Annotated in this window: 50 protein-coding genes (2 of these 50 cut by a window edge); 23 read left to right on the forward strand and 27 right to left on the reverse strand. The window is 53.3% G+C overall.

The window, feature by feature from the left end:
* Positions 1–814, reverse strand: partial view of a hypothetical protein gene (locus SAMA_RS10300; RefSeq protein WP_011760085.1) — the 5' portion only. The gene continues 89 nt to the left of window position 1, outside the view; only the first 814 of its 903 coding nucleotides appear in the window; the start codon lies at positions 812–814; its stop codon lies beyond the left edge, outside the window.
* 202 nt (positions 815–1,016) lie between these two features.
* Between SAMA_RS10300 and sbcB the strand changes: the two genes are divergently transcribed.
* Positions 1,017–2,429 carry an exodeoxyribonuclease I gene (gene sbcB, locus SAMA_RS10305; RefSeq protein ID WP_011760086.1) on the forward strand — a complete coding sequence of 471 codons (1,413 nt, stop codon included), beginning with the start codon at positions 1,017–1,019 and terminating at the stop codon, positions 2,427–2,429.
* 97 nt (positions 2,430–2,526) lie between these two features.
* The gene (gene cdd / locus SAMA_RS10310; RefSeq protein WP_011760087.1) at positions 2,527–3,417 is read left to right on the forward strand and encodes a cytidine deaminase; all 891 of its coding nucleotides are present in this window, start codon (positions 2,527–2,529) and stop codon (positions 3,415–3,417) included.
* Between the two features lie 101 nt (positions 3,418–3,518).
* Here the strand turns inward: cdd and SAMA_RS10315 are convergent, their stop codons facing one another.
* From SAMA_RS10315 to yceD, 11 genes are all read right to left on the reverse strand, one after another.
* Positions 3,519–4,394 (reverse strand): NAD(P)-dependent oxidoreductase, encoded by an 876-nt coding sequence (locus SAMA_RS10315; protein ID WP_011760088.1) that lies wholly within the window; start codon positions 4,392–4,394, stop codon positions 3,519–3,521.
* A gap of 24 nt (positions 4,395–4,418) precedes the next feature.
* Entirely contained in the window at positions 4,419–5,957 is a 1,539-nt protein-coding gene (locus SAMA_RS10320; RefSeq protein WP_011760089.1) for an FGGY-family carbohydrate kinase, read from the reverse strand.
* An 89-nt stretch (positions 5,958–6,046) separates the two neighbouring features.
* Positions 6,047–6,526, reverse strand: coding sequence for an acyl-CoA thioesterase (locus SAMA_RS10325; RefSeq protein WP_011760090.1), 480 nt, complete (start codon positions 6,524–6,526; stop codon positions 6,047–6,049).
* Between the two features lie 130 nt (positions 6,527–6,656).
* The gene (gene fabF / locus SAMA_RS10330; RefSeq protein ID WP_011760091.1) at positions 6,657–7,895 is read right to left on the reverse strand and encodes a beta-ketoacyl-ACP synthase II; all 1,239 of its coding nucleotides are present in this window, start codon (positions 7,893–7,895) and stop codon (positions 6,657–6,659) included.
* A 161-nt stretch (positions 7,896–8,056) separates the two neighbouring features.
* Entirely contained in the window at positions 8,057–8,290 is a 234-nt protein-coding gene (gene acpP / locus SAMA_RS10335; protein ID WP_011760092.1) for an acyl carrier protein, read from the reverse strand.
* Positions 8,291–8,448: 158 nt separating this feature from the next.
* Complete coding sequence (gene fabG / locus SAMA_RS10340) at positions 8,449–9,195, reverse strand: 3-oxoacyl-ACP reductase FabG (protein ID WP_011760093.1); 747 nt, start codon at positions 9,193–9,195, stop codon at positions 8,449–8,451.
* Between the two features lie 11 nt (positions 9,196–9,206).
* Positions 9,207–10,133: an ACP S-malonyltransferase gene (gene fabD, locus SAMA_RS10345; RefSeq protein ID WP_011760094.1), complete on the reverse strand. Its 927-nt coding sequence runs from the start codon at positions 10,131–10,133 to the stop codon at positions 9,207–9,209.
* Positions 10,134–10,190: 57 nt separating this feature from the next.
* The gene (locus tag SAMA_RS10350; RefSeq protein ID WP_011760095.1) at positions 10,191–11,150 is read right to left on the reverse strand and encodes a beta-ketoacyl-ACP synthase III; all 960 of its coding nucleotides are present in this window, start codon (positions 11,148–11,150) and stop codon (positions 10,191–10,193) included.
* 14 nt (positions 11,151–11,164) lie between these two features.
* Positions 11,165–12,193 carry a phosphate acyltransferase PlsX gene (gene plsX, locus SAMA_RS10355; RefSeq protein ID WP_011760096.1) on the reverse strand — a complete coding sequence of 343 codons (1,029 nt, stop codon included), beginning with the start codon at positions 12,191–12,193 and terminating at the stop codon, positions 11,165–11,167.
* Between the two features lie 14 nt (positions 12,194–12,207).
* Entirely contained in the window at positions 12,208–12,378 is a 171-nt protein-coding gene (gene rpmF, locus SAMA_RS10360; protein WP_011760097.1) for a 50S ribosomal protein L32, read from the reverse strand.
* A 16-nt stretch (positions 12,379–12,394) separates the two neighbouring features.
* Complete coding sequence (yceD, locus tag SAMA_RS10365) at positions 12,395–12,919, reverse strand: 23S rRNA accumulation protein YceD (RefSeq protein ID WP_011760098.1); 525 nt, start codon at positions 12,917–12,919, stop codon at positions 12,395–12,397.
* A 423-nt stretch (positions 12,920–13,342) separates the two neighbouring features.
* On the opposite strand from yceD, the gene SAMA_RS10370 reads away from it, so the two are divergent.
* On the forward strand, positions 13,343–13,942 hold the full coding sequence (locus SAMA_RS10370; protein ID WP_011760099.1) for a Maf family protein: 600 nt from the start codon (positions 13,343–13,345) through the stop codon (positions 13,940–13,942).
* Positions 13,943–14,170: 228 nt separating this feature from the next.
* Here the strand turns inward: SAMA_RS10370 and SAMA_RS10375 are convergent, their stop codons facing one another.
* Positions 14,171–14,818 carry an HAD-IA family hydrolase gene (locus SAMA_RS10375; protein ID WP_011760100.1) on the reverse strand — a complete coding sequence of 216 codons (648 nt, stop codon included), beginning with the start codon at positions 14,816–14,818 and terminating at the stop codon, positions 14,171–14,173.
* The gene (gene rluC / locus SAMA_RS10380) at positions 14,818–15,780 is read right to left on the reverse strand and encodes a 23S rRNA pseudouridine(955/2504/2580) synthase RluC (RefSeq protein ID WP_041410343.1); all 963 of its coding nucleotides are present in this window, start codon (positions 15,778–15,780) and stop codon (positions 14,818–14,820) included. Before rluC ends, SAMA_RS10375 begins: the two co-directional genes overlap by 1 nt.
* A gap of 594 nt (positions 15,781–16,374) precedes the next feature.
* Between rluC and rne the strand changes: the two genes are divergently transcribed.
* On the forward strand, positions 16,375–19,719 hold the full coding sequence (gene rne / locus SAMA_RS10385; RefSeq protein WP_049757887.1) for a ribonuclease E: 3,345 nt from the start codon (positions 16,375–16,377) through the stop codon (positions 19,717–19,719).
* A gap of 191 nt (positions 19,720–19,910) precedes the next feature.
* The gene (locus SAMA_RS10390; RefSeq protein WP_011760103.1) at positions 19,911–21,467 is read left to right on the forward strand and encodes a SulP family inorganic anion transporter; all 1,557 of its coding nucleotides are present in this window, start codon (positions 19,911–19,913) and stop codon (positions 21,465–21,467) included.
* A 72-nt stretch (positions 21,468–21,539) separates the two neighbouring features.
* On the opposite strand, the gene SAMA_RS10395 is transcribed toward SAMA_RS10390, so the two are convergent.
* Complete coding sequence (locus SAMA_RS10395; RefSeq protein WP_011760104.1) at positions 21,540–22,469, reverse strand: bifunctional methionine sulfoxide reductase B/A protein; 930 nt, start codon at positions 22,467–22,469, stop codon at positions 21,540–21,542.
* A gap of 179 nt (positions 22,470–22,648) precedes the next feature.
* Here SAMA_RS10395 and SAMA_RS10400 point away from each other — a divergent pair, with 179 nt between their 5' ends.
* Positions 22,649–23,488: an isopenicillin N synthase family dioxygenase gene (locus SAMA_RS10400; protein ID WP_011760105.1), complete on the forward strand. Its 840-nt coding sequence runs from the start codon at positions 22,649–22,651 to the stop codon at positions 23,486–23,488.
* Positions 23,489–23,586: 98 nt separating this feature from the next.
* Positions 23,587–24,531, forward strand: a complete 945-nt coding sequence (ylqF, locus tag SAMA_RS10405; protein WP_011760106.1) for a ribosome biogenesis GTPase YlqF — start codon at positions 23,587–23,589, stop codon at positions 24,529–24,531.
* Positions 24,532–24,679: 148 nt separating this feature from the next.
* On the opposite strand, the gene SAMA_RS10410 is transcribed toward ylqF, so the two are convergent.
* A complete protein-coding gene (locus tag SAMA_RS10410) occupies positions 24,680–25,156 on the reverse strand; it encodes a low molecular weight protein-tyrosine-phosphatase (protein WP_011760107.1) in 477 nt (158 codons plus the stop codon).
* Positions 25,157–25,185: 29 nt separating this feature from the next.
* The gene (locus tag SAMA_RS10415) at positions 25,186–26,199 is read right to left on the reverse strand and encodes a DNA ligase (protein WP_083766411.1); all 1,014 of its coding nucleotides are present in this window, start codon (positions 26,197–26,199) and stop codon (positions 25,186–25,188) included.
* A gap of 283 nt (positions 26,200–26,482) precedes the next feature.
* On the opposite strand from SAMA_RS10415, the gene SAMA_RS10420 reads away from it, so the two are divergent.
* Positions 26,483–26,854 (forward strand): diacylglycerol kinase, encoded by a 372-nt coding sequence (locus SAMA_RS10420; RefSeq protein WP_011760109.1) that lies wholly within the window; start codon positions 26,483–26,485, stop codon positions 26,852–26,854.
* A 17-nt stretch (positions 26,855–26,871) separates the two neighbouring features.
* Here SAMA_RS10420 and hdfR read toward each other — a convergent pair whose 3' ends face one another.
* A complete protein-coding gene (gene hdfR / locus SAMA_RS10425) occupies positions 26,872–27,744 on the reverse strand; it encodes an HTH-type transcriptional regulator HdfR (RefSeq protein WP_011760110.1) in 873 nt (290 codons plus the stop codon).
* 135 nt (positions 27,745–27,879) lie between these two features.
* Here hdfR and SAMA_RS10430 point away from each other — a divergent pair, with 135 nt between their 5' ends.
* From SAMA_RS10430 to SAMA_RS10445, 4 genes are all read left to right on the forward strand, one after another.
* A complete protein-coding gene (locus SAMA_RS10430; RefSeq protein ID WP_011760111.1) occupies positions 27,880–28,317 on the forward strand; it encodes a DUF413 domain-containing protein in 438 nt (145 codons plus the stop codon).
* 20 nt (positions 28,318–28,337) lie between these two features.
* On the forward strand, positions 28,338–29,267 hold the full coding sequence (locus SAMA_RS10435; protein ID WP_011760112.1) for an ATP-grasp domain-containing protein: 930 nt from the start codon (positions 28,338–28,340) through the stop codon (positions 29,265–29,267).
* A 185-nt stretch (positions 29,268–29,452) separates the two neighbouring features.
* A complete protein-coding gene (locus tag SAMA_RS10440) occupies positions 29,453–30,313 on the forward strand; it encodes a porin family protein (RefSeq protein ID WP_011760113.1) in 861 nt (286 codons plus the stop codon).
* A gap of 288 nt (positions 30,314–30,601) precedes the next feature.
* Positions 30,602–31,645: a GGDEF domain-containing protein gene (locus tag SAMA_RS10445; RefSeq protein ID WP_011760114.1), complete on the forward strand. Its 1,044-nt coding sequence runs from the start codon at positions 30,602–30,604 to the stop codon at positions 31,643–31,645.
* Here the strand turns inward: SAMA_RS10445 and SAMA_RS10450 are convergent.
* The 3 genes from SAMA_RS10450 to pdsO form a co-directional block, all read right to left on the reverse strand.
* Positions 31,632–32,276 (reverse strand): class GN sortase, encoded by a 645-nt coding sequence (locus SAMA_RS10450; RefSeq protein WP_011760115.1) that lies wholly within the window; start codon positions 32,274–32,276, stop codon positions 31,632–31,634. The two genes, SAMA_RS10445 and SAMA_RS10450, sit on opposite strands and share 14 nt — an antisense overlap.
* Positions 32,263–34,506: a marine proteobacterial sortase target protein gene (locus tag SAMA_RS10455; RefSeq protein ID WP_198134276.1), complete on the reverse strand. Its 2,244-nt coding sequence runs from the start codon at positions 34,504–34,506 to the stop codon at positions 32,263–32,265. The genes SAMA_RS10450 and SAMA_RS10455 overlap by 14 nt, the downstream gene beginning before the upstream one ends.
* A 63-nt stretch (positions 34,507–34,569) precedes the next feature.
* Positions 34,570–35,292 carry a sortase-associated OmpA-like protein PdsO gene (pdsO, locus tag SAMA_RS10460; RefSeq protein WP_011760117.1) on the reverse strand — a complete coding sequence of 241 codons (723 nt, stop codon included), beginning with the start codon at positions 35,290–35,292 and terminating at the stop codon, positions 34,570–34,572.
* A gap of 238 nt (positions 35,293–35,530) precedes the next feature.
* Here pdsO and pdsR point away from each other — a divergent pair, with 238 nt between their 5' ends.
* The 4 genes from pdsR to SAMA_RS10480 all read left to right on the forward strand — a co-directional run bounded on the left by pdsR (position 35,531) and on the right by SAMA_RS10480 (position 40,834).
* The gene (gene pdsR, locus SAMA_RS10465) at positions 35,531–36,226 is read left to right on the forward strand and encodes a proteobacterial dedicated sortase system response regulator (protein ID WP_011760118.1); all 696 of its coding nucleotides are present in this window, start codon (positions 35,531–35,533) and stop codon (positions 36,224–36,226) included.
* Positions 36,223–38,382 carry a proteobacterial dedicated sortase system histidine kinase gene (gene pdsS, locus SAMA_RS10470; RefSeq protein ID WP_011760119.1) on the forward strand — a complete coding sequence of 720 codons (2,160 nt, stop codon included), beginning with the start codon at positions 36,223–36,225 and terminating at the stop codon, positions 38,380–38,382. Before pdsR ends, pdsS begins: the two co-directional genes overlap by 4 nt.
* 388 nt (positions 38,383–38,770) lie before the next feature.
* Positions 38,771–39,541 carry a DUF2785 domain-containing protein gene (locus SAMA_RS10475; protein ID WP_198134277.1) on the forward strand — a complete coding sequence of 257 codons (771 nt, stop codon included), beginning with the start codon at positions 38,771–38,773 and terminating at the stop codon, positions 39,539–39,541.
* Positions 39,542–39,628: 87 nt separating this feature from the next.
* Positions 39,629–40,834 carry a cystathionine beta-lyase gene (locus SAMA_RS10480; protein WP_011760121.1) on the forward strand — a complete coding sequence of 402 codons (1,206 nt, stop codon included), beginning with the start codon at positions 39,629–39,631 and terminating at the stop codon, positions 40,832–40,834.
* 166 nt (positions 40,835–41,000) lie between these two features.
* Here SAMA_RS10480 and SAMA_RS10485 read toward each other — a convergent pair whose 3' ends face one another.
* Positions 41,001–41,495 (reverse strand): CreA family protein, encoded by a 495-nt coding sequence (locus tag SAMA_RS10485; RefSeq protein ID WP_011760122.1) that lies wholly within the window; start codon positions 41,493–41,495, stop codon positions 41,001–41,003.
* Positions 41,496–41,515: 20 nt separating this feature from the next.
* On the reverse strand, positions 41,516–42,868 hold the full coding sequence (gene yegD / locus SAMA_RS10490; protein ID WP_011760123.1) for a molecular chaperone: 1,353 nt from the start codon (positions 42,866–42,868) through the stop codon (positions 41,516–41,518).
* Positions 42,869–43,244: 376 nt separating this feature from the next.
* On the opposite strand from yegD, the gene ppk1 reads away from it, so the two are divergent.
* The 3 genes from ppk1 to SAMA_RS10505 all read left to right on the forward strand — a co-directional run bounded on the left by ppk1 (position 43,245) and on the right by SAMA_RS10505 (position 47,536).
* Positions 43,245–45,404: a polyphosphate kinase 1 gene (gene ppk1 / locus SAMA_RS10495; RefSeq protein ID WP_041409814.1), complete on the forward strand. Its 2,160-nt coding sequence runs from the start codon at positions 43,245–43,247 to the stop codon at positions 45,402–45,404.
* A gap of 58 nt (positions 45,405–45,462) precedes the next feature.
* Positions 45,463–46,932 carry a Ppx/GppA phosphatase family protein gene (locus SAMA_RS10500; RefSeq protein WP_157608394.1) on the forward strand — a complete coding sequence of 490 codons (1,470 nt, stop codon included), beginning with the start codon at positions 45,463–45,465 and terminating at the stop codon, positions 46,930–46,932.
* Positions 46,933–47,338: 406 nt separating this feature from the next.
* Positions 47,339–47,536 carry a hypothetical protein gene (locus tag SAMA_RS10505; protein WP_011760126.1) on the forward strand — a complete coding sequence of 66 codons (198 nt, stop codon included), beginning with the start codon at positions 47,339–47,341 and terminating at the stop codon, positions 47,534–47,536.
* Positions 47,537–47,577: 41 nt separating this feature from the next.
* Here the strand turns inward: SAMA_RS10505 and SAMA_RS10510 are convergent, their stop codons facing one another.
* The gene (locus tag SAMA_RS10510) at positions 47,578–49,356 is read right to left on the reverse strand and encodes a SulP family inorganic anion transporter (protein WP_011760127.1); all 1,779 of its coding nucleotides are present in this window, start codon (positions 49,354–49,356) and stop codon (positions 47,578–47,580) included.
* Between the two features lie 64 nt (positions 49,357–49,420).
* Positions 49,421–50,029, reverse strand: coding sequence for a LysE family translocator (locus SAMA_RS10515; protein ID WP_011760128.1), 609 nt, complete (start codon positions 50,027–50,029; stop codon positions 49,421–49,423).
* Between the two features lie 99 nt (positions 50,030–50,128).
* Here SAMA_RS10515 and SAMA_RS10520 point away from each other — a divergent pair, with 99 nt between their 5' ends.
* From SAMA_RS10520 to ilvN, 4 genes are all read left to right on the forward strand, one after another.
* Positions 50,129–51,472 carry an aminotransferase-like domain-containing protein gene (locus tag SAMA_RS10520; protein WP_011760129.1) on the forward strand — a complete coding sequence of 448 codons (1,344 nt, stop codon included), beginning with the start codon at positions 50,129–50,131 and terminating at the stop codon, positions 51,470–51,472.
* Between the two features lie 185 nt (positions 51,473–51,657).
* Positions 51,658–52,863: a multidrug effflux MFS transporter gene (locus tag SAMA_RS10525; protein ID WP_011760130.1), complete on the forward strand. Its 1,206-nt coding sequence runs from the start codon at positions 51,658–51,660 to the stop codon at positions 52,861–52,863.
* Positions 52,864–53,246: 383 nt separating this feature from the next.
* On the forward strand, positions 53,247–54,968 hold the full coding sequence (locus tag SAMA_RS10530) for an acetolactate synthase 3 large subunit (protein WP_011760131.1): 1,722 nt from the start codon (positions 53,247–53,249) through the stop codon (positions 54,966–54,968).
* Positions 54,968–55,462 (forward strand): acetolactate synthase small subunit, encoded by a 495-nt coding sequence (gene ilvN, locus SAMA_RS10535; RefSeq protein ID WP_011760132.1) that lies wholly within the window; start codon positions 54,968–54,970, stop codon positions 55,460–55,462. The genes SAMA_RS10530 and ilvN overlap by 1 nt, the downstream gene beginning before the upstream one ends.
* Before the next feature lie 107 nt (positions 55,463–55,569).
* Here the strand turns inward: ilvN and SAMA_RS10540 are convergent, their stop codons facing one another.
* Positions 55,570–56,013 carry an Hsp20 family protein gene (locus tag SAMA_RS10540; RefSeq protein ID WP_011760133.1) on the reverse strand — a complete coding sequence of 148 codons (444 nt, stop codon included), beginning with the start codon at positions 56,011–56,013 and terminating at the stop codon, positions 55,570–55,572.
* Positions 56,014–56,213: 200 nt separating this feature from the next.
* Positions 56,214–57,671, reverse strand: the 3' portion of a protein-coding gene (gene ushA, locus SAMA_RS10545) for a bifunctional UDP-sugar hydrolase/5'-nucleotidase UshA (RefSeq protein WP_011760134.1). 258 nt of this gene lie beyond the right edge of the window; only the last 1,458 of its 1,716 coding nucleotides appear in the window; the start codon falls outside the window, past its right edge; it ends in the stop codon at positions 56,214–56,216.

Below are 57,671 nucleotides of genomic sequence, written 5' to 3' on the forward strand. Positions count from 1 at the left end.
CTATGTTCTGTCCGTAATCGTTGGCACTGGTACCTATTTTGGGGCGTTCCTGAGACTGCGCGTACTGCCTGAGCAACCATTGGCGACGCTGACTCAGCATGGGTTCAATGCGCATCGCTTCGGCTGCAACGCCAGGATGGCACTCGACACCAGACAGATAAGCGACCAGTTCGTGCCTTGCTTGTTCAAGCTCAGTAATGAGCAGCGCTAAAGCGGCGCTGCTTTCGCCATATTCGGGTTCCCGGGCGAGGACATATTTGGCGTTTTTCAAAACCGAGGGCCCCTCACACAGGTGTAAATCGGTTTCAAGCGCGACGAGATTAAACTCCCCTTCACCGTCCAGTCGAACCCCCAATAACCCTGAATCGCGTTGTTCAACCGCCAGGGTGATTAGCAAACCACGGCGCAGTCTCGCCAATAAGCGCGCCGGCGTACGGGAACTGTTGGCGTATACTCTGAGTCCTTGCCCTTGTCCGCGAAGCAGATGTTCAGATGCATCTGCCCTGTTCATGTGATCCGCAATAGCCGTTTGCCCCTTGTCATCGACTATGACTGATTGACACTGCTCTTCATTGTTAGGTACTTGATCGTTAGGCTCTTGGTAAGGAAGCAAGCTAAAGCCCGCTTGTAACCTCAGTAAAAACTCAGCGTCGGTTCCTGTTTGGGTGACCACCAATTCGATAAGAGGCGCTCGCATCACCTGCATCAGTACAAAATCACTGACGTCGTCGGTGAGGTTCAGTAAAAAACGAGAAGACGGCCGCTCCGCGTCGATACTGATGAGTTCTGGCAACCGAAAATATTGATTAAACATGAGTAAATCCTTCCACTGGTGGATTATTTTACCTCTGTATCACATTTATGGTCATCCGCAATTTACGTAAAGGCCCCAACAAATCGCTCAGTCTGGCGTATATTTACCCAACAAGACGGCAAGGAAACCGGTAAGAGATGAATATGGCGCATCAAGTGATAAGATAAGCGCTTAACTTGTCACGGACAGAGCTAATTTCCCGATGGAAAACTATATTCAGCCCACTATTTTTTGGCACGACTATGAAACGTTCGGGGCCAGTCCTGCGAAGGACAGGCCTGCACAATTTGCCGGTGTCAGAACCGATCTGGACCTGAATATCATCGACGAGCCTGTCACATTTTACTGCCGTTTAAGCCCCGATTATTTACCCGCACCGGAGGCGATTCTCATCACAGGTATTACGCCGCAACTGGCGAATCGTCAGGGCTTGCCTGAAACCGAATTCATGGGCCGTATCCAGGCCATTTTCAGCAGACCCAATACCTGTGTTGCGGGCTACAACTCGCTGCGCTTTGATGATGAAGTAAGTCGCTACGGTTTTTACCGCAACTTTATTGACCCTTATGCCCGTGAGTGGCAACAGGGCAATTCCCGCTGGGATATTATCGATCTTGTGCGTGCCTGCTATGCCCTACGCCCGGAAGGCATTAACTGGCCAGAAAAAGAGGACGGCAGTCCCAGCTTTAAACTTGAGCATCTGACAGCAGCCAATGGCCTTGGACACGACAAGGCCCACGATGCCATGTCAGATGTGTATGCCACAATCGCACTGGCCCGGCTAATCAAGGAAAAGCAGCCCAAGCTGTTCGACTATTACTTCCGCTTAAGGCGTAAACAAGCCGTGGCCGAACAAATCGATGTACTGGCGATGCAGCCGCTGGTGCACATCAGCTCCAAAATACCGGCAACCCAGGGCTGTGCAACCTTGATAGCTCCGGTAGCGCACCATATGCGCAATAAAAATGCCGTCATTTGCGTCAATCTGGCCATGGACATTCAGCCACTGATTGACCTCGATGTGGATGCACTGAGAACCCGGCTTTATACCAAGCGTGAAGACCTCGCCAATGATGAGCTGCCCGTGCCTGTGAAGCAAATTCATCTGAATAAATGCCCCTTTGTCGCCAACGCCAAAACTCTGGATGACGCCAATGCTGAGCGATTGGGCATAGATAAAGCCTTTGCCCGTGAACAATATCGCTTACTCAAACAGCATCCTGAGATCCGCGAAAAACTTACGGCACTGTTTGAGGAAGAACCCCAGGGTATGTCCAACGATCCCGACTACTCCCTCTACAGTGGTGGTTTTTTCTCTCCTGCCGATCGTGCAAAAATGGACATCATACGGAATACGTCGCCGGAGCACTTAGCCGCGCTGGAACTGCAGTTTGATGATACCCGTCTGCCAGAGATGCTCTTTCGCTACCGGGCTCGCAACTACCCGCTCACCTTGTCCTATGATGAAAGCCTGCGCTGGCGAGAGTTTTGTCAGGCCCGCTTGAACGACCCTGACTATGTCATCCGCCTTGAAAACTTGCTGGAAGAAACCACCAAGGATGAAAAAAAGCAAAAGCTCCTCGGCGCTTTATGTCAGTACCTGCAGTCGCTTTAGCAGAAAACCCACATAAAATGGGATTAGACTCCCATTATCTGTGTAACAGAATAACTAAACTGCAAGTCAGTAAAATTAACAGCGAAGGAAAACGGCTATGCAAGACAGATTTGTCCGCCGGATAAACGAGCTGCCAAAAGCATTGGCAGATGAACTGCTTCCCATGCTGGGTGAGCAATTTTGTGGTCATTTGGATGCGCAGCAGGTAAAGCAGCTCTGCGCAGTGTCAGCAATGGATAGCCACGAGCTGGGATTGGCACTGCTGCCCATCGCAGCTGCACTGGCTAAGCCTCCAGTAAGTAACTTTTATGTGGGTGCCATTGCCGTGGGAAGCGGCGGCGACTTTTACATGGGAGCCAATCTGGAGCTGCAGGGTGAAGCCTTGTTTCACTCGGTCCATGCCGAGCAAAGTGCCATCAGCCACGCCTGGCTAAGTGGTGAAACACAAATCAGCGATATCATAGTCAACGCCAGCCCCTGCGGTCATTGCCGCCAGTTTATGAACGAGCTGGTGCAGGGTCAGGCTATTCGTATTCACCTGCCGGGGCAAGACACTGCGCCACTGAGCCACTATCTGCCCTATGCCTTCGGTCCTGCCGATTTAAATGTTACAGCGCCTCTGCTATCAAAACAGCAAACGGAACTGGTACTGGAAAGTGATGATCCCTTGCTGATTGAAGCACTCGATCACGCCGGTTTGTCCTACGCCCCATACAGCCAGTGTCACGCCGCGGTGGTGCTGGAAACTGAAGACGGCGCTAGTTTCTGCGGCCGCTATGCCGAAAACGCCGCCTTTAATCCATCGATGTTGCCCATGCAGATGGCATTGTCGGCTCTTGTCAGACACAACCGCAGCTTCAGTGACATCAAACGTGCAGTGTTGCTTGAGTCATCACAGGGTAAAATTTCCCTGGTTGGTGCCACCATGGACGCCCTCCATGCCGTTGCCGTGGTTGAGCTCGAGCATCTGGTCGTTGACCCTGTGTAAACCCAAAGCTAATGCAGTAAAAAGCCCGCTTCATGCGGGCTTTTTGTTTTATCGGGAACGGCTCTACCACCGAACTAGCTGACGATTGATTTAACCAGGAGTTATTTTCGGCTTTTTTCGAGGCGGGCCATCAGGCTTGAGGTATCCCAGCGATTGCCCCCCATGCCCTGTACTTCTGAGTAAAACTGATCCACAAGGGCTGTCAGCGGCAGATGCGAGCCATTACGGCGGGCTTCTTCCAGGGCGATACCCAAGTCTTTACGCATCCAGTCTATGGCAAACCCGAAGTTGTACTCACCGGCCCACATGGACTTATAGCGGTTTTCCATCTGCCAGCTTTGGGCGGCGCCTTTGCTGATGACTTCCACCACTTTTTCGCCATCAAGGCCTGCGCTACGGGCAAAATGCAGTGCTTCGGCCAGCCCTTGGACCACACCGGCGATACAAATTTGGTTCACCATCTTGGTGAGCTGGCCTGCACCTGTTTCACCCAGACGCTCGGCGCAGCGGGCGTAGCTCATGATGACGTCTTTTACCTGGTTAAACACGGCTTCATCACCGCCTGCCATCACGGTCAGTACGCCATTTTCGGCGCCGGCCTGACCGCCTGAGACTGGTGCGTCAACAAAGCCAAAGCCTTGAGCGTTCAGCGCGGCGCCAATCTCGCGGGCAATGTCGGCAGACGCTGTGGTGTGGTCAACCAGCACGGCACCTGCATTGAGACCATGGATAACGCCATCTTCTCCAAGTACCACCTGGTGCAAATCTTTATCGTTGCCCACGCAGGTAAAAACGATGTCCTGGTCTTCAGCCGCAAGCTTTGGACTCAGCGCCATGGCGCCACCAAACTGCTTCACCCAGGCTTCAGCCTTGGCGGTGGTCCGGTTATACACAGTCACCTGGTGACCAGCCTTGACCAAATGTCCGGCCATGGGATATCCCATCACCCCCAGTCCGAGAAATGCCACTTTTGCCATTGTTCTTCCTTTCGTGTCTCGCGATCAGCGTGTTTTAAATAATGATTTTACTGCCGGGTACAGGCGTTGGTGCCGCTGTGATAGCTGCCGGTAACGCGCCACACTGGCGGGCTCTGGTTCAAAGCGACTGCCCGATTTTGCCATATTTTGCCTGGCACTGGCGAGGTCTGGATAATCGCCCATCGCCACAGCGGCGCACATGGCTGCGCCTAAACCAGAGCTTTCGCGCACCGTTAACCGCTCTGTGGGGCAGTCAAAGATATCCGCTGCCAGTTGCATCACAAGGTCGGATTGACTACCGCCGCCGCTGACGCGAATAAGCCTTACTGCTTCACCTGACTTACGCACCAATTCTTTGGCACCTCGCTCGAGTGTCATCAGCACCCCTTCAATCAGCGCCCGGTAGAGGTGAGCGCGGGTATGCTCAGGGCGAAAACCTGCGACTATCCCGCTCGCTTCCGGGCCGGGGTAAATAACACCCTGTGCCCAATAGGGGCACAGCATGAGGCCGTCGGCGCCTGGCGGAATGTCGGCGATGGCTTTCATCACATAGGCTTCGGGACTGAGTCCCAGGGAGTTTGCTTCAGCCCTGTCGCTGGCACCGAACTCATCCAACGCCCACGACAGCAACCAAAAGCCACGCTCGAGTTGCACCTCGGGCATAAAACTGCCCGGCTCAAGCCCCGGGAAGGCCGGTGCATAGCGAAACACCTCAAAATAGCGATGAGATCCCAAGGTAACAGTTGCCGCGCTGCCAAGGCTCAATGACAACACACCTGGCCCACCTGCGCCATTGGCATAGGCTTCACAGGCCTTGTCGGCACCGGCACTGACCAGCACTGTGCCCGGCTTAAGGCCGGTAAGCTCGGCAAAGCCATCGGTAATAGTGCCAATCTGCCTTGCGGCATCAATGAGTGGCAGCATCTGCGACGGTTTGCAGCCAAGGGCCTGCCAGCGCCAACTGCCCTTTGAAGCAAAGGTTTGATTTCGGTAGTCAAAGGGCAAATAGGCTACTTGGGATGCCCTTGAATCCAACAGCTTGCCCCCAAGGCGGCTCAGCAGATAACCACTCAAGAGGCCAATCTTTTCGCTGCCATCGACCTTGCCGGGAAAAAGCTCGCGCATCAGGTTGATTTTGGCGGCCCGGCGCAAATAGTCGATGCGCCCTGTCATACCGCTTACCCAAAAGCCGAGCCGATAAAACCAGCTTATCGGCGAAAGCATCCCTTCCACCATGCGTCTGTCGGACCACATAAACACATCGGATTTGGCCTTGCCGCTGTTATCCATCAGCAAGGTGCAGGCTCTTTGGGTGGTTAGAGTGACTGCAACGATTTGCTCAGGGCTCAAGCCGTGTTCGGCAAAGAGCTTACGACAAGTCGCCACCAGTTGGCCGTAGCAGTAATCGCCATCCTGCACTGCGGCTTTGGCCACTTGTCCGGCTTTACAGTTTTGGTTGCCAACGGCCGCAATGGCAATGGGATTGCCGCGGCGGTCAAACACCAGCGCGCGGGTGCTCTGTGTGCCGTAATCGAGAGCAAGGTAATAACCGGTTTCAGACATAGACGCAGTGCCCTTTTGCGGGCTTATGGATATTTTTGTAATTAAACCTGAGCGCGAACTCCCGCACTCAGGCTAAAGACAGACAAAGTTCAGGGTGTGACGTGGGCGGCCATTTCGCTGCCGATTTTTTTGCGCATTTCCATCAGCCGGATAGCAGAGTCGCGCAGCGCCTTGTCTTCCTCGGTTTGCGGCACCCACTCAGGCACAGGCGTGGGGTTGCCGGCATCGTCCACCGCCACCATGATCACAATACAGTGAGTCGTCAGCTGACGCTCAGACACCTTGGGGTCCCCTGCCCGAACATCAATGCCGATATGCATCGAACTGTTGCCGGTATAAATCACCTTGGCGCTGACTTCGACGATATTGCCCACGTGGATGGGTTTGACGAAGCGAATGCCACCGGCATAGGCGGTAATACAATACTTGCCGCTCCACCCTGCGGCACAGGCGTAGGCAGCAAGGTCAATCCACTTCATCACGGCGCCGCCGTGAACCTTGCCACCGAAATTCACATCGGCGGGCTCTGCGAGAAAACGTAAGGTCAGGTGCCTGTCTTGTCCGGCCATGTTGTAACCCTATCTTGTTAAAGTAAATTAAGCTTACGCCAAAAGCATAAGCACGTGAATGCACCGACAAAAAGAAAAGGCGCCAGAACGAAACGTCCCGGCGCCTTCATCAAACAATCAAACTGCCTGATCACATCTTTTTAAGTAACAGCGAGCCGTTGGTGCCGCCAAAGCCGAAGGAGTTACACAGGGCATACTCGAAGCTGGTCTGACGCGCCTCGTGGGGCACGAAGTCAAGATCGCAACCTTCATCCGGATTATCCAGGTTGATGGTTGGCGGCACAGCGCCATCTTTCAGCGCCAGAATGGTAAAAATAGCTTCCACCGCACCGGCCGCGCCCAGCAAATGGCCTGTCATGGACTTGGTGGAGCTCACCATCAGCTTGTAGGCGTGGTCACCAAACACGGACTTCACCGCGGCGGCTTCGGCCTTGTCACCGGCTGGCGTTGAGGTACCGTGGGCGTTAATGTAACCAATGGACTCCAGCGAGAGACCGCTGTCTTTGAGAGCATTGGTCATTGCCAGCGCCGCACCGGCGCCATCTTCCGGAGGCGACGTCATATGGAAAGCGTCACCGCTCATACCAAAACCAACCAGTTCGGCGTAAATCTTGGCGCCACGGGCTTTGGCGTGCTCGTACTCTTCCATCACCAGTACACCAGCGCCGTCACCAATCACAAAACCATCGCGGTCACGATCCCATGGGCGACTTGCCGCTTGTGGGTCGTCATTGCGGGTCGAGAGCGCCTTGGCAGCGTTAAAGCCACCCACACCCAGCGGACAGGTCACATCTTCAGCGCCACCGGCCACCATTACGTCAGCATCGCCATAGGCAATAGAGCGAGCGGCAAAACCGATATTGTGTACGCCCGTGGTACAGGCAGTGGTTACGGCAAAGTTGGGGCCGCGCATGCCATACATGATCGACAGGTGACCGGCAATCATGTTGATGATGGTGCTGGGTACGAAGAAGGGGGAGATCTTACGGGGGCCACCGGCCATCAGCGCTGAGTGACCGGCTTCAATCAGCCACATACCGCCCATACCGGCACCGATGGCGGTACCTACGCGGGTGGGGTCTTCTTTTTCCATGTCAAGGCCAGCATCGCGAATGGCCTGAATGCCAGCAGCCATGCCGTATTGGATAAAGAGGTCCATCTTGCGTGCATCTTTTTTGGACAGATACTGCTCAACGTCGAAATCTTTTACCGACGCGCTGAAGCGGGTCGCAAATTCACTGGCGTCAAACTTGGTGATGGGCGCCACACCACTCTGACCGGCAAGCAAAGCCTTCCAGGTGGAATCAACATCATTACCGACCGGGGTTACCAGTCCCAGACCGGTTATCACTACGCGACGTTTTGTCACAGGAGTCACCTTTCATAACTGTATTTGAGGCTAAAAGCCCAAATTGCGCCGGATTGTGCCAGATGGCAATCCAAAAGGAGGCTGGTACAACCAGCAGAAAATTCCGGCGCCCAAACAAAAACAGGCGGCCTAATTAGCCGCCTGTTTTCTGGAATTCAGTATTACTGATTCTTGGAAACGTAGTCGATCGCTGCCTGAACAGTGGTGATCTTCTCGGCTTCTTCATCAGGGATCTCGGTGTCAAACTCTTCTTCCAGAGCCATTACCAACTCAACAGTGTCCAGAGAATCGGCACCCAGATCGTCTACGAAAGAGGCAGATGGCTTAACGTCTTCTTCTTTAACGCCCAGTTGCTCAACGATGATTTTCTTTACACGTTCTTCGATGTTGCTCATTAGTTTTCTTTCCTATTCAAATTACGCACTTGCGTAAGATTGCGAGTAGTTTATTCGATCTGGCTGACATTGCAAGCCCCGATTTTGTGGTCTAACCACAAAACCAAATCTTATCAGCAGCTAACTACCCAAACGCGACAGTTCCCTGCCATTCGCCCTTAAACCATGTACATTCCGCCGTTTACATGCAGGGTTTCACCCGTGATGTAAGCGGCAGCGTCCGAGGCCAAGAACAGGACGGCATTAGCAATTTCCTGCGCCTGCCCTAATCTTTCCATCGGCACCTGTGACATGATGCCTTGCTGCTGCTCAGGCGTCAGCTCGTCGGTCATGTCAGTCTGGATAAATCCAGGAGCAATAGCATTAACCGTAATTTGACGAGATGCAACCTCTCTGGCGAGAGATTTTGTAAATCCAATCAAACCGGCTTTAGCAGCTGAGTAGTTTACCTGTCCGGCATTACCCATGGTGCCAACCACTGAACCAATGCTGATGATACGGCCATGACGCTTTTTCATCATGCTGCGCATTACCGGCTTGGACAGGCGGTACAAAGACGTGAGGTTGGTGTCGATTATCTCTTCCCACTCTTCGTCTTTCATGCGCATCAGCAGGTTGTCGCGGGTGATACCGGCATTGTTGACCAGAATATCAACATCTCCTGCTTTTTCTTTGATCGCGGTATACATTTCGGCAACGGATTCACTGCTGGTGACGTTAAGTACCAGACCAAAACCCTTGTCACCCAGATAATCGGAAATGGCTGCGGCGCCTTTCTCACTTGTGGCAGTACCCACAACAGTTGCGCCGGCTTCGGCCAGGGTCAGTGCGATGGCTTTACCGATACCGCGGCTGGCACCGGTAACCAGGGCTACCTTGCCGGTCAGATCCAAAGATACAGACATGGAAAACTCCTTTATTCGGTCAGCGCAGCAAAGCTTGCTACGTCATTGACCGCTTGTGCAGAAACAGATTTGTTGATGCGTTTGGCCAAGCCGGTCAGCACCTTGCCCGGGCCACACTCCACCAGATGAGTAATACCATCGGCGGCCATGGCTTCCACGGTTTCGGTCCAGCGAACCGGGCAATACAACTGGCGCACCAGTGCATCACGGATAGCCGCTACGTCGGTTGGCGCCTGCACGTCCACGTTATTGATAACCGGAATGGCAGGTGCACTGAATTCGATCGCGGCAAGCGCCTCGGCGAGTTTATCGGCCGCGCCTTTCATCAGGCTGCAGTGGGAAGGCACACTAACTGGCAATGCTACCGCCATCTTGGCACCGGCAGCTTTACATGCGGCAGCGGCGCGCTCAACGGCGTCTTTATTACCGGCAATCACCACCTGGCCGGGGCTGTTGAAGTTAACCGGGCTCACTACTTCGCCTTCGGCTGATTCTTCACAGGCCTTGGCGATAGCATCGTTATCCAATCCGATAATGGCGTACATGGCACCCGTGCCTTCCGGCACAGCGGCCTGCATCAGTTGACCACGCAATTCAACCAGCTTGACGGCATCGGTAAAAGGAATAACACCGGCGCACACCAGCGCAGAGTATTCGCCCAGGCTGTGACCGGCAAGCACTGCAGGCTGCGGCTTGCCGCTTGCCTGATAGGCGCGCCAAATGGAGACGCTGGCGGTCAGCAGCGCAGGCTGAGTCTTTTGAGTTTGATTGAGCTGCTCGGCGGGGCCATCCTGCACCAGAGCCCACAGATCGTAGCCTAGAGCAGCACTCGCCTCGGCAAATGTTTCGGTTACCACAGGAAATTCGGCAGCGAGATCGGTCAGCATGCCAACGGCCTGCGAGCCCTGCCCTGGAAATACAAAGGCAAATTTATCCATTGTTATTAAACCTTTTTGAGTAAAAGCGTAAAAAGCCTAGCAGAATTCCCGGGGAAATTAGAAGCGCACCAGCGCACTACCCCAGGCAAAACCGGCGCCAAAGGCTTCCAAAAGCAGCAATTGTCCCCGCTGAATACGTCCATCACGCACAGCTTCATCCAGGGCAATCGGCACAGAGGCAGCGGAAGTGTTACCGTGTTTGGCAAGCGTCAACACCACTTTATCTAAACTCATGTCGAGCTTCTTTGCAGTGGCATTGATAATACGGAAGTTCGCCTGGTGGGGTACCAGCCAGTCAATCTCTGCCTTGTCCACATTATTGAGGCGCAGGGTTTCTTCCACGACATGGGACAGCTGAGTCACGGCAACCTTGAACACATCGTTGCCCTTCATCTGCATAAAGCCCACGGCTTCTGAAGATTCACCCAGACGTGGTGGGAAGGCACATTTGAGCAGGTCGCCCTGACGGCCATCTGCATAGATGTGAGTATTGATGATCCCCGGCTCTTCACTGGCACCGACTACAGCGGCACCGGCGCCATCACCAAAGAGAATAATGGTGGTGCGGTCTTCGGGTTCACACAGGCGAGAGAGCACATCGGCACCAATCACAAGCACTTTTTTGGCAGCGCCGGTTTTGACGAACTGATCGGCAACCGACAGGGCATAAACGAAACCGGAGCAGGCAGCGGCAACATCAAATGCAGGAATGGTGTGAACCCCCAGGAGTGCCTGAACTTCACAGGCGGCGGCGGGAAATGCATTGGCAGCACTGGTGGTACCACAAATGATCATGTCCAGCTCTTGTGCTTGAATACCCGCCATCTCGAGGGCTTTCAATGCGGCCTGGTAACCCATGGTAGAAACAGTCTCGTCCATGGCAGCGATGCGACGTTCGGAAATACCTGTGCGTTCAACAATCCACTGGTCACTGGTATCCACCATTTTTTCCAGATCGAGATTGCTACGCACCTGAGCCGGCAGGTAACTGCCAGTTCCAAGAATTTTTGTATGCATAGTTTAAGGAGAAATCAGCTATTGATATCTAAAAGAATCGACTCAAGACGATCTTTGATCATCTCTGGAAGTCGACGTTTTGCCTCGGTGTAGGCAAGACTAATTGCTTGTATATAGGCGTGTTCGTCTGCATTACCGTGGCTTTTCACTACTACTGCGCGCAATCCTAACAGACTTGCTCCGTTATAGTGGTCGGGGTTCATCTGGTTGAGTACTTTCTGAATGCGGGGCGCGAGCAAACGCGCAAGTATTCGAACCACAAAGCCTTTGGCCAGGCCTTGTTTTAATTGATGAACCAGCAGTCTGGCAATGCCTTCTGAGGTTTTGAGTGTGATGTTGCCCACAAAGCCGTCACAAACGATGACATCCACTTTTCCACTGTAGATTTCATCGCCTTCAATAAAGCCGGCATAGTTGAGCTGGGGAGTATGAAGCAGTAATTGTGCAGCCTGCTGCACATCGCCATTGCCCTTGCATTCTTCAATGCCCACATTCAGAAGCGCGACCTTGGGGCGGGCAATCTTATCGACCGCTTCACTGAGCACTGAGCCCATCACCGCAAATTGGAACAAGGTATCGTAGTCGCACTGAATGTTGGCACCAAGATCGAGCAAATAAACGGGTTTACCATTGATAGCCGGCAAGCAACTGACCAACGCGGGCCTGTCGACACCGGGCAACATTTTAAGCAGTACCTTGGCCATCGCCATCAGCGCGCCAGTGTTACCGGCACTGACACAGCCATCAGCCATGCCATCACGAACCTGTTCTATGGCCAGTCGCATGGAGCTGTTTTTTGCATGTCTGAGCGCAGTTGCGGGCTTATCGTCCATACGCACCACTTCGGTGGTATGCACAAGGGTTATCCTGCTGCGAACGTCTATCTCAGCAGAAGAAAGATACGGGGATATTTGAGTCTCGTCACCGACGAGCAGGAGGGAGAGCTTAGGGTGTAGTCGAAGTGCCTGCAAAGCCGCAGGCACCGTGACTTGGGGGCCGTGATCGCCCCCCATCGCATCTAACGCAAGCGTCAGATTCGTCATAGGAAGGCCAACAATTACTTGTTGATAACCTTCTTACCACGGTAGTAACCATCAGCGGTCACATTGTGACGCAGATGCAGTTCACCGCTGGTAGCGTCTACTGACAGCTGAGCAGTGCTCAGAGCGTCATGTGAACGGCGCATACCGCGCTTTGAACGAGATTTTTTGTTCTGTTGTACAGCCATTTGTCTGTCTCCTGGATTACTTGCTCTTCAGTTTTTCTAACACTGCAAACGGATTTGGACGCTCCTCTTGAGCGGCTTCAATCTCGCCTACGACTATGTCCTGGGAACCCAGGTTGCAATCAATATTTTGATGCGCCGGGATCAAAGGCATTGCCAAAATCAACTCGTCTTCGACCAGTTGCTGCAGACGTATCTCGCCAATTTCATCGCACTCAATAGGGTCATACGCATCCGGGAGCTCATCGATTTCCGCCTCTGTCCTGCAAGGACTGAAGCAAAAGTCGACCGTAACCTCAGTGGTATAAAGTGCCATGCAACGTTGACATAACAGAGTGAGCTCCGTCACAGCCGTCCCTTTCAGGTAGACTATCCCCTGTAAATCAACACCACATTCCAACGACACTGTCACATCGGAACAGTCGCCGGCTGTCAATTCTCTCAATCGTTTTAACACCTTGCCTGGCACAATCCCCTGATAACTCAGGCGATTTGACGCGGCGCGGATCGGATCGATAGAAACCGGTATCTTTACTGTTTGCATAAGGCGCGCATATTATAGCTTCAACACGCCGGAGTCAAAGGAATTTTAGCCCAAATGTCCTGTGTGGGATCTGGGGTTCGCTCCTGCTCCGGCAACGAAATTGACCGAGGCAAAATTCTACCCAAGCACCCTCGGGCACACAAGCGCCGGTCGCCTAAAATAAAAGCGATTGTAGCCCCCTATCAAAAATACCTCGTGACTTGCCAATCGACGGTGGGCCAAGGACAATGTCGCGGTCGGTAAAATCCGATTTTAACGGGTTCGGCAATACTCATAGAAGCATAGTTGATCAACAAGCGTTTTTGACCTTTAAGCCTCAGCTTGGCTGATTGAGGTTAACATGAAGGCTAACTATGCACGCAGGTTAACTATGCACGGTTTAAAATACCCAGTTAACAGTTCAGACCCAAAGGCCAGTATCCAATGCGACCCTTAATTCTCGCCTCTACCTCAACTTTTCGGGCAGCACTGCTTGAAAAACTGGGCTTGCCATTTCAAGCCTTGGCGCCGCACACCGATGAGACGCCCCTGCCCGGAGAATCTGCCATCGCACTGACCGAGCGGCTTGCCATTGCCAAGGCCAAAGCCCTGGCATGTGACGTGCCAACCAATGCGCTCATTATCGGTTCTGATCAGGTGGCAGTGGTTGACGGGAAGATTGTTGGCAAACCGCTGAGCGAAGAAAATGCCATTAATCAGCTAAAGGCGCAGCGCGGAAAAAGCATTGTCTTTTATACGGCGCTCGCCCTGCACGATGTTGCAAAGGACACTACCCTCTCGCTGGTAGAGCCTTTTACCGTGCACTTTCGTGACCTCAGTGATGACGAAATAGTGCAATACGTAAGAAAAGAGCAACCCCTGTGGTGTGCTGGCAGCTTCAAATCTGAAGGATTGGGTATTTGCCTGTTTGAACGCCTCGAAGGCCGCGACCCCAATACTTTGATTGGCTTACCCCTGATAGCCTTGGTGGACTTACTCAAACAATCCGGGCTTTGTGTGCTTACGGGCGCTAGCCCTCGATAATGAGTTTTAGACGATATCAGGAGCTTATTACAGAGGTGACGCCATTATCTGTGTGAACGCAATCGGCGCAATCAGTCTGCGAAGAGGGCATACATCAGGATATCGAGTGGCAAAGTGAACGCATATGTGCAGTCATCGAAGACATAATAAATGCTGTGCTTGCTAAATCAGAGACTGTGCTTACTGAGTTGAGTATGTGCAACAACTGAGAGTGACCTCGTGCCGTAATCAGCGCAAGTGGTGCAATATCTCCAGAGGATGAGACACTACTGCAAGGGGCGAAACACCCAGCAGTGTCTCTCTGTCGTGCGTACCGTAATCCACCCCGATGGCTGCAACACCCGCGTTGTTTGCCATCTGTAAATCAAATGCCGAATCACCAATCATCACCGCACGTTCGGGACTGACATCAAGTTCTGCCAGTAATTCATGCAACATCTGCGGGTGGGGTTTGCTTTGGGTTTCATCGGCGCAGCGGGAAGCGTGGAAACAGTCCCCAAGACGGGTCTCATCCAGAATACGGTTTAACCCTTCCCTGCCCTTACCTGTGGCAATAGCCAGTTTGCGCGATGCCCCGTGCAATGATGTCAACAGCTCAGGCACCCCCTCAAATAACGGGCTCGGGGTGGCATTAAAAATCTGGTAATGGGCCTTATACCTGTTTATCCAGCCTGCCCTTGTTGCCTCAGTTTCAGCGGGAAACAGGGCGCGCATGGCTTCAGGCATTGAAAGGCCAATCACGTCCCGGACAGCCTTTTCGGTTGGCACGGCAATGGAAAGTTCCTGAGCCAGTGCCTGCATGCAATCGACTATCTTGCTGATGGAATCCATCAGGGTGCCATCCCAATCGAAGATAATCAGGTCGAATCTTTGCATCAGCCTTTTTGCTCCAGCGCATCCAGCACGGCCGTTAAATCGCCGTCCAGTGGTGCCTGAACCGTCATCTGGGTTTCAGACTCCGGATGGGTAAAGGTGAGTTGCGCTGCATGCAAAAACAAACGCTGCAGTCCCTTGGCCCGCATGGCGTCATCAAATTTTTGCTCACTGTATTTATCATCACAGGCAATAGGATGCCCCTGGTACTGGCAATGCACACGAATTTGATGGGTGCGACCTGTCACCGGGCTTGCTTCCACCAGGCTTGCTTCGTCAAAGCGACGCAGCACCCGGAAACGGGTTTCGCTGGGTTTGCCTTCGCTGTTCACCCGCACTATGCGCTCGCCGGATTTGAGGGTGATTTTAAGCAGCGGTGCTTTAACTACCCTGTCATGCTCCTGCCACTGGCCGCGCACCAGCGCCTGATACACCTTTTGCATCTGCTTATTTCGGAGCTGATCGTGCAGGTGCCTCAGGGCCATCCGCTTTTTGGCTATCAGCAGCACACCGCTGGTATCACGATCGAGACGATGTACCAGTTCCAGAAACTTACAGGTGGGTCGCAGGCTTCTAAGCGACTCAATCACACCATAGTCCACCCCACTGCCACCATGTACGGCAATACCTGCCGGTTTGTTCAGCACAATAATCTGCTTATCTTCGAACAGAATACGGTCTTCAAGTTGGGCAACTCGATTGAGGTTGGCAGAAGGCGCTGTACGATAATCTTTTTCGGCTACGCGCACCGGCGGTACACGCACCTCATCGCCCGCTGCGAGCTTGTATTCTGGCTTAATCCGCTTCTTGTTAACCCTCACCTCGCCCTTACGGACGATGCGATAGATCATGCTCTTGGGTACGCCCTTGAGCTTGGCGAGCAGGAAATTATCAATACGCTGACCGGCACCATCTTCATCAATGCTGATCAATTGAACCTGGGTTGGAACTGTTTCTTTATTCATGGCAAAACATCTGGTGAAAACGATGCGCATTGTACAACAATCTCAACTCGAATGTGGCTTTACATTGCCGAAATTTTTGATTGTTGCTATATTCCATTCGCGGACGGGGATTAACCGTGGATAAAGTGTTCACAAAACCGTCGTCCGCTCGGTGTTTCCACCAGAGTAAAATTGAAGGTTGAAGGATCGCAATTCATTGAGTTGCAAGCCTTTGTCGAAGTAAAAGCTGATGTTACGGCAATAACGACAGGTTAAATCCAATATACTGCCACTTTTCTTGGTTTCTTGTGGAAAACACCCCCTGAATCGAATTTGTAGACTGAACCCAGTCACCGGATAAATTTTGTCGGTTTAGGCATTCACGGAAGTATTTAAGAGAATTTATGGGGTTGGTTGACGTTTAACAACGAATTCCTTGTTTTTGTATTTATTGAAAAATAAGCCATAAATCGGAAGCGACACGCAGAGATTGCGTCTTACAGCAATGCGCTGAACCATGCCTGATAACCTGCCGTGAGGCACAGTAATCTGAGATCAGGCCCGGAATGCACCGACTTTTCTCCGGTGACCCATTTAAAGAAGAATGACGTCACCATGAAACGTATGCTAATCAACGCAACTCAATCTGAAGAGTTGCGCGTTGCCCTTGTTGATGGGCAACAACTCTATGATCTGGATATCGAAAGTCCAGGACACGAACAGAAAAAAGCCAACATTTACAAAGGTAAAATTACCCGCGTAGAACCCTCTCTCGAAGCCGCCTTCGTTGATTACGGCGCCGAGCGTCACGGCTTCCTGCCACTCAAGGAAATTGCCCGCGAATACTTCCCGAAAGGTTACTCCTTCCAGGGCCGCCCCAATATTAAAGAGGTGGTGAGCGAAGGTCAGGAAGTTATTGTTCAGATTGATAAAGAAGAACGTGGCAACAAGGGCGCTGCCCTGACCACCTTTATCAGCCTGGCTGGCTCCTATTTGGTTCTGATGCCCAACAACCCCCGCGCCGGTGGTATTTCGCGCCGTATCGAAGGTGATGAGCGCACTGAACTCAAAGAGGCCATGGCCGATTTGGAAGTCCCTAACGGCATGGGCCTTATCGTGCGTACCGCCGGGGTGGGTAAAGATGCCGCCGAACTGCAGTGGGACCTTAAAGTGCTGCTGCGTCACTGGGATGCCATTAAGGAAGCTTCTGAGAGTGGCCCAGGCCCCATGCTCATCCATCAGGAAAGCAACGTTATCGTGCGCGCCATTCGCGATTACCTGCGCCGCGATGTGGGCGAAATCCTGATTGACCATCCAAAGATTTTCGAACAGGCCAAACAGCACATCGCCACAGTTCGTCCTGACTTCGTTGAGCGAGTGAAGCAGTACAAGGCCGAAGTGCCACTGTTCACCCACTATCAGATTGAGTCTCAAATCGAATCTGCGTTCCAGCGTGAAGTGCGTCTGCCCTCTGGCGGTTCTATCGTTATCGACCCCACCGAAGCCATGACTTCAATCGATATCAACTCTGCCCGTGCCACCAAGGGCGGCGATATCGAAGAAACCGCGCTGAACACCAACCTGGAAGCCGCCGACGAGATCGCCCGTCAGCTGCGTCTGCGTGACCTTGGCGGCTTGATTGTTATCGACTTTATCGACATGACGCCTGTGCGCCATCAGCGTGAAGTGGAAAACCGTCTGCGTGACGCCGTCCATCAGGACCGTGCCCGTGTGCAACTGGGCCGTATCAGTCGCTTTGGCCTGATGGAAATGTCCCGTCAGCGCCTGCGTCCTTCACTGGAAGAATCAGCCGCACATATTTGCCCACGCTGTCATGGCCAGGGCACTATCCGCGGTACCGAATCGCTGGCCTTGTCTATCCTGCGTCTGATGGAAGAAGAAGCCATCAAGGACAACACATCTCAGGTTGAAGCCATAGTGCCTGTGGATGTTGCCGCGTTTCTGCTGAACGAAAAACGTAAAGCCATTCGTATCATCGAGCAGCGCCACGAGGTTGAAGTGTACGTGATCCCGGATCCGCACATGATGACCCCAGAGTACAAGGTGATTCGTCATCGTCAGGACGATGAAATCGAAGAAGCCAGCTACAAACGCGTTGAAAAGCCTGAAGCAAAGCTGTATGAGCCTCGCAAACTGGAGCGCGCTCAGGCCCCCGAGCCCGTTCTGAAAGGTTTCTCTGCCCCATTGGAGTCACCGCCTGCAGCCGCGCCCAAGGTCGAAGCCAAACCTGTAAAAGCGGCCAGCGAAGTCAAGCCTGGTTTCTTCAGCCGTCTGTTTGCAGCCATAGGTTCTCTCTTTGGCGGTGACAACACCGAAACCGAAGAGAAGAAGGCCCCAGCCCGTAATGGCCGTCAGCAGAACACCCGTGGTCGTAACCGTCGCAACGACAACCGTCGTGACGATGGCCGCCAGGAAGGTCGCAGCGCCGACAGCCGCCGTGATGACAGTCGTCGTGAAGACGGTGACAAACGTCGCAGCTCTGACAGCCGTCGTGGCCGTAACAAGCCGGAACAGGCCGACGACAAGCAGCTGCGTGACAAGAGTGACAAGCCACGTGACGAAAGACCCAAGCGTGAGCGTGCGCCCAAACGTGAAAAGCCAGAAACTGTTGAAGCAGCCGATGATGCGGTAGAGCCAAAGCAGGAAGCCGTGCGTGAACGTCGTCAGCGCCGTAATATGCGCCGTAAAGTGCGTTTGGATGATGGTGCTGCCCAGGAAAATCTGGATGCCGTTAACGCGCAGGAATCCACTGAAGATACTGCCGCTGAATCAACCCAGGTTGTGGCTAAAGACAAGTCTGACGAGAAGCAAACCCGCAGTCGTCGCCAGCCTCGCAAGCCAAAAGTGGAAGAAAAAGCCGCTGAAACCGAACAGGACGTCACTGATGCCGCAAACAGTAGCGACGCAGCTGTTGCCACCACCGACGTGGTCGCCGCTCCTGTCGTCGAAGCTGTGAGTGAAGTGGGCACTGCAGCAACAGACATGTTGGATTCAGACGCTCAAGCTGCTGACGACGCTCAGGACGACACCGACGGCGAAGACAAGCCACGCCGTGATGGCCGTGACGGTCAGCGTCGCAGTCGCCGCAGCCCACGTCATCTGCGTGCTGCAGGTCAACGACGTCGCCGCGATGAGCAAGAGCAGCAAACCGGCGCCGAAGGTGGTGAATTGGCTCAGGCCGAATTGGATCTGCCACAGGCCGATGTTGATGCTGCCGGCGCTCCTGCCGCTGCACCTCAGGATGTTGTTGCGAAAGACACTGCAGCTTCAGAAGTCGTTACTCAGGAAAGCGTGCTTGAAAAGGCCGAAGAAACTGCCGATGTGGTTATCGTTAACGATACTCCCAAAGCAGAAGCGCCTGTAGCCGGAGCCGTTGTCGCTGACACAGCCGCTGAGGTAGTGGTCGAGGTTGCGCCAGCCGCAGCAGTCGTTGACACACCTGTTGCCGCAGTTGAAGCACCTGTTGCCGAAACGGCAGCCCCAGTAGTTGAAGACGCTGTAGTTGAAGCCCCAGTAGTTGAGACTGCTGCACAGGCGCCGGCTGTGGCTGTAGAAAGCAACGCCGTTGAAACCAAGGCTGAAGAAGCTAAAGCCGCCGAGCCCAAAGCTGCTGAACCTAAAGCTGCGGAAAAAGTGACTTCAACTGCCCCGATGGCCAAACCCGCAGCAGTGATGCCAGCCCGCGTCAAACCGGTTGAAAAGCCTGTCGCAGATGTCGCAGCTGATATTGCCCCCACCAAGGCAACTGCCGCTCCAGCCCGCCCCGCAGGCAGCCGTTTCGGTAGCATGGTAAGTTCAGAAATGACCAAGCCAAGTATTGAAGCCCGCGAACAGGTTGCTACGCCCAAGGGACGTGAGTATGAAGCTGCAAGTACTGACGCCAGCAGTGCCAAGGTGCAAAGCAGTAACAGTGCTGGCTCAGATATGGCCCGCCCGTAAGCTGTTAAGTTAAGTTAACTTAACGAATCAAAAGCCGTGCTAATGCGCGGCTTTTTTGTTGGGTGAATGTCAGATTTAAACGAATACATCAGCTGAGCGCAGGCTAATTTCAGGTTCTAACGCAGGGTGAAATTTGCTAGACTGCGCGGCTTTATTTGTTAACACCATCACAAACTCGTTTCAGAGGTCTCATGTTTGAGTTAATTCGCCATAAAACCGCCAGCCATAAGGCGGACCTCCTGTCTGGCCTGACTGTGGCACTGGCCCTTGTGCCGGAAGCCGTTGCCTTTGCCTTTGTGGCCGGGGTTGAACCCATGGTCGGTCTCTATGCCGCCTTTATTATGGGGCTGGTAACAGCCATGATTGGTGGCAGACCCGGCATGATTTCCGGTGCAACGGGTGCCATGGCCGTGGTGATGGTAGCGCTGGTTGCTACCCACGGAGTGCAGTATCTGTTTGCCGCCGTCGTGCTCGCCGGTTTGCTGCAGGTTGCCGCCGGGATATTCAAGCTGGGCAAATTTATCCGCATCGTGCCCTATCCGGTGATGATTGGCTTTGTGAATGGTCTGGCGATTGTGATTTTCCTGGCGCAACTTGGGCAGTTCAAAGTACCCGGCGACAATGGCGAGCTCACCTGGCTCACTGGTGACGGCCTGTATCTGATGCTGGGTCTGGTGGCGCTTACCATGGCCATTATTCACTTCCTGCCCAAGCTCACCACAGCCATTCCGTCGTCACTGGCAGCCATTCTCACCGTAACTGGCCTGGTGGTGTTTTTTGAACTCGACACCCGCACCGTAGTCGATTTCCTTAAAACCATGAGTGGTGATGACAATGCCACCATCGCCGGTACTCTGCCGACATTCGCCATTCCCCACGTTCCTTTTACCTGGGAGACACTGCAAATCATCCTGCCCTATTCGGTCATTCTCGCTGCGGTAGGCCTGATTGAGTCATTGCTGACCCTGACAGTGCTTGATGAAATGACAGGCACCCGTGGCCGCGGCAACAAAGAATGTGTCGGTCAGGGCGTGGGTAACATCACCAGCGGCTTTTTCGGTGCCATGGGCGGCTGCGCCATGATTGGTCAGTCGATGATTAACATCAACTCCGGTGGTCGTGGGCGCCTGTCCGGAATAACCGCTGCGCTGGCGCTGCTGACCTTTATCCTGTTTGGCGCTGCCTTCATCGAAATCATCCCACTCGCGGCTCTGGTCGGTGTGATGTTTATGGTCGTGCTTGGCACCTTCGAGTGGGCAAGCTTCAAGGTGATGCGCAAAGTCCCCAAACACGATGCCTTTGTGATTGTGCTGGTGACCACGGTGACCGTGTTTACCGATCTCGCCGTGGCCGTATTTGTCGGTGTGATTGTTTCAGCGCTGGTATTTGCCTGGGAACACGCCAAACACATCAGTGCCCGCACGGTTATCAATGCCAACGGCAGTAAGGTGTATCAACTGAGCGGCCCGCTCTTTTTTGGCTCAGTGTCTCACTTCCTTGAGCTTTTCGATGCCGCCAACGACCCCAAGGACGTTATCGTCGATTTTGGTCAATCCAGAGTCGCTGATCACTCTGCACTGGATGCCATAGACACCCTTGCCGAGCGCTACAATACCCTGGGCAAGACCCTGCATCTGGTGCATCTCAGCGAGGACTGCAAGGCACTCCTTGCCAAGGCTGGCGATCTGGTGGAAGTGAATCTGCTGGAAGACCCCCACTATCGGGTGGCCGACGACAAGTTGGATTAAAGGGAATCCATACCCATCAAGAAAGCGGCCCTCGGGCCGCTTTTTTTGATACCGACAATTTCAGCTATGAGGCTATTTCAGCAGTGATGCAAAGGCCTTTTTAAACTTGTCGACTTTGGGTTTTACCACCAGGGCACAGTACCTCTGCTCGCCGTTACGGGCAAAATAGTCATGGTGATAGTCTTCCGCGGGATAAAACTCATCGAAAGCCACCACTTCGGTCACTATGGGGTTATCGAAAGCGCCCGACTTGGTCAAGGCTTCTATCGCCTTTGCTGCGGCCTCGGCCTGCGGTTCATTATGTGCAAATATCACCGAACGATACTGGGTTCCCACATCGTTACCCTGGCGGTTAAGGGTGGTGGGGTCGTGGCTTTGAAAGAACACCTCGATCAGAGTCTCAAAGCTTACCTCGTCCGGCTTGTACTCGATATGAACGACTTCCGCATGACCTGTATCACCGTCGCACACTCTTTTGTAATTGGCATCGGCTGCAGGGCCACCAGCGTAGCCTGGTTTGACGCTGACCACCCCTTTCAATGCTAAAAAAATCGCTTCAACACACCAAAAACAACCGGCGCCAAAGGTGGCAAAGGCATTGGCAGTTGGGCCGGCCTCGCTTATAGTTTTCTGTCCCTGTTCCATCTCTTCATGGCTCTTAAACACCATGGACACCGAGTTGACGCAGTGCCTCAGGTTTTTCTCAGTAAGATACTCACCCTCAAATACATGCCCCAAATGACCGCCACAGGATGCGCAGACGATTTCCACCCTGTGACCGTCTGCATCCGTATGCCTTGCCACAGCGCCAGGAATTTCATCATCAAAGGCAGGCCAGCCACAATGGGCGTGGAACTTGTGCTCTGATAAATACAGCGGCGCATCGCATTTCCTGCAACAGTAAACGCCCTGGGCATTATGCAGATAATACTCACCACTGAAAGGGCGCTCTGTCCCCTTCTCTTCGATTACATAACGTTCAAATTCGTTCAGCGTTCTCATTGCTACTCCAACGGCTAAAGAGACTCATTCTGAGCTGACCCGGGTTTTGAGCCTTATATTGCACCGGGTAAGCCCACCGATACTTTATTTACGCCAAAGCGAACACAGAGTTTGCACTCCGCTACGCCCCCGACTAGACTCTCGCCCGGGGTTAAACCACAACAAAAAGAAAACATAACATGAAATTGGAAACTATTGATTACCGCTCGCCCGACGCGGCAGCACAATTCGTTCAATCATTGCGGGATACCGGCTTTGGCGTATTGTCAAACCACCCTATTCAGCAATCTTTGGTCGAAGCCATTTATAAAGATTGGTACGAATTCTTCCAGAGTGGTGCCAAGGAAGAATTTCGCTTCAATCCGGAAACCCAGGACGGATTTTTCCCGGCAGATGTGTCGGAAACGGCCAAAGGTCACAGTGTAAAAGACATAAAAGAGTACTACCACGTTTACCCGTGGGGCCGTATACCCGAGAGCCTCAGAGCCAACATTCTGGCCTACTATGACCACGCCAATCAGCTGGCGGCCGAATTGTTGTCCTGGGTTGAAGCTCACAGCCCGGATGAAGTGAAGGCTCTCTTTACCGAGCCACTGCCAAACATGATAGATGGTAGCCACAAGACCCTGCTGCGAGTGCTCCACTATCCCCCCATGAAGGGTGATGAAGAGCCGGGAGCCATCCGCGCCGCCGCCCATGAAGACATCAACCTGCTTACCGTGTTGCCTGCCGCCAATGAACCCGGGCTGCAAGTAAAAGCCAAAGACGGTACCTGGCTGGATGTCCCTTCAGATTTTGGCAACATTATCATCAACATCGGTGACATGTTGCAGGAAGCCTCCGGCGGTTACTTCCCATCGACTTCCCACCGGGTAATTAACCCCGAAGGCATGGACAAAACCAAGTCGCGGATTTCCCTGCCACTGTTTTTACACCCTCGCCCTGACGTGGTGCTGTCGGAGCGTTATACCGCCGACAGCTATTTGATGGAGCGTCTGCGCGAGCTCGGCGTCATCTGATGATGGCCAAAAGCGTCCCTCGGGACGCTTTTTTTGTGCCTGATGGCGGATACGGGTAGAATATGCGCCCCAAGACAGAGGTAAGCAGGATTTAAACAATGGCGATTCAATGGTATCCGGGACACATGCACAAGGCACAAAAGGAAATTGCCGAAGCCATGCCCCAGGTCGATTTGGTGATAGAGGTACTGGATGCCCGCATTCCCTACTCCAGCGAAAACCCCATGGTTGCCAAACTTCGCGGTGACAAACCCTGTATTAAACTGCTGAACAAATGCGATCTTGCCGATCCGGCCATCACAGAGGCCTGGATAGCACACCTTGAAAAAGAACAAGGTGTGAAGGCCATGGCCGTCACCACCTTACAGCCCGGTCATCTTAAAACGGTTATTCCTGAACTTGTGCGCAAGTTGGTGCCTGAGCGTGACCGCGCGGACAAAGACATACGCACCATGATTATGGGGATCCCCAATGTGGGTAAATCGACCATCATCAATACGCTGGCTGGACGTGTGATTGCCAAAACCGGCAACGAGCCTGCGGTCACCAAGGCACAGCAGCGCATCAATCTCAAAAACGGTATTGTACTGTCAGATACACCGGGCATTCTGTGGCCCAAGGTGGACAACGAAGCCAGCAGCTATCGTCTGGCCGTGACCGGCGCCATCAAAGACACCGCCATGGAATATGAAGACGTAGCGCTCTTTGCCGCAGCTTTTTTTCGCGATGCTTATCCTGCTGAGCTGAAAGAACGTTATAAGCTCGATGAACTGTCCGATGACGATGTGGCATTGCTGGAAGACATTGGCCGCAAGCGAGGGGCGCTGCGAAGCGGTGGTTATGTGGATCTGCACAAAGCCGCCGAGCTGCTGCTGCACGAATTCCGCAGTGGCAAACTGGGGCTGCTGAGCCTGGAAACACCGGAAATGGCTGAAATCGAAAAAGCCGAAGTGGAGCGGATCCTCGCAGAGAAAGAAGCCCTGCGTCAGGAGAAACTGGCCGCCGAAAAGCTGCGCCGTTCCGGTAAGCGCCACAATAACTGAGCACCATCAAAACCAAGCGCCACAATAACCGGACGCATATAAACCGGGTATCACAGCAACGAGGCGTTAGCCTGTGCACCCATGCCAAACCGGACCAGCGTTAAAAGGTGTACTCAAACCCAAAGGGCCTGATGGCCCTTTTTTAATGTCATTTTTCCAACGCCTTAATGGCGGCTATCAAGGCATCACTGCTGTGTTCCAGCAGATCGAGCACACGCTCAAACCCTGCGTTCCCGCCGTAGTATGGGTCGGGAACTTCCTCAATGTCCGATTCGCCAAAACTTAAGATGAGCCGTAACTTATGCCTGAATTCAGCCGGACAGCGGCGCTTGAGCTCAGCAAGGTTATCCTTGTCTGCGGCTAGAATCAGGTCAAAACGCATGAAATCGCTGTCCTTCACCTGCCGTGCACGCATCCCAGAGAAATCATAACCCCGAGCTTCGCCTGCTTTTACCGAGCGGGCGTCGGGGGCCTCTCCCTGGTGGTAGCCAATGGTGCCGGCAGAATCAATCACCAAATCAAGTCCTGCGCGGATGGCACGCTGGCGAAACACTGCTTCGGCGCTGGGAGAACGGCAGATATTGCCCATGCATACAAATAGAATCGAACCGGGTGTACTGGTCATTTGTGTCTTTGTCTCTTATCTGCGGGAATTCATTCCATCGGACGCACACGCAGAAATCGCGCGCCCTTGGGAAGCCCTTTATCAGTGAGCCCATGATATTGAAAAGTGACCCAAGCGCCAATGGCAGGAGGATGACGGCGCTCATCAAAGCTGAAACCAGAGCCCAGAAAAAACTCTCTGCCATCCAAAAGACGCAGGTGCAGCGCCCCCATCATGCCCTCAAATTGGCCTTTTCCCGCACGGTAGCCAATCACCTGCCCTTCGGTATCATTCAGAGGCTTAAGCTTGATGAGCAGTGGATTGCGACCGTCAATGTAAAGGGCATCTTCCCGATGCAGCATCAATCCTTCACCCCCTCCTCGAATGACGGCTTGATAATAGTCATTGAGCTCAGAGAGATGCTGGAAGCGCCTTTGTTCCACCAGCTTGAGCGGCTCGGTTTTGTCGGAGAGTCGAGCTTGCAACCACTTGTGTCGCTCAGCAAATCCGAGCCCGGATTGGGGTGTGTCAAACACCATTAATTGCACCTGATACCAATCATCATCACGACCGCGTGAGCGTACCAATCCACTCAACCACTCAAAACGGCCTCTGCCGGCCCATAACTCGCCATCAAGGAGAACATCTGCCGGCAAGGCCGCAATAAACCAGGCGGGCGGGGCGATTAGATTGCCAGAGCGGGTGACCAGCGTTTGGCCTGTCCAGCGGGCCCTGACACCATCCAGTTTTTCGCTTACAAGATATCGAGGCAACTCAGACTCTGGGGGTAAAGGCTTACTGGATGCGAGTTGCAGTGAACCCGCAAGCGGAGCCGCGCTGTTGGGCGGGTTTGCGCCGGTTGCCGTATTCGAAGGCGCAAGACTGGAGGTAAGTGGCACGGACGAGTGAACATGCGAAGGTAACAGCGCCAGCCACAGGCAGAACAATAAGAAACAAACACGGCTGACACCCTGTAATAACCTAAGGGCAATACTGGGCGCCAAATGAGCATCTTCAGAATTGACCAAGCGCAAAGCACCCTTAAACCGGACTCTGTGTTTCATCGCAGCCTCCCTGCGCGACTTGCATACTCAGGCTTAAGTTATAGCCCATTCTACGAGCACTGAACTGCCACAGCAGAAGAGCGTCAGCCAGCGACAGAACCTCCTGCAAACTCAGCGATACAACATCAACACACACCCGTGGCGACCTGTTCTTATCGCCACGGCTGCATTATACTGGCGCCTTTTTATGGCCAGCCGCGCTTTTACTGAACGTTCAGCATAATGGCGTCGTCTTCGGTCATGTTTGAGCCCGACTGTTGGGCTTGGCAATCTGGGGGAATACATGAAACCAGCCAATAACCATGGCTTCAGGCGCGTTATTCGTGCGACCGGCTTTTCTTTTAAAGGGTTAAAGTCCGCCTGGGTCCACGAAGCGGCCTTTCGGCAGGAACTGATCCTTGCATGCGTGATGGTGCCGTTTGCACTTTGGCTGGATGTGAGTACGGTTGAAAAACTACTGATGATCATGGCGGTGTTCATTGTGCTCATCACTGAACTGCTGAACTCTGCCATAGAAGCGGTTGTGGACCGAATCGGGGATGAAATCCACCCCCTTTCGGGTCAAGCCAAGGACATAGCCTCAGCAGCCGTGTTTATGAGCCTGGCACTGTGCGCCCTGGTGTGGGCCTTTATCCTGCTGCCGCTGCTCTGGTAATTGCTGCGCTTTTTTACTCAGGCGCTGAGCTCTTCAGCGCCTTCATCAGACTCCCGCGCCAGAAAACTCACCGCCCGCTCTATTTGCGATAGTCTGTCATTTTGCGACCAATACACGACATACACGTTACGGGGGATGGAGCGTGCACCTTCCACCCGGCATAACTCGCCCCGCTCGAGATACGGGCTCACCATGTGATCCGGCAAAAACGCACTGCCGCCGTTATTGAGCACAAAATCCAGGGCTATACGCGATGAACTGGTGTGCAACACCGGCAATGGCATATCGCCAAATTCCTGTGCGTGAAGGATATTAAAGGCAGTACCCCAGTCAACCTTTATGTAATGGTGTTTAAGACACTCTGACAAACTGAGTGGTCCGATACTGGACACCAGCCACAACTGCACCACGCCGATACGGATCTGTTCAAAATCCTCCATTTTGGGCGGGTCGAAGGAAATCGCCATGTCCAGGGTGCGCTCCATCAACTGACGGGTCATCACGTTCTGGGGCAACACCTCGGTGCGTAACGCCACGCCCGGCAAGCCCTTGTGCAAGGATTGCAGGTTGCCCTGTAAAAACGCATCCCAGATATTGGGGCCAGCACCTATGGTCAATTGTGTCGATTGTAATCGACTTAATGACACGTCCTGCTTCGCACGCTCCCAAGCCGTCAGCACAGCCTCGGCATGATTCAGCATGCGCTCGCCAGCCGGTGTTGGCTGAATATTGTTCCGTTGGCGCTCAAACAGCTCCACCCCGAGTATCGTTTCAAGCTGCTTCACCCGAAAACTGACTGCGCTTCGGGTAAGATAAAGATTTTCGGCAGCTTTTCCGAAATGGCGGGTACGTGAAACTTCCAAAAAGGTTTTCAGCAGATCTGTGTCCATAAAATTTCTTTGACCAACAAGACCAAAATTTTTTGATTCCTAATTCAAGGATACTAGCCAATACTCCAGTTGCAAATTATCCCACAGCTTAGGTAATCATCGCTATCAGCTTTTGTTGTATGGAAGGAAAAGACAATGTCAGAACAGTTAGTTGCCAGCAAAATCTATCAGGGTATGCCCGAATCCGCCCCGATGAGCTTTCTGAGTCAAAGGCGCTTTTATGACGATGCCAATTTCCCCAAGGGGTTTCGCCGCAGTGGAGACTTTACCAACAAAGAAGCCGAATTGTTGGAATGTCATGGTCTGGCGATGAAGGCGCTCGCCGATGGCAGTCGCCTGCCATCGACTGATGAAGAAGCGCAATTTGTCGATGTTGTGCGCGGGAACAAGTCCGCCAGTAGCATACTGGAGCAGATCTGGTTAAAGTATTGCAAGCTGGCTCAGGGTAAGCCTTTCTACGCGGTCGTTGGCACTGTCCACGCCCCTGCAGTGGCACCTGAGGCTGAAATTGAACTCGATGATATCGACGATGACGAGGTTTCTGATGACGAGGAACCCGAGGACACACCATGACGCTTAAGGCGAATATCTGAATGCGCGGCTGGATTTTATATAAAGAAACCGCGACTCAGCTCAAACCCGAACTGTACGAAATTCAACGTCTGTTGGACGCCGCCAAGGCGGACAACATAGATCTGCAGGTCTATGCCCCGGACGAGTTTGATTTGACCGTTACCCGGGAAGACAACAAGAGTATTTTGCTTAATGGGCAGCCGGTTGAGCTGCCCGATTTTATTATTCCCCGCATGGGTTCAGGCACGACCTATTTTGCGCTGGCGATTATTCGTCACCTTGAGCGCTTGGGCGTTTACAGCCTCAACTCATCACGGGCTATCGAGACCGTAAAAGACAAACTCTTCTCACAGCAGCTATTGGCCGAAAAAAATCTGCCAACGCCCAAAACCATGCTGGTGAAGTTCCCGGTGGATATAGAACTGGTGCAAAGCCATTTGGGCTTTCCTGTGGTGATAAAAACCTTGTCCGGCTCCCAGGGCAGTGGTGTGTTTTTGTCACATAAACCACGGGAGTTTGACGATCTGATGCAGTTGATTGAGGCCACCAATAAAAACGCCAACATCATATTGCAGGAGTTTATTGCCAACAGTCATGGACGGGATCTTCGGGTCTTTACCATTGGCGGGCGAGTCGTGGGCTGTTTTGAGCGGCGTGCGGCGGAAGACAGCTTCAAGGCCAATGTCAGTGCCGGTGGAGCCGCGCTTCCCTTTGAGGTCACCCCCGAGATTGAATGGCTCGCGACCCAAACAGCCAATATCCTCGACCTGGATGTGGCTGGTATCGACTTACTGTTCGATAACGGTCACTACAAAATATGTGAAGCCAACTCCTCACCGGGATTCGAAGGTCTCGAATCTTGCCTTAATGTGGATATCGCATCACAAATCCTCCACTTTATTCGCATCCGGCTTGGGATGTTCAATAAAGAAGACCAACACTCAATATGAGAACAAAAGCACCCTAATGGGTGCTTTTTTGTTCAGGGTCAAAGTTTTTCACAATTTTGCAAACAAATGTTTCACAATCTTTTGCCTTTGTGGTTAAACTGCAGGGCGGCAGAGGTGCATAGACACAGCCGTCCGGGTAACAGCTAACGACATAATAACGACAAAGCAAGATTTCAGGAGCGACAATGCGGGCAACTTCGACCCTGTTGTTAATGGCATTGGCAGGATTTAGCCAGTGCGCGCTCGCCAAGGATATGACCCTTCGGGTCGGTGGATTTTACTCTCAGTCTGATTCCAGCATAGACGTAACCGATCCTGTGATTGGTGAAGACTTTCGGCTGGATTTCGAGAGCGACCTCCAGCTCGCCGAAAACCAGTTCCTGCCCTTTATCGAATTTGAATACGCCTTTGGCGACAGACACAATTTCTACCTGGATTGGAAACGTCTGCATCGCAGCGCCGAAACCAACGCCGTCACCCGCCCATTTGATGTACAAATCGACGATACAGTCTATTCCGTAAAGGCCGGTGGCCAACTCAATACCACACTGAATATTGATGTGCTGCGTCTTGGCTATGGTTACGACCTGCTACAAGGTGACAATTACAGCCTGGGCATTACCCTGGGATTACACACCATGTTCATCGAGTCGGTGTTTGAGGGTGCAATTGGCGCCTGTCTTGCCACCGAGCTGGATGGCGATCTGTGCAGCCAGCGCCCTATTCCGAGGATTGTGGAAAACAGCGTCACTGCCCCTCTGCCGGATATTGGCCTCATTGGTCATTACGAGTTTTTGCCCGGCTGGCGCTTCTCGGCCCATGGTCAGTACTTCGCCATCAAACTCGATGATTTGGATGGCTCACTGACTGACATCCGCGCCGGTGTCAGTGCCGACCTCGGCGAGAGCTGGAGCCTGTCACTGGCGTACAATTATTACAAAGTCGATGTGGATGTGACCCAGTCTGCTGAAAACATCAAAGTGGCCGATTACAACATCTTCTACAAGTTTGTTGGCCCAATGATTTCGGTCAGTTATCGCTTTTAAGCGATTTCCAGTCCATTAAGGCCCTCAGGGGCCTTTTTTATTACCGCTTTCTCTCTTGATTACTGCAGTGCCCTGATTATTTAAGTGCCCTGATGTTTGTCAATCTCAGTGAGACCCATACAGCCCGCCAGCCGCTATGGATTGACTCACAGCGTGTTAATTCACCTAAGTTTCGCAGGCTATTTATTAAACTGAGCTTTATCACCCTGCTGGAAACCTTCGGTTTAAACCCTCTGGATTCAGGGCTATCATAGCCCTATCGCTTCCTCTATTTCATCGGAACAGTCCATGGGCGAAAAGCCACCAGCCACCGCTGATCTCTTACAAACAGCTGCCGGGCGGTTGAAAAAAGCCGTTCCTTTGATGCTTAAACATCAAATCCCCACCACTCCGATAAACTATGCCCTCTGGTACACCTATGTGGGCGAGCAACAACCCGAGCTCAACAAAGCCCTGGACGACCTGGTGGCCCAGTACCACACACTGCCACCAGTCAGCGGCGAGCTCTTGTATCGCGAACATCTGGCCGATCCGGTTGAGCTTGATGTGCGGGATATGCGCCAGAATCTCGAGGCCATGGCCACCGAGCTTGGCAACCAGCTGAAAGACACCAACCTGGATGCCACCGCATTTCAGCAAAAAATCGACGCTAACTTTTCACGATTGGAACGCATAGACAACGAGAGCCTGAGTCTTGAACAGGTGCTGAATCTGGTGCGTACCCTAGTTAAAGAATCCGACGCCATCCGCGAGTCCACCAGCTACTTCACCGGCCAGCTCGCCAAGGCGCAGCAGGAAATCGATACACTCAAACGCCGGCTGGCCGAAAGTGAAAAAGATGTGTTTTTCGATGCACTCACGGGCTGTCTCAATCGCCGTGCCTTTGATGCCGACCTTGCTGGTCTGCTGGCACTGGCACCTGAGGGTTGTTGCCTTATCCTGTGTGATATCGACCATTTCAAGCACTTTAACGATAACTATGGCCACCAACTTGGCGATCAGGTACTGAAGCTGGTGGGCAAACGCCTAACCGAAGCCTGCCGGGACGGCGTGAAGTGCTACCGTTACGGCGGTGAGGAGTTTGCCCTGCTGGTCCCATCAAGCAATCTGCGCATCGCGCGCCAGTTGGCGGAAGGCATTCGCCGCGGCGTAGAAAAGCTGACCCTCAAGGACAGACGCAGGGATGCCCGTATCGACAACATCAGCGCGTCGTTCGGTGTGGCCCAGTGGCAACCCAAAATGACCGCAAGAAACCTGATTGAGCACTCCGACAAGCAGCTTTACGAAGCCAAACGCCTTGGACGCAACAGAGTCATGCCTATCTCAGGCTGACCACCATGGCCTTTGCTGCCGTATCCGGGCGACTCCACAGGTCGTCCGGCTCGGCCACCACAACAAATCGCTCATTGGCTCTGTCGCTTAAACCATAAAAGGGATAACAGGTAATAAGGGTTAACCTGTCGGTCACCTGCTCCAGCACTGATAGTTCCCGCTCCGACACCACGGAGGTGTATTTCACCCGATACTGCTGCAATTCACCGTGCATATTCTCCAGCAGCAGTTCGTCCCCCGGCTCCACCTCACGCAAAATGGCAAAATGGGTATCCCTGTGCCCGGCAATCACAGTATTGCCACCAGCGCCGGGAGCGGCAGTGTCTTCCAGCCAGCTTGGGGCAAAAGCCAGGTTACGACCATTGGCCCCCGCCAGAATGTAAAAACTTTCGCTGCTTTCCCCTGCGCGTCTGAGCTCCAAGCGCGCAATGGGGTGGGTATCGGCCCAGCCCCAGGGTTTATGGGGTAAGCCGTCTTTAAGACTCTGCTCCCAGGCACTGGCAATCAGGTACTGGGCAAGTAATGCTTTTGCCTGCATATATCCTCCAAAACTGATAAGAACAACTCCCGATAACAACAGCAACAAGGGCCAGCGTCTGCGGTGTCGGGGCCCAAATCTAAGCCGCTTCATCTTCCCGCCTCCACGTTGCCGCTGCGATAGCAAACAGCACCAGCAAAGCGCCGGCCAACATCAATCCCAGGCTACCCGACGCGGTTTGGGGCAATCTGCCGCCTTGCCAGCCATGGGGCGTTGCCTCCGGCAACCTGGCATCCAGTCCCTGGCCGTGTGAGACCCGGGTTTTATCCACGGCAACCAGGCTGGTGTGGGCTGTGACAAGGTGATATTCCAGTCCCAACGCCACAGTGGCTGCACGCCGCTGGGAAGGTGTTAATGTTTGTCGGACAAGGTCATCAACCCGGGCTTTGCCATATTGCAGGTCAAGGCCGCTGCCGCCCGGCACGGCACGTGGGGTAAGCTTGCGCTCCCAGATTTGGCCGTCCGTATTACCTTTGACTATGATGGGCATCAGCGCATCGGGGACCGTTCTGAGGCTCAGGTTAAGCGCCTCGCCCGCATACAAGTCGGGCAATACCCCAGGCATGGCATCAACGGGGCTACCGTCAGCCCAGGTCACGGACAGATCGCTAACCACGGGGTGCTCAATGCGACTCAAGAGCTGATTCATTTTTTCTGCCACTTCGCCGCCATGACCGATAAAGGTAAAGCTGCCACGACCTGCTGCAGCCGCCCGGCTCATGAAATACCCGTTTGGCGCGGCGCCGATAGCCACGGGGAAAAGCCGCGATGTGCCCAGACGCCGCTCAATCAGATTAAACAGCGCATCTTCGCCATTAACGGCGCCATCGGTAATAAAAAGCACCTGTCGCAACCGTTTGGTGTCTTCATCTACAACTGAAGGCGTTTTAAGGGCCAGCTCCAACGCAGATGCCATCTCAGTGCCGCCATCGGCCTCAAGGCTGCGCACAAATTGCTGGGCTGCCCCGAGATTAAATGCCGTTGCCGGTTTTGCGTCCGGCCACAACGGCCTGGCATCACTGGAAAAAGCAATAATATTGAAGCTGTCCTGTGGCCCCAAACCGCCGAGCGCGTGGATAAGGGCACTTCTTGCCTGCACCATGGAGTCTCCGGCCATGGAACCTGAGGTATCGATCACCAATACCAGCTCCCGCGCCAGGCGATTGGCCAAATTGGGTTGAGGTGGCATAAAGGTCAGCAAACCGTGGCTGTAATTCCCCTGGGAAAAATCTACCCGGACGTATTCATCCTGTTTGGCTTTATCCTGAGCAGTTCCATACTGAGTGTTTGCGCTTTCCACAGCGGCGGGATAGCTGTAGCCCGGCTGCACCAAAAAGTCTGCAACCGGCTCACTGCCTTCGTTAATCACCCAGGACAGCACCAAATCCCTGTCAGCCTCGGTGTCGGGGCAAAGCGATAACTGCCAGCCACCATCGCGATAGCCTTGCTCACACAAGCCATGGGATGGGCTTTCGACCGCCGCCACGGCAAAGCCAAAAATACTGGCGCTGAGTGACAGCGAGGGTGTTGGCGTGTCTGCCGGAGCCTCTGCCCGGGTGGCGGGCCAAAAAGGCGCAGCGGCATGAAGATGGTTCTGCGCCGCGCCCTGCACCCCGGATACCCAAGGCTCATCCTGCATCCTGTTCTGCGCCGAAGGCAGCATTGCTGAGGCGCCATACCTTGGCGTTTGTGCAGTGGGGATCCTGAGCTCAACCCGGCCCGCTTGTGGGTGCAGAATCTCCTGATAATCGATACTGACGGTAAGGGTTTCGCCGGGCATGAAATTGGCAATCCGTGTCGAAAAAAGATTGCTTTCGCTGTGGCTGACCAGGCTCGCCCGTTTACCATCCCGTTTTGCTTGCTCGTATACCCGCTCTGCGTGAGCTTTTTCCTGGATCTCTCCTTCAATCAGGCGTTCGCCGATTGTAAGGCGCATGCCACTCACCGCCGCATTGGGCGCCAGCGCAAAGCGGTAGTGGCCGTTTATCACTCTATTACTCTGATTTTGAAAGGTTTGAGAAACTGTAACCCGGCTGACCAAGGCACTGACCTTAACCGTGTAGCGGGTATCGAGGGCAAGACTGACTTGCTCCGTGCCCTCGTCTTCAAACATCAGCTCCCCGCCATGGCCCGGTGCTATGATGTCGCCTGGCGAAGTACTGCCCTGGCCAGCCATTGGACCATCGAGTGGCAAGGTTACGGGCTGCACTGTGCTGGCTGAGCTCGCGCTGACTGTTGGCGCTGCCAGCAACGCCATCATTGCCAGTGCAGTCAGGCCTTGCTTCATCTCCACCTTGGGCACGACCTTCCTTTGGCTATACATACTCTTATCATCCTTCATGCTATTCATTACCCGTACTTTGCCGTTGTTATGAATGGACTTTTATCAGTGCGTTGCCGCCATGCTGGTATCCGCAGGAACCAGCTCCAGAGTCACACGACGGTCAAAAAAGTCACTTTCAAAGCCCGCATCGGCACTGAGCGGCGCTGTGGCGCCAAAGGCCTTTCCCTGGAGCCGGTCTGATGCCACACCGGCACTGACGAGATAGGCTTTCACATTGGCGAGGCGCTGCTCAGACAGGGCCTGGTTGTAGTCACTGTCTCCCCTGCGGTCGGCAAAGCCTTTCAAATCAATAACCAGATCTGGCTGGGCCTCCATCACGCGGGCCACAGCCTGCAGTTGGTTTTGAAAGTGGGGTTCAATGTCCGACGATCCGGTTTTGAACTGCACGTTAAGCCCGAGCGTAAGCTCGGTCAGCTTGGCCTCCCGGGCTGTTTGCAGGGTATTCAGCTGGGCGCGGGTTATGGCATAGTCACTGGCAAGTGCATCATAGTTGGCGCTTTTTTGAGCAAGGCGTTCAATTTCGGCATCCTGTGTGGCGAGTGCCTGCTTATGATCGTTAATCTCTTCCTCATCACCGACGGATTTTCCGATAATGCCGCCGGCAAAGGCGCCTATGATGGCACCTACGGGTCCCCCCACGGCGGCACCAATCAGGGCACCTGAGCCCAAACCGACCAGTTCTTCGTTATGGTCGCGCTCAGCGGCATTGGCCGCAGGTGCAATCAGAGCCAGAGAAATAACAGAAGCGAGTAATTGGGTTTTCATAAGTCATCATTCCTTGTTGGACTGCCGGACGTGCCCGGCCTGTTGGTGATGAACTTATTTAACTCCCCTCTCGTGGCAATCAAGGGGAGTAAAAATGGCGCTTTAACTATCAATTGTGGCAACAAAATGGCAATCAAAGCCCCAGACTTTCAATGGGGCTAAATTGCTGTATAGTCAGCCATAGATTGAATTAGCCCCTGCAAAAACTGGCCTAGCGCCCGCTGTATTGAGTCACGCCATGAAACGAATTGCCATCGTCGAAGATGAAGCCGCCATCCGCGAAAACTACAAAGATGTGCTCCAGTCCCATGGATATCTGGTGCAAACCTTTGCCAATCGTCCCGATGCCATGCTGGCGTTTCAAACCCGGCTGCCGGATTTGGCCATTATAGATATTGGTCTTGGGGACGAAATCGATGGCGGTTTTACCCTGTGTCAGGGACTCAGAGCCCTGTCGCCCACCATTCCCATCATCTTTTTGACCGCCCGCGACAGTGACTTTGATACCGTCACAGGCCTTCGGCTGGGGGCGGACGACTATTTGTCCAAAGAAGTGAGTTTTCCACATCTGCTGGCTAGGCTGGCCGCGCTGTTTCGCCGCTGTGAACAGCTTAAAGCGCCGGCTACACCGGATAATCTGCTTACCCGTGGGCACCTGACCATAGATGCCAATCGCATTCAGGTGTACTGGCGCGATTTGCCGATTGAACTGACGGTGACCGAATTTTGGATGGTGCATGCTCTTGCCCGCCACCCGGGCCATGTGAAGAGCCGCACCGAACTGATGCAGGAAGCGAAAATCTACGTCGATGACAGCACCATCACCAGCCATGTAAAGCGCATTCGCAAAAAATTCATCGCGGCCGACACCGAGTTTGATTGCATCGACACCGTCTATGGCATGGGCTATCGATGGGACAGCCAGAGTTCATGATCCGCCTGCCATTGGGTCTTCGCGCCAAAGTCGTTATTCTCTCACTGTTTTTGCTGTGCCTGCCCTGGCTTGGCTATCAATATGTGTGGGAGATGGAAAAGTACCTGCGTCACGGCCAGGAACGTACCCTTGAAGGCACCACTCAGGCGCTGGCGACCGCACTGCACGAGCGTCCGAGGCTGTTTGACAGTCAGGCGAGCTTTTTATCCCAGGTCGAAAAACGTAAAGATCTCTACGCCCACCCGCTATCGGGTCCCATTCAGCTCGACGGAAAACTGGATGATTGGGAACCCTACCGCAGCAAGGCAATGCACTATGGTGCAGATATGCAGTTAATGAGAGGCTCACAAAGCAGCCTCAGCTTCAATCATATGATTGGGCGATACGGTAATTACCTGTACGCCTTTTTTGAAGTCACTGACCCGACGCCTGTGTATCGCGGCCGCAATAGCCTCAGGGTAGACAGAAATGATTATCTGGCCATCGCCACCCTCGATGGCAGCAATTTTTTCCACCGCTACGTGGTGGCGACACAGAAAGATGGCTGGGTGAACGCGTTCGAGCTGCCTGCCGACCCTCAGCTCAGTTTGCCAGCGCTGCCGGAGGTGCGTATTCAGGGGCAGTGGCACACCACGGCGCTTGGCTACAACATCGAGCTCAGGATCCCGCTGGAGATGCTGGGCGGCAAAATCAGTTTCGCCCTTCACGATGTCAACAACCCCAAAAACCGTGAACTGGTGGGGATAACGGGCACCTCCCGCACCGACAGCCCCGATAATCTGGGGACTGTACTTGTACCTTCTCCGGAAATCGAAGCCATCATCAAAGGCATGGGGCACAACAGCGCCCGCATCTGGGTAGTAGACAGACATGGTCGGGTGCTGGCGCGCTCAGGGGACATTAAAAACAGCGACAGTATCTGGACCAAGGCCATCGGCAACGAACGTCCCGAAGGCGCTTTTGAGCATTGGGTTCAGGAGTATCTTTATCCACTTTACTATCGGGTGCTCACCAAACCGCCTGAGGACTTTATCGATGGCCTTCAGGACTCCACTGAGCTCGAAGGCAGCCATATTCAAAGGGCACTTTCCGGCAAGCCCGGCAGCACCTGGCGCCTGACCCCGGACAACAAGGCCGTGGTCCTTGCGGCGGCCAGCCCCATTTGGATTGATGACAAGGTTATGGGCGCCGTGGTGGCCGAAGAAACCACCCATGGGATCCGCACCTTAAGAAACCGTGCGCTGGAAAAACTCTTCAATGTGATCCTGACCATCATGAGCATGGGTACGCTGGCACTGTTTTTCTTTGCCTCCAATATCTCCAGCCGTATCCGTAATCTCAGGGATCAGGCCGAGAGCGCCATTGATGCACAGGGTCGGGTGAAGGCCAGCATCAGTCCGTCACAGTCGCTGGATGAAATTGGCGACTTGTCGCGTTCACTGGCAGGCATGGTGCAACGTCTGTCCCAGTACACCCATTATCTGGAAAATATGTCGTCCCGATTGGGCCACGAACTGAGAACCCCGGTGGCCGTGGTGCGCTCAAGCCTGGAGCATCTTTCAATGCTGAGTCTTGGGGATGACAGACAAAAGTACGTCGACCGCGCCCAGGAAGGCGTGAGTCGCCTGAGTCTCATTCTCGCCAACATGAGCGAAGCCACCCGTTTGGAAGAGTCGCTGTCTCAATCCGACAAGGTACGTTTTGATGCCAAGGCGGTGATAAAGGGCTGTGTTCAGGGTTACCAAATTACCTACCCAGGCGTTGCGTTAGCGCTGACAGTGGATGAGGGAGACTACCCGCTGCGAGGTGTGCCCGAGTACCTGGCGCAGCTTATGGATAAGCTGATAAGCAATGCACTGGAATTTATGACACCGGGTACACCCATCAATATCAGTCTCAGTCACAGTCATAAAAAGCTGAAACTTTGCGTCACTAATCAGGGGCCATTGTTGCCTGAGGACATGGCAGAGCGCATCTTCGACTCCATGGTCACTGTGAGGCCTCCGGGGCAGGATAATAAACCGCACCTTGGATTGGGTTTGTATATTGCAAGACTGATTGCCGGATTTCACGGCGGCGATATCAAAGCGGAAAATCTCGCCGGTAACGACGGTGTCCGTATATCCGTCTCAATGCCGCTCGAGTCTGCACTTTGACTGAAACCAGACAGGCTCAATTGACGAAATAACTGAGCGGCGCTGTGGGCAAGCAGATTAAACCTTGCCCTGTTCACACCACTCTTGTAGCGTCGGCATCGTAAACGATGGGGTATTCATCCGGACACAAACCTTAAGGGATTATCAGGGACGCATAATGAAAAGTACGGACAAACACGCAGCCTCGCAGGTCGCCACTGTTACTCAGAAATCCTTCACGCAGGGGATGACGGCACTTATCTTAACTTCCGCACTCTCTGTGTTAGCCTTTTCAAGTAGCGTCCAAGCCACAGTTCAAAACGCGCAATTATCCCAGCAGCATGCTCCCTGCGTTGATAACAAATGGCCAAAATCTCGACTGTTAAGCCTTGCGGGAAGCCAGTTTGAGATGACGGACGCCGACCGGAATGACATGGTGATGAGGTTAATAAGCTGCCTTGCAGACACAGATCCGGAGCTTCGAGACGCGGTTGCCTTCAGTGGATTAAGCCACTGGCTCAGAGCCAATGACCTTACAAATGAGACGGTAAAGAGCCTGTATACAAAGCTTTCCGGTGATGTCCGCAAACGCAAAGATGACCCAAATGGCGTCTATCTTCCCTTTGCCATCCTGACCCTCTCGGAAGTGGCCAGAGTTGACAGGGTCAGCCCATTTTTTGAACCCGCTGAGCGGGACGCTCTCAGTAAGTTAGCTGCGGACACCATGGCAGGGATCCAGGATTATCGGGGCTTCGATGAGACGATTGGCTGGCGCCATCAGGTGGCTCACAGTGCAGATTTACTGCTGCAACTCGTCCTCAATCCGGCGTTGTCATCGGATGACATAATGGAGCTGGTTACATCGATACAGCATCAGCTCAGCCCCGCCGGGCATTTTTATGTATATGGTGAGCCGGAGCGCCTGGCCCGTCCGGTGCTTTACGCCATGCTAAGGGACGATATCCCTGATAGCTTTTGGCACAGTCAATTGGCCAGGTGGAGCACACCTGTCCATATCGAAGGCTGGGACAAGGCCTTTAGCTCCAATGCAGGGCTTGCTGAACGCCATAATCGCCGGGCATTTTTCAGTGCCCTGCTGCTTGGTATCTCAGGCAGCAAGCAGCCCAGATTGCTTGCGCTGCAGCCAGCAATTCAGGCCGCGATGAAAAAGCTGCCCTGAGACAACCGCTCGGTGCAGTATCTCAGTTTAATTTGGCCATCCATATGGTAAGATGGCCAAAATCTTATTCCAGGGGCAGGACGCAGCATGTCAGATAAACCCATGAAAACCGCCACGAAAATCGTAAGTCTTGGCCGAGAAAAGAAATACAGTAAAGGGGTCATAAATCCTCCCGTGTTTCGCGCCTCCACCATAGTGTTCGACACCATGGAGGAAATGCGTCATGCCGCCAAAAACAAACACAATGGTGAAATGTTTTATGGCCGCCGCGGCACGCCAACGCATTTTGGTTTTCAGGCCGCCATTGCCGAGCTGGAAGGTGGTGCGGGCACGGCGCTCTACCCCAGTGGCGCAGCGGCCATTTCAGCCAGCTTATTGGCCTTTCTCCAGGCAGGCGATCACCTGCTGATGGTCGACAGCGTGTATGAGCCGACCCGGGACCTGTGTGACAAGGTACTCAAGGGCTACGGTATTGAAACCACCTACTACGATCCCTTGATTGGTGCCGGTATCGAGGCCTTAATCCGCCCCAACACCAGGGTGCTCTTTGTTGAGTCCCCAGGCTCTATCACCATGGAAGTGCAGGATGTGCCCACCCTCGCCCGTATCGCCCATGAACACGGATTGGTGGTGATACTCGATAACACCTGGGCTTCGCCCATCAACAGCCGTCCCTTTGAGCTTGGCGTGGATGTCTCCATTCAGGCCGCCACAAAATACATCGTCGGTCACTCAGATGTGATGATGGGAACAGCAACCGCCAGCCCACAATATTGGGACAAGCTGCGTGAGCACAGTTATCTCCTGGGGCAAACAACCTCGCCGGATGACGTGTACCTGGCCGCACGGGGTCTTCGCACCCTGGGGGTACGCATGGCACAGCACGAAAAAAATGCACTCGCCGTGGCCAACTGGCTTAAGACCCGTCCGGAAGTCGACCACCTTCGCCACCCGGCTTTTGAAGAGTGCCCCGGCCATGAGTTTTTCAAACGGGACTTTTCTGGCAGTAATGGACTGTTTTCATTCGTATTAAAGCGAGGAACCGTGGACGCAGTAACTGCCATGGTCGAAGGCATGAGTCACTTTAAAATGGGCTTTTCATGGGGCGGTTTTGAAAGCCTTATCCTCGGGGTGACAGGAATTCACAACATCCGCTCAGCCACCCGCTGGGACAGCAGTAAACCCCTTATTCGGGTGCACATTGGCCTGGAAGATCCGGAAGATTTGATTGAGGATCTCAGCGCCGGGTTTGTGCGTTTCAATGAGGTCATGGCCAAAGAAACGCAAGGGTGAAAGTCTCAGTCTTGAAGAGACACTGGCCGGTTCCCAGCACGGTCATCTAAGTATCCAAAACAACAGAGTCCGCAGTGTAAGCTGCGGACTCTTATGATTTCAGGCATTCACCTCAACAGTTCCTGGCTGTTCTTTCCAGAGAGACTCGGAACACTCAGGCAACAGGTTAATTACCCGAGGGCACGGGCTTCATCTCCCCCTGCTGCCAGGCTTGGGTGCCGTATAGCGGCACGGTTGAGAGCGAGTGCTTGTGGCTGCCAGAGGTTTCTTTGGTGGAATAGGAAAGATACATCAGAGTTTGCGAGCCAGCATCATAGATACGGCGAACTTTCAGGGTTTTAAAGAGCACACTGAGGGAGCTTGAAAACACCACTTCACCGTTTTTGCTTTTGTCGATGTCGGCAATCTGGGAGGCCAGAATGGGGCCGGTCTGGCGGCAGGATATGGACATGTCAGACGGGTCAGCCAGGGATAAATCGGCTTCCACCCGGCTGATATGACAGGTCACCCCCGGCACCTTGGGATCTTGCCTGGCGTCAATCACCACATCCTTGGTGGTAAAAAGCCCGAGGCTCACCTTCCCCACATCATCGCCACACCCCAAGAGTACCAAGATGGCAAGACCAAATAAGGCGATTTTTTTCATCCAGCTGAGTTCCATATAGCCTCCTTTTCCCTTAATCAGGCAAATTCCAATGCCGCCCGGCGGGCAAGCCCGGCGGTGACTGAGCCAAAGCTGTCGCCCTGCACCACCTCAACCCCGGGATACACGGCTGCGATGCTGCTTGCCACCTGCGGGCAACGACTACTGCCACCGGTGACATAAATCAGATCCGGGGAAGACTCGTCCCCCACCGCGGCTCTCATCAGTTCACCGATACGCTGCACCAGGGGCGCAATCGCAAGACCGAACGCATCAGCAGCAACACTGGTGTGTGCTCCATCGGGGTGTTCAACCTGAGTGAGCTCTTCACCGCTCAGGTCAATTTTGGCAAGTTCAGCCAGTTTCACCAACTGGCAGTGTTGCTGGTCTCGTCTAAGCCTGGCCAATCGGTCGAGGGCATCGGGGTTAATGGCGTCTTTTCTGAGTTCTTTAATGGCCGTGGCATAACTCAGGGAGAAAAAGTCGCGCTGCGCCCCCACATCGTTAATGGCCACCGCCTGCCAGAACATTTGTCTTGGCATGGGTTTACCCGTACTCAGCATATCGCCAAGGCCGTAATGGGGCATCAGGCACTCCATGGCAAGCGCAATATCCAAATCGTTTCCGCCAATACGCTGGCCACTGTGGCCAAGGCAGTCTTCGCTGCGCTCGGTTTGGCTGCGTTTATTGGGTCCCATGGTCACCAAAGAGCAATCTGTGGTACCGCCGCCTACGTCCACCACCAATACCCGCTTGTCTGCCTCGAGGGACGATTCAAAATCAAAGGCAGCCGCGAGGGGTTCGAACAGGAATGACACTTGAGTGAAACCCGCTCTCATGGCGGCAATTTGCAGAATACTCTGGGCCTGAATATTGGCCTCTTCACCGCCAATACCCTGAAAGTTAACCGGCCGACCGATAACGGCGTGAGTCACAGGGTTTTGCAGCAACGCATCGGCGCGGCCTTTCACTTCAAGCATCATCAGGGTAACTATGTCTTCAAACAGAGCCACCTGCTCAGGGCGCAGGCCGGTTGCGCCCAAAAAGGATTTGGGTGAACGCACAAAAAAGCCTTCTTCGGGGGTATCCAGATAGGCTTTCAGTGCCGCCTCTCCGATGAACACAGTGTCATCAGTTGCGGTTAAATCCAGTTCCTGACGCATGCGTCGGGCGCGGGCAAGTTCAGCCCCACGTTTTTGCACCAGCGCCCTGGCTTGATTATCGGGTAAACGCTGACACACCGCCTCGGTGATGAAACTGACATCCAGCGCATACACCACCGACATCAGATATTGGCCACCTGAATCTCCGATGGGCAGCAGACGTACTGAGTCCCCTTCACATACCGCCATGGCGCAGTTGGCACTGCCATAGTCAAATCCTGCAAACACCCGATTTCTCCAAGCGAATAAAAAAGCCGTCCAAGGTAGCAAAAACGCCCCCGACTGAAAAGCAAAAGGCGGCTTTATGGGGTAAATTTCAGCGGGTAATGCGGCGTCAGTCCTGTATTCAAATGCTGGGATTTTCTGATGATGAAGTTGATAGCAGTGCCAAGACGAGCGGCGACAGCAGCCGGTTCACAAATCTGACATATTGTTGAAGTAATCTCAGCGACTGGGCTATTATTTTCAATAAAGCCAATCACTTGTTACTGATTTTGCTTCAGTGACACCCCCGGGTTCCCAGCACGACAAATGACTGTTATCGTGTGCTGGCCCGGCGACATTCGCTGGCATGGCTGCATCACACGCTCAAAGGAGTTTTCGAGTGTCTCCCAATACAGACAAGATGTTTATCGACAAGGAGCTTTCCTGGCTGTCTTTCAACGAACGAGTGTTGCAGGAAGCCTGCGACCCCGAAGTGCCTCTTGTTGAGCGGATCAGGTTCCTGGGGATTTTTTCCAGCAATATGGACGAATTCTTCCGGGTGCGGGTCGCATCTGTTCGCAGGGGCATTTTGCTCTCCAGCCTGCAGGATGGCCGTAACAACAGCCGTCACCTGATGGCAAAAATTCAAACCCGTGTGCTCACCCTGCAGGAAAGATTCGACATCATTTATGGCGAATTGATGCGTGAGCTGGTGCGGCGCAACATACTGCTTATCAATGAATCTCAGCTGAGCGACTTTCAAAGCCAGTGGCTCAAGTCGCACTTCCGCGACCAGTTAAAACGCCATATAGCGCCCCTTATCGTCAGTAACCACAGGGCTTTGGTCAAACATATCACCGATAACGCCACCTACCTTGCCGTGTGCTTACACAGTAAAGACCGCAGGCAATATGCATTGGTGGAAGTGCCGACCAAAAACGTTCCTCGCTTTATCGAATTGCCCACTGAAAAATCCAAGGCGAAAAAGCACCTCATTCTGCTTGATAACATCATTCGCCACTGTCTGAACGACCTTTTTTCGCCGTTTTTCGAGTACGAGAGCATAGATGCGTATTCGATGAAACTGACCCGCGATGCCGACTTTGACGTGATTGACGAACTGGACCAAAGCCAGCTGGAAAAAATGACCCGCGGCCTGAAAAAACGCCTCACCGCCGAGCCGGTGCGCTTGGTATACGACAAAGACATGCCAGAGCACATGCTGGTGATGCTTAAAGAGCAGCTTGGGATCAGCTCCACCGAGTGTCTGGTACCCGGTGGCCGCTATCACAGCTTTAAAGACTTTATCGCCTTCCCAAACCCGGGTCGCAAGTATCTTGAAAACGACAAGATTCACGCCCTGGACAGCGCCGGCTTTCAGCGCTGTGGCAACAGCTTCGATGCCATCGCCCGCGGCGACATTATGCTCAACTACCCCTACCACAAGTTTTCACACTTCACCGAGCTGGTGCGTCAGGCGGCCTTTGACCCCGCGGTGAAATTCATCAAAATCAATCTCTACCGGGTGGCGAAAAAATCGCGGGTGATGCAGTCGCTGATTGATGCGGTGAAAAACGGTAAACAGGTGACGGCAGTGATTGAGCTACGGGCCCGTTTTGATGAAGAGCACAACATCGAATGGACCCGCATACTGGCAGAATCCGGCGTCAAGGTACACCATGGGATCCCAAGCCTGAAGGTACACTCCAAGCTCTGTCTCATCGGCCGAGAAGAACACGGCGAAACCCGCCTCTACTGCCACGTGGGCTCGGGTAACTTCAACGAAGGCACCGCCAAGGTATATACGGATTTATCCCTGTTTACCGCCAATCAGGAAATCGCGCGCGAAGTTGAGCAGGTATTTGATTTAATTGAGCATCCATACCGGCGTGATAACTTCAAACACCTGATTGTCTCCCCCTTCGATGCCCGCCAGAAACTCATCTCATTGATTGAGGATGAAATCCTCAATGCCCGAATGGGCGGCAAGGCCGGGATCACATTGAAACTCAACAACCTGGTCGATGAGCAGCTTATCGGCAAGCTGTACGATGCCTCCATGGCCGGGGTGAAAATTCGGCTGATCATTCGCGGTATGTGCTCATTGGTGCCACAAATTCCCGGGATCAGTGACAATATCGATGTCATCAGTATTGTCGACAGGTTCCTGGAGCACTCACGGGTCATGCTGTTTCACGCCGGTGGTGAAAATAAACTCTTCCTCTGCTCTGCCGACTGGATGAGCCGCAATATTGACAGCCGTATCGAGGTAACCACACCGATTTACGACCCTCAGTTGAAACAGATGGTGATGGACATATTGGCCCTTCAGCTATCGGACAATACCAAAGCCCGAATAATCAACAAAGAGCAGAGCAACCCCTACCGTCACCGGGGAAATAAACGTAAAGTACGCTCCCAATTGGCGATATACCAGTATCTTTGCCACTATGAAAAACTTCTCAAGGCGCGTATCGACGCCGAGGCAGAAGCCTTAAAGAGCGAATCCGCGCCGATTGCAGAGCAAGAAGATAACAGGGATCTGCCGGTCACCAGCTGATCCACGAGGGAGAAACAGCTTGTCATCATCAAACCAGCGACACTTCGTTGCTATCGATATGGGTTCGAACAGCTTCCATTTGATGATTGCCCGTGAGCAAGACGGCAGTTTGCAAATTCTGCATAAAGAAAAAGCACAGGTACAGTTGGCTCAGGGCCTGAGTCCGGAAGGCTATTTATCCGATGAAGCCATCGGTCGGGGCCTCGAGTGTCTGCGCAATTTCAGTCAACGGTTTTCAGGCTTGTGCGAAACCCAGGTGAGACTGGTAGCAACCCACACCCTGAGGGTCGCCCGCAATCGAGACAAATTTTTAAAAGCGGCACTGACGGTGATCCCCTATCCCATCGAGGTGATTTCCGGCCACGAAGAAGCGCGACTTATCTATTCGGGCATCGCCCAAAGCCAAGTGCTCGCCAAACATAACCTGATTATCGATATCGGCGGTGGCTCCACCGAGGTGGTGATTGGTGAAAAGAATCAGCCTGTAATGCTCTCAAGCCTTCGTTGTGGTTGCGTGAGCTATAACGAGCGCTTCTTTTCCGATGGTCAGCTCACCCTAAGTGCCTTTCGCGCTGCGCAAACTGCCGCCGATAAGCAGTTTTCATCACTCTCAAAAGACTATTTCGATGGTCGTTGGGACTTGGTGCTGGGCAGCTCGGGGTCAGTCAAAGCCATCTGTGAAGCATTGCTTGAAAGTTTTGGCGATGAAACTGTCACCCTGCCAAGGCTAAAAGAGCTGAAACTCAAGTTGGTCCAGGCAGGTCATGTGGATGCGTTGCAATTTACCAATATTGATAAAAAGCGCATCACTCTGGTGCCTGCCGGACTTGCGATTCTTATCAGTTTTTTCCGGCGACTTGCCATAGAACAGCTGGAGCCCACCCCTGCGGCGCTGCGGGAAGGCGTGCTGTACGAGCTTGCCCAAATCGACCAGTCACAGGATATTCGTCACCGCACGGTAGAGAGCATCGCCAACCTCTATCATGTGGATACCAAGCACGGTGCCAGGGTGCGTAACACCGCCATGGCACTTTTTGACAGCGTGGCCGACAGCTGGCAAATCCGTCCCTTTGCCCGGCTCCTGTCTTACGCCGCTTCATTGCATGAAATCGGCATTCACATCAATTCCCGTGCTTACCACAAGCACGGGGCCTACATCATCGCCAACAGTGACCTTCCCGGTTTCAGTCAGGACTTGCAGCAGGACTTGGCGATGTTAATCGGCAACCAGTGTAAAAAGCCGCAGTTTGATACCATCAATGCCCTGCCCGATGGTCGCCGTGAAGTACTGGTAAAACTCTTGTGTTTGTTGCGTCTTGCAATCCTGGTAAATCTCGGCCGGGTCGCCCGTTCATTGCGCCTGAGCTGCGCTGTATTGGATACCAATGAGTTGGCGGTTATCCCCGAGCAAAGCGCACGGGTTGATCTGCTGCTTAAAGATTTGAAACGAGAGAAGAAACATTTGGGCCAGCTTGGCCTTATTCTAAGACTGGACAGCGAGCTTCCCTCTCCCGCTGACGAAGACTGATACATCGCCTGTTGGTATAAAGGCTCGCCACGTACCAACTGACTTGCACTCCTCACGCCACTGGCCGGCAGGCGATTCCATACCAGACAAACATTTAACCAAAGCGCCCCCAACAGGCTCGGGTTGGTTCATCTGCAGCCCAGGGCCGAATGGGGACCTTTCCCACATTTTTACTGTTGTTATTGGTACTTCACCGCCAAAATCGCTACAATTTTAATCGGCGCACCAAACCTCAGGTAATAATCTTGGGGATGGGCGTTCAAAAGGTTTCACTGCGATGGGGTTGTGTATTGGCAAATACGTACATCGTCAGGTAAATTAGTGCGATAAAAACGGAACCTGCTGTTATTTTGGGGAAAACGCAAGAAGCGTCACCTTAACGGACTTGTTTTAAGGTATTGAGTATATGGAAATCACCATCTTGTTGCTGTTGCTGCTATTGGTAGCGCTGCATTGTCTTTTTGGATACAAGGCTCTGTGCAGTGAAGCCAAAATCAGTCAGGGGCAAAAATGCCTCTGGTGCGCATTGAGTCTTGGATTGGGTCCTGCCGGTTATTATTTTTATCAAGGGCTTATCCCCTGCGATATGCTTGGCAGAGATTAATCCTGTTGTACAAAAAAGCCCCGGGTTCCGGGGCTTTTTTGTTACAGATGGCTGTGTTCCAGCACCAGGTCCAAATCCACAGGTCGCTTGAGTACCGGCGCCTGGCCATCCGCCAGAGCCTGCTTATATGCCTGATTCATCTTGAGTGCAAGATAGAGGTCAGAGCGGATAAGCAACCCTCCTTCCCCCGTCGGTATGCCCTGCGCCTCACACCAGGACAACAACTGCCGCTTGCGGCCAGCCAAAATCAGCCGGATATGTCTGCGTTTCAGCAATGCATATAAGTCAGACAGCATGGCCATCACACTGATATCCGGGTGAGTAAAGCACGGCACCGCATCAATAATCACGCATTCAGGAGTTTCCGGCTCTGCGGCGATACGCTCCAAAAGACGTCGTTTGAAATAGCTGGCATTAAAGTAGGTCAACGGCGAGTTAAAACGGTAGATAAATACCCCGGGCACGGCCACGGCTTTGTCGCTGCCGTCGAGGCTTCGCAGCGTGCCCTTGGCATCGAGTCCAAGGCACTGGTCGCTCGGGCGCATAACCACCTGCAAAAACTGAAACAGCCCCAAGAGTACCGCCAGAGTAATACCGGGAATAACGCCAATCAGCAACACGGCCACAAAGGTGGTCATGGCCAGTAAAAACGCCCTTTGATCGCGCTTTCTGAGCTTCCACAGGGTTTTAAGATCCAGCAACGACCAGGATGCCACCACCAGCACAACCCCCAGCGCCGCCGAGGGAATAAAGGCCAGAGGCGCGGTAAAGAGCCAGGCAATTATGCCTATGATAAGCGCGGCAATCAGCGACACCAATTGCGTCTTGCCACCACTGGCGTCATTCACCGCCGTACGGGAATCAGCGCCGCTCACCGCAAAACCCTGAGACAATGCGGAGGCGATGTTGGCAATACCCAAGGCCCTGAATTCTTTATCAGGGTCAATATCATAGCCATTTTTTGCAGCAAAACTTCTCGCCGTGAGCATCATGCTTACAAAGCTGACCATGGCGAGGTTAAGGGCTGGCATGACCAATTCCCGGGCAATACCAATATCAAAGGCTGGCATCTGAAATGCCGGCATATTGATGCTTACATCCCCCACCAGCGCCACATCAAACTGCTCCAGATTTGCCGCCCATGCCACCAGAGTAGACACCACAATCACCAACATGGCGGCTGGCCAAGTGGGCCTGAAACGTTTAACCAAAAGGAAGATCAGCACGGCTCCCAGGCTCATCGCCAGGGTGGCCCAGTGAATTTGCGACAGATATCCGGGCGCGGCAGCGATACGGTCAAGCAAATAGCGCTCGTCAAAGCTGAAGCCGAGGATCTTTGAGGCCTGACCCACAATAATGGTGATGGCCACACCGTTTAACAGCCCCATTAAGATGGGTTTTGACAGAAAATCGGCCAGTACCCCCAATTTGAAACGACTGGCGATAAGACACCAGAATCCCGTCATGGCGGTCATGGTCATGGCCAGCTGCCAGTGTTTGATACTGTCGCCCGCTGCCAGCGGTGTCACCACAGCGGCCACCACGGCACAGGTGGCTGCATCGGGCCCCACGATTAACTGACGGGAGGTACCAAACAGGGCGTAAACCATCATGGGCAGCACACAGGAATACAGGCCCACCAGGGCGTTCACCCCAGTAAGCTGCGCATAGGCAATGGCCACCGGCAGCGCCACGGCACTCACAGAGAATGCCGCACGCACATCATCTTTGAACCATTCTTTGCGGTAGTCTTTAAATGATGCCAGACCCGGCATCAGGGACAACAAACGAGACACACAGACTCCTTTCGATTCATCCATTCCCTGCCTTATCGTTGAATTAGCTTAGTTTGTCTATCCCTGCCAGTAAAAATAAATCCATTGACTACATCAGTATCATTGGCAACGTCAGCAGCAAGGCCAGCGCCATCAGCTGGTTAAACGTACGCTGACGCCCCGGCGTGTGCAAAAAACGGCCAATGGCTTGCCCCAAGACCACCCAGGTAAAAGATGCCGGCAATCCAACTATGTTAAATACCAGCACCATCACCAGCGCACTGAGCCAGTACTGGTCTCCCGCGAGTGTAAAAGCGCTGCACAGTGTCATCACGGCGAGCCAACTCTTGGGATTGATCCATTGGAACATTGCCGCTTCCATGAGTCCCATGGGCTTAATCCGCTGGGATGCAGATTGCTCCGCGGTAGGCGCGGTGGCAATTTTAAAGGCAAGCCATAAAAGATACGCCAGTGACACGGTTTTAAGGAACTGATGCAGCAGCGGGAACCCTTCAAACAAGGCGCCGAGCCCAAGCAGCATGGCCAGATGCAGTGAGGTTGTGCCCAACCTTATCCCGACAATATGGCGAACACTTTGACGCACACCGAAGGTTGCCCCTGACTGGGCCAGTAACAGGTTGTTGGGGCCGGGGGTCATGGTCATAGTGGCGCAAAATACAGCGGCAGAGAGGGTCAATGCCGTCAGGGTCATTTCCATGAAACAAACTCCAAATTGTATGGATACAATAAAAGGGTGATTCCGAGCAATTATTGCCATACTATAGCCCCAACAAAACAGATCAATCGGAATATTGTCATGCGTACAATTTGGACGCCTACGCTGGAAAACTTCAGTGGCAGTAAGTATGAACAGCTGGCCAATGCCATAGGTGACGCCATTACCCGGGGAGAACTGGCGCCGGGTTCCAAACTGCCGCCTCAGCGCCGACTCGCCGATGCACTGGGCGTCACCCTGGGCACAGTCACCCGCGCTTATACCAAAGCCATTTATCGCGGTTGGGTGGAGGCGCGTGTAGGTGATGGCACTTATGTACGCATGGCGGAGCCCAAAAGCACGGGCCCCCTGGATTTGGCAACCTGCCAGCAGGCGGTAACCGACCAGGCCGCTTTCCTCGGAGAAGTGATGAGCCGCATGGGGCGCGACCCGGTTCGCTTGGCTGGTCTGCTTGATTACCACACGGCAAATCTTGAGGCGCAGCAAGAAACTGTGCTGACGTTTTTAGCCCGCTCCGGCGTCGATGATTTTGGGGGGAAGCTCGTTTTTACCCATGGGGCACAGCAAGGGCTGTTTGCCGCACTCGCGGCTATATGTGAACCTGGCGACTGGGTATTACATGAGGCCTGGTGTTATCCGGGGTTGAATCGCGCCGCCGAAGCCCTGAGCCTGAATCTGTGCGGCGTGTCATTACTGGATGATGGTCTTAATCTGGATGAACTTGCCGCCTGCATCGATAAACACAAACCCAAGGCCATTTATCTGACCCCTAACAGCCAGAATCCCGGCTGCATCGGCTACAGTGGTGCGCAGCGGCAACGCATTCTGGCCCTTGCCAGAGCCCACGACATCATCATTATTGAAGATGATGTGAATTACTGCACATCACAGGAGTGGAGCGCCCCCATTTGGCAACTGGCCGCCGATGCACAATCTGTGGTGTATTTGAGCAGTCTGTCGAAGCGGTTTGCCGGTGGTATTCGATTTGGCTTTATGTTGCTGCCCGCAAGATTGCAGCCCAGGGTCAATCGCATCATACATGCCCACTGCTGGATGGTGTCGCCGCTGCTGATTGAAATTGGCTGTGAACTTATTCGCTCGGGGGGCATTCACCAACACAGAGATGCCTGGATAGCCTCACTGCAACAGCGATTTTTGACCATGGCAGAGTCCCTCGATTTGGAGGCCAAAAGTCGGGGGCTCAACGGCCGCCTGACACTGCCAGAAGGTTTCAGGGCCAGTAATGTAATAGCGGCGCTTGCCGCCAAAGGCATACTGGCCCGCAGCCTCGCCGACTTTGGCGGACCGGCAAACGGGATCAGATTCAGCCTGGGTCGTATTCCACGGGGCGAAGAAGATGAGGTATTCGACAGGATACAAAGCACCCTGACCGACGTCCTCAATCAGGGCATTGCCGTGGTTTAAATGTACACCCCATGCAATGGCTGCGGACAAAGCCATTGTGAGGCAACAATTGCTTTCAATTGTCTCTCCCGGCGGTGCTGGCAGTTGCGGGCTCAGTCACCTAGGATCGGAGATTCGCCGCGGCTGGGGAGCCGCCGCACATAGCTTTATCGCCTGATTATTCATTTTCACCACGAGAGGTAACAGTGGGTTCACCGACAGAAGCGCAAGCACGCACATCAGGGCTCAACCGGGCCTTTTTAATTCCCTTGCTGGCCGCCATTGTGGCCATTACGCCGCTGGCCATTGATATGTATTTGCCGGCGATGTCGGTCATTGCGCTGAGTCTGGGCTCGGATGTTACCCATGTGCAGCAGAGTCTCAGTGTGTACCTTGCCGGATACGCCTGTGGCTTGTTGCTTTTTGGCCCAATGGCAGACAGATACGGCCGCCGTCCGCTGGTGCTGTTTGGTCTTACCGGTTTTGGGATTTGCAGCTTGCTCCTGTCCCATGTCAGCACACCCGACGCCTTTTTTGGGCTGCGTTTTGTGCAGGCCATGATAGGCTCGGCCGCCACTGTGGTGGTACCCGGCTATGTAAAAATTCTCTATGGGGACAATACGGCCAAGGGCATGTCCTATGTGAGCCTTATTATGATGCTGGCGCCCTTGATTGCCCCCAGTATCGGCAGCTTTATTCTTGGCTTCAGCCATTGGGAGATGATTTTCTATGTTCTCTCGGGCTATGCGCTGCTTGCGCTGACGTTGGTATATTTCGGCTTACAAATTCCTGAGGTAAAAACCGAAAAGCATCAAAGACCCGGTTTTATTGAAGCCTATCGCACCGTACTGACCCGCGCCGGAGTGAAGGGTTTTATCGCCAGCGGCGTACTCACCTCCTTCGCGTTTTTCTGCTACCTCACCGCCTCTCCCTTTGTGTTTATGGAGGTTTACGGGCTGGACAGTCAGCATTTTGCCATGGTGTTTGCATCAAATGTGGGCGCCCTGATGCTCGCCAATATTCTCAACTCCCGGATTGTGGGTCGTTTCGGCTCGCTGCGGCTACTTAGAGCCTCGACCCTGTGCGGTCTGGTATTCGCCCTGCTGCTGTGCGCCGCTAACACCATTGAACTGGGGCTGTATGGTACTCTGCTGACGCTGGTCCCCTTGATGGCTTGCCTCGGCATTATGTCGGTGAATGCTGACGCTATTGTGCTGCTCAAGTTTCAGCGGGAAACCGGCACTGCAACCGCCGTGATAGGCACCCTCAGATTTGGGATTGGTGCATTGGCCGGGCCTTTGCTGGCTGCATTTTACACAGGCACTGCCCTGCCATTTTCGGCACTGATGTTGTTTGCCGTACTGCTGGCCGGTGCCTGTCAGCACCTCGCCAGACGCACCTCGATTGAATAATCTGCAATTGCTTGCTTTCAGGCCAAATCCCGTACATCCGGCCTGAAAGCGATTTATTTACCTTATAATTCATTACTTTATAAACAAAATGCTTACACATCCCCGCACGCTAACGCCCGTCCTCTTTCCCCGCTGATGTTGAATTTTCTTTAAGTTCGTTGTTTTTTTTGAATTCAGGCTTGAATTTAACCAATCTTTTTTGAAAGATGGACGTCTGTCCGTCTGTGACAGTTGCCCAGCCCGCTTCACCCAAGTGAGCGTTTCTTACCGGAATCCGGGCAATTGAGCGAGTTTCTGGTACCCCAGGAGCTTGGTTTTAGAGCGATTACCGTCGCTGTAACAAGTACTGTTTACCGTAACGGTATCTTTTTGAGGATGCACGAATGGAAAAGCTTTCCGGCGCCAGCATGATTGTTCGATCCCTTATCGATGAAGGCGTAAAACACATTTTCGGTTATCCAGGTGGTTCTGTACTGGATATCTACGATGCCCTCCATGAAAGTTCAAATATAGAGCACATTCTGGTTCGCCATGAACAGGCCGCGGTACACATGGCCGACGGCTATGCCCGTGCCACAGGTGATGTGGGCGTAGTACTGGTAACCTCAGGCCCCGGCGCCACCAACGCCATCACAGGCATTGCCACGGCGTATATGGACTCGGTCCCGCTGGTTATCCTGTCCGGCCAGGTGCCTTCCAGTCTGATTGGCAACGATGCCTTTCAAGAATGCGACATGATTGGCATCTCAAGACCCATAGTGAAACACTCGTTTTTGGTAAAAGACCCCACTGAAATACCCGAAACCATTAAAAAAGCCTTTTACATTGCCGCTACCGGCCGCCCAGGCCCTGTGGTTGTGGACTTGCCCAAAGACACCCTGAACCCGGCGCTCAAGTTCGACTATGAGTACCCGTCAGAAGTGAAAATGCGCTCTTACAACCCCACGGTGACAGGTCATAAAGGCCAAATCCGCCGGGGTTTGCAGGCCCTCCTCAATGCCAAAAAACCGGTACTGTATGTGGGCGGCGGCGCTATTATCTCAAGCTGCGACAAGCAAATTCTGGCACTGTCTGAGCGTTTGAATATTCCAGTGGTCAACACCCTGATGGGCCTTGGCGCCTTTCCCGGCACCCACCCCAACAACATAGGTATGCTGGGCATGCATGGCACCTATGAAGCCAACATGACCATGCATAACAGTGATCTGATTTTTGGTATTGGGGTACGTTTTGATGACCGAACCACCAATAACGTGCAGAAATACTGCCCCAACGCCACAGTGCTGCATATCGATATCGACCCTTCATCCATCTCCAAGACGGTACAGGCTCACATCCCCATCGTAGGCAGCGCCGACAAGGTACTGGATGAGATGCTGTCGCTGCTGGACGGCGACACCGAAATGCGAAACGATGAAGGCGCCATCGACTGCTGGTGGAATGACATTAATCAGTGGCGTTCACGCAAGTGCCTGGCCTATGAGACCAACAGTGAAAAAATCAAACCGCAGCAAGTCATAGAAACCCTCTATCGCCTCACCAAGGGCGATGCCTATGTGAGTTCCGATGTGGGACAGCATCAAATGTTTGCGGCCCTGTACTACCCCTTTGACAAGCCAAGACGCTGGATAAACTCTGGTGGTCTGGGCACCATGGGCTTTGGTTTGCCCGCCGCCATGGGGGTGAAGATGGCGATGCCCGATGAAACCGTAGTCTGTGTCACCGGCGATGGCTCTATCCAGATGAATATTCAAGAGCTTTCTACCGCACTGCAATACGATGTGCCGGTAAAAATCATCAACCTTAACAACCGCTTCCTGGGTATGGTAAAGCAGTGGCAGGACATGATTTATTCAGGTCGCCACTCCCACTCCTACATGGACTCAGTACCGGACTTTGCCAAGATTGCCGAGGCCTATGGCCATGTTGGCATTACCATCAGCCGCCCGGAGGAGCTTGAGCCCAAGCTCGCCGAAGCCCTGTCGATGACTGACAGACTGGTGTTTGTAGACATTAATGTCGATGAAACTGAGCACGTTTACCCCATGCAAATTCGCGGGGGCGCGATGAATGACATGTGGCTGAGCAAAACGGAGAGAAGCTGATGCGCCGAATTATATCTGTACTTTTGGAAAACCAACCCGGTGCCCTTTCCCGTGTCGTTGGTCTGTTTTCCCAGCGTGGCTATAACATCGAATGTCTGACAGTGGCACCTACGGACGATGCTACCCTGTCGCGAATGAATATTACCGTGGCAGCGGATGAAATGGTGCTTGAGCAAATCGAAAAGCAACTGCACAAGCTGATTGATGTGCTCAAGGTCTCCAACATCACTGAATCGGCCCATATCGAGCGAGAGCTGGCATTGGTGAAGGTAAAGGCCCAGTCGGAAGTCCGTGAAGAAATCAAACGCAGCGCCGATATCTTCCGCGGCCAAATCGTGGATGTCACCGCCAGCCACTACACCATCCAGCTTGCCGGAACCACAGAGAAGCTGGACGCCTTTATCAACGCGCTGGCGGAAGTCACCAAGGTGGTGGAAGTATCACGCTCCGGTGTGGTGGGCCTATCCCGCGGTGATAAGTCCATGCGGGCATAACGTCGGAAGCGCCATACAGTAAAACGTAAAACGCCAGTCTCAGACTGGCGTTTTGTATTTATTGCGGCAGGTTAGGAACCAAACTGCACTGATTGCCTTATCACGACTTACTCGACATTTTCCAGCACGGGGCGTGAACCGATTTCAATCTTGCGAGGTTTCAGCGCTTCCGGGATTTCCCGCACCAGGTCGATATTCAGCAGGCCGTGTTCAAGATAGGCGCCAGTCACGGTCACATAATCCGCCAGCTGGAAGGTGCGCTCAAATCCGCGCTCGGCAATTCCCTGATACAGGTACTTGCGCTCTGAACCCTTGTCTTGCTTGTTACCTTTGACAACCAGCTTGTCGCCTTCGCTGCTGATCTCAAGCTCCTCCATCGAGAAACCTGCCACGGCCATGGTGATGCGATAACGGTTTTCACCGAGCAGCTCGATATTGTATGGGGGGTAACCATTGTTGCCATTGTTGGCGGCAGCATGTTCGGCCAATTGGGCAAGACGGTCAAAACCAATGGCACTGCGGTAAAGTGGGGTCAAATCGTAATTACGCATTCTTTATATCCTCATCATAAGCAATATAGTGAGCGGGCCGACCGGGTCGCACCCTGAGAAATAAGGTATCCCCGAAGGCGATACCTGAGCCCTCATCGAGCGGCTCTGAAACCTATTTGGGGTTTGGGGATTTAGAATTCAAGGCCATAAAATCAAAAAGCCGGCTTAGCCGGCTTTTTATTAACGAAACTACCTGAGGATTACTGAGCAGTCACTTCACAACCCAGTGGGCTGTTGGAGTTTTCGTAAACGATGTCACCCATAGGGTTGTAATCGGCGGCCTTGATGCTGCCCTTCTGCTTGAAGAAGTCGTACAGCACGTCGGCATCTACATAACCTGTTTGAACAGGCGCCAGTACTGGGTAGCCATCACCGCCAGCGGCGTTGAAGCTTGGAACAGTAAAGGTGTAAGAGGCACCGGCATCGTAACCTTTACCGTTTACATCGCTGATGGCCACGGTTTTGGCAGTACAATCCACTGTCATTTTCACACCGGTGATTTGAGCGTATGCACCTGAACCACGCTGCATAGAGGCAACGGCGCCCAGGTACTCAGTCAGCTCGGCGCCTGTCATGGTGCTTAAGGTCACCATGTTGCCAAATGGCTGTACAGTCAGTACGTCACGGTAAGAGATATCACCGGCCGCGATGGAGGCACGCACACCGCCTGAGTTCATTACACCCACGTCGGCATTCACTTTTACAGACTGTGCCATGGCAAGCAGACGGCCCAGGTTGGTTTGCTGACCACGTACCATAGTGCGATCGCCTTCCAGCTTATCGTCTGTGGTAGCAATCACTTCATCCAAAGAAGCCTGACCTTTATCCTGATAGTACTGCAGCAGCTCTTTCAGCTCGGCATCCGGGGTAATGGCATCACCTACCAGTACCTTACTCTTGTTGCCTGACTCATCCTCAACGGTTTTCTTCAGGTTAACCGGGATGAGCTTGTAACCAGCCAGGTGCAGTTCACCATTGAAGTATTCAAAGTCGGCACGGCCAACATACTTGCCCCACTCATGAGCCTGCATGATCCAGGTACCGTTTTGCTGATCAGGGGTACATTCATCACCCGCTTTGAAATCGGCGTAATTGTTGGTACCGGGCTCCATACACACTGGGTTTTGAGAGTGACCACCAATCACCAGTTGCAGATCGCCCTTGTTCAGGCTGCGAGCCATGGCCACATCGCCAGGAGCATTGCTGCCGTTTTGTGCATCAGCATAGTGACCCATGTGAGTCACGGCGAAAATCATATCGGCCTTATCGCCGTCTTTGATTTCCTTGATAACTTTGGCCACTTCTTCTTTTGGATCGGTAAAGGTCAGTTCACTGATAAATTCAGGATTGCCAATCTTGGCAGTGTCTTCTGTGGTCAGACCCACAACAGCGATACGGACACCGTTCACGTCGAACACCTTATAAGCATCGAAGTAGCGGGTACCATCGGCCTTGTAGATGTTGGCAGACAGGAATGGGAAGTCAGCCAGCTGGCGTTGCATATCAAGGATATTCAGTGGGTTATCAAACTCGTGGTTACCCACAGCCATGGCATCGTAACCAATCTTGGTCATACCGATAAAATCAGGGACTGCATCCTGCAGATCGGACTCGGGTACGCCGGTATTAATGTCACCACCGGAAAGCAGCAGCACTTC

It is taken from the genome of Shewanella amazonensis SB2B, assembly GCF_000015245.1.
GTDB classification, from domain to species: Bacteria; Pseudomonadota; Gammaproteobacteria; order Enterobacterales; family Shewanellaceae; genus Shewanella; species Shewanella amazonensis.

Bases quoted from the DNA above. Each gene is read 5' to 3' on its own strand.
- SAMA_RS10410 (WP_011760107.1), bottom strand. From the start codon at position 25,156: ATGACCAGTACACCCGGTTCGATTCTATTTGTATGCATGGGCAATATC.
- fabD (WP_011760094.1), bottom strand. From the start codon at position 10,133: ATGGATAAATTTGCCTTTGTATTTCCAGGGCAGGGCTCGCAGGCCGTT.
- SAMA_RS10400 (WP_011760105.1), top strand. From the start codon at position 22,649: ATGAAATTGGAAACTATTGATTACCGCTCGCCCGACGCGGCAGCACAA.
- SAMA_RS10475 (WP_198134277.1), top strand. From the start codon at position 38,771: ATGACGGACGCCGACCGGAATGACATGGTGATGAGGTTAATAAGCTGC.
- hdfR (WP_011760110.1), bottom strand. From the start codon at position 27,744: ATGGACACAGATCTGCTGAAAACCTTTTTGGAAGTTTCACGTACCCGC.
- rluC (WP_041410343.1), bottom strand. From the start codon at position 15,780: ATGAATAAAGAAACAGTTCCAACCCAGGTTCAATTGATCAGCATTGAT.
- SAMA_RS10515 (WP_011760128.1), bottom strand. From the start codon at position 50,029: ATGGAAATGACCCTGACGGCATTGACCCTCTCTGCCGCTGTATTTTGC.
- SAMA_RS10375 (WP_011760100.1), bottom strand. From the start codon at position 14,818: ATGCAAAGATTCGACCTGATTATCTTCGATTGGGATGGCACCCTGATG.
- SAMA_RS10480 (WP_011760121.1), top strand. From the start codon at position 39,629: ATGTCAGATAAACCCATGAAAACCGCCACGAAAATCGTAAGTCTTGGC.
- ilvN (WP_011760132.1), top strand. From the start codon at position 54,968: ATGCGCCGAATTATATCTGTACTTTTGGAAAACCAACCCGGTGCCCTT.
- pdsR (WP_011760118.1), top strand. From the start codon at position 35,531: ATGAAACGAATTGCCATCGTCGAAGATGAAGCCGCCATCCGCGAAAAC.
- SAMA_RS10420 (WP_011760109.1), top strand. From the start codon at position 26,483: ATGAAACCAGCCAATAACCATGGCTTCAGGCGCGTTATTCGTGCGACC.
- ylqF (WP_011760106.1), top strand. From the start codon at position 23,587: ATGGCGATTCAATGGTATCCGGGACACATGCACAAGGCACAAAAGGAA.
- acpP (WP_011760092.1), bottom strand. From the start codon at position 8,290: ATGAGCAACATCGAAGAACGTGTAAAGAAAATCATCGTTGAGCAACTG.
- SAMA_RS10505 (WP_011760126.1), top strand. From the start codon at position 47,339: ATGGAAATCACCATCTTGTTGCTGTTGCTGCTATTGGTAGCGCTGCAT.
- rpmF (WP_011760097.1), bottom strand. From the start codon at position 12,378: ATGGCTGTACAACAGAACAAAAAATCTCGTTCAAAGCGCGGTATGCGC.
- SAMA_RS10320 (WP_011760089.1), bottom strand. From the start codon at position 5,957: ATGTCTGAAACCGGTTATTACCTTGCTCTCGATTACGGCACACAGAGC.
- SAMA_RS10485 (WP_011760122.1), bottom strand. From the start codon at position 41,495: ATGGAACTCAGCTGGATGAAAAAAATCGCCTTATTTGGTCTTGCCATC.
- fabG (WP_011760093.1), bottom strand. From the start codon at position 9,195: ATGTCTGTATCTTTGGATCTGACCGGCAAGGTAGCCCTGGTTACCGGT.
- SAMA_RS10350 (WP_011760095.1), bottom strand. From the start codon at position 11,150: ATGCATACAAAAATTCTTGGAACTGGCAGTTACCTGCCGGCTCAGGTG.
- rne (WP_049757887.1), top strand. From the start codon at position 16,375: ATGAAACGTATGCTAATCAACGCAACTCAATCTGAAGAGTTGCGCGTT.
- pdsO (WP_011760117.1), bottom strand. From the start codon at position 35,292: ATGAAAACCCAATTACTCGCTTCTGTTATTTCTCTGGCTCTGATTGCA.
- SAMA_RS10530 (WP_011760131.1), top strand. From the start codon at position 53,247: ATGGAAAAGCTTTCCGGCGCCAGCATGATTGTTCGATCCCTTATCGAT.
- SAMA_RS10395 (WP_011760104.1), bottom strand. From the start codon at position 22,469: ATGAGAACGCTGAACGAATTTGAACGTTATGTAATCGAAGAGAAGGGG.
- SAMA_RS10430 (WP_011760111.1), top strand. From the start codon at position 27,880: ATGTCAGAACAGTTAGTTGCCAGCAAAATCTATCAGGGTATGCCCGAA.
- pdsS (WP_011760119.1), top strand. From the start codon at position 36,223: ATGATCCGCCTGCCATTGGGTCTTCGCGCCAAAGTCGTTATTCTCTCA.
- SAMA_RS10440 (WP_011760113.1), top strand. From the start codon at position 29,453: ATGCGGGCAACTTCGACCCTGTTGTTAATGGCATTGGCAGGATTTAGC.
- SAMA_RS10450 (WP_011760115.1), bottom strand. From the start codon at position 32,276: ATGAAGCGGCTTAGATTTGGGCCCCGACACCGCAGACGCTGGCCCTTG.
- yceD (WP_011760098.1), bottom strand. From the start codon at position 12,919: ATGCAAACAGTAAAGATACCGGTTTCTATCGATCCGATCCGCGCCGCG.
- SAMA_RS10325 (WP_011760090.1), bottom strand. From the start codon at position 6,526: ATGGCCGGACAAGACAGGCACCTGACCTTACGTTTTCTCGCAGAGCCC.
- plsX (WP_011760096.1), bottom strand. From the start codon at position 12,193: ATGACGAATCTGACGCTTGCGTTAGATGCGATGGGGGGCGATCACGGC.
- SAMA_RS10435 (WP_011760112.1), top strand. From the start codon at position 28,338: ATGCGCGGCTGGATTTTATATAAAGAAACCGCGACTCAGCTCAAACCC.
- SAMA_RS10510 (WP_011760127.1), bottom strand. From the start codon at position 49,356: ATGGATGAATCGAAAGGAGTCTGTGTGTCTCGTTTGTTGTCCCTGATG.
- SAMA_RS10315 (WP_011760088.1), bottom strand. From the start codon at position 4,394: ATGGCAAAAGTGGCATTTCTCGGACTGGGGGTGATGGGATATCCCATG.
- SAMA_RS10390 (WP_011760103.1), top strand. From the start codon at position 19,911: ATGTTTGAGTTAATTCGCCATAAAACCGCCAGCCATAAGGCGGACCTC.
- SAMA_RS10500 (WP_157608394.1), top strand. From the start codon at position 45,463: ATGGGTTCGAACAGCTTCCATTTGATGATTGCCCGTGAGCAAGACGGC.
- SAMA_RS10455 (WP_198134276.1), bottom strand. From the start codon at position 34,506: ATGTATAGCCAAAGGAAGGTCGTGCCCAAGGTGGAGATGAAGCAAGGC.
- cdd (WP_011760087.1), top strand. From the start codon at position 2,527: ATGCAAGACAGATTTGTCCGCCGGATAAACGAGCTGCCAAAAGCATTG.
- SAMA_RS10445 (WP_011760114.1), top strand. From the start codon at position 30,602: ATGGGCGAAAAGCCACCAGCCACCGCTGATCTCTTACAAACAGCTGCC.
- sbcB (WP_011760086.1), top strand. From the start codon at position 1,017: ATGGAAAACTATATTCAGCCCACTATTTTTTGGCACGACTATGAAACG.
- SAMA_RS10415 (WP_083766411.1), bottom strand. From the start codon at position 26,199: ATGAAACACAGAGTCCGGTTTAAGGGTGCTTTGCGCTTGGTCAATTCT.
- SAMA_RS10520 (WP_011760129.1), top strand. From the start codon at position 50,129: ATGCGTACAATTTGGACGCCTACGCTGGAAAACTTCAGTGGCAGTAAG.
- SAMA_RS10370 (WP_011760099.1), top strand. From the start codon at position 13,343: ATGCGACCCTTAATTCTCGCCTCTACCTCAACTTTTCGGGCAGCACTG.
- SAMA_RS10540 (WP_011760133.1), bottom strand. From the start codon at position 56,013: ATGCGTAATTACGATTTGACCCCACTTTACCGCAGTGCCATTGGTTTT.